Source organism: Clostridium sp. CTA-1 (assembly GCF_054768215.1).
On the sequence record NZ_BAAAAP010000002.1, the window covers coordinates 173,015 to 230,685 of the forward strand.

General features: G+C 28.4%; 61 protein-coding genes, 3 pseudogenes and 1 riboswitch (1 of these 65 cut by a window edge). Of the genes and pseudogenes, 52 read left to right on the plus strand and 12 right to left on the minus strand.

The features are described 5' to 3' along the window. Positions 1-25 precede the first annotated feature (25 nt). From ACYUEW_RS02325 to ACYUEW_RS02340, 4 genes and pseudogenes are all read left to right on the plus strand, one after another. Positions 26-799: a class I SAM-dependent methyltransferase gene (locus ACYUEW_RS02325; protein WP_265203401.1), complete on the plus strand. Its 774-nt coding sequence runs from the start codon at positions 26-28 to the stop codon at positions 797-799. Between the two features lie 21 nt (positions 800-820). Then, a pseudogene (locus ACYUEW_RS02330) lies at positions 821-1,006 on the plus strand (radical SAM protein); the annotation flags it as partial. 131 nt (positions 1,007-1,137) lie between these two features. Continuing rightward, a complete protein-coding gene (locus ACYUEW_RS02335; protein WP_003488839.1) occupies positions 1,138-1,899 on the plus strand; it encodes an MBL fold metallo-hydrolase in 762 nt (253 codons plus the stop codon). Between the two features lie 305 nt (positions 1,900-2,204). After that, positions 2,205-2,444 (plus strand): heavy-metal-associated domain-containing protein, encoded by a 240-nt coding sequence (locus ACYUEW_RS02340; RefSeq protein ID WP_003488840.1) that lies wholly within the window; start codon positions 2,205-2,207, stop codon positions 2,442-2,444. Positions 2,445-2,681: 237 nt separating this feature from the next. Here the strand turns inward: ACYUEW_RS02340 and ACYUEW_RS02345 are convergent, their stop codons facing one another. The 3 genes from ACYUEW_RS02345 to ACYUEW_RS02355 all read right to left on the minus strand — a co-directional run bounded on the left by ACYUEW_RS02345 (position 2,682) and on the right by ACYUEW_RS02355 (position 5,619). Further along, positions 2,682-3,014, minus strand: a complete 333-nt coding sequence (locus ACYUEW_RS02345; protein ID WP_085333166.1) for a DUF6483 family protein — start codon at positions 3,012-3,014, stop codon at positions 2,682-2,684. Positions 3,015-3,101: 87 nt separating this feature from the next. Beyond that, positions 3,102-3,602 carry a cupin domain-containing protein gene (locus ACYUEW_RS02350; protein ID WP_460276172.1) on the minus strand — a complete coding sequence of 167 codons (501 nt, stop codon included), beginning with the start codon at positions 3,600-3,602 and terminating at the stop codon, positions 3,102-3,104. Positions 3,603-3,708: 106 nt separating this feature from the next. Then, the gene (locus ACYUEW_RS02355; protein WP_460276173.1) at positions 3,709-5,619 is read right to left on the minus strand and encodes a cell wall-binding repeat-containing protein; all 1,911 of its coding nucleotides are present in this window, start codon (positions 5,617-5,619) and stop codon (positions 3,709-3,711) included. 324 nt (positions 5,620-5,943) lie between these two features. On the opposite strand from ACYUEW_RS02355, the gene ACYUEW_RS02360 reads away from it, so the two are divergent. Next, entirely contained in the window at positions 5,944-7,095 is a 1,152-nt protein-coding gene (locus ACYUEW_RS02360) for a transglutaminase domain-containing protein (protein ID WP_003488844.1), read from the plus strand. Positions 7,096-7,256: 161 nt separating this feature from the next. Here the strand turns inward: ACYUEW_RS02360 and ACYUEW_RS02365 are convergent, their stop codons facing one another. Next, the gene (locus tag ACYUEW_RS02365; protein WP_085333168.1) at positions 7,257-7,865 is read right to left on the minus strand and encodes an ImmA/IrrE family metallo-endopeptidase; all 609 of its coding nucleotides are present in this window, start codon (positions 7,863-7,865) and stop codon (positions 7,257-7,259) included. A gap of 87 nt (positions 7,866-7,952) precedes the next feature. Next, positions 7,953-8,375 carry a helix-turn-helix domain-containing protein gene (locus ACYUEW_RS02370; RefSeq protein ID WP_003488846.1) on the minus strand — a complete coding sequence of 141 codons (423 nt, stop codon included), beginning with the start codon at positions 8,373-8,375 and terminating at the stop codon, positions 7,953-7,955. A 143-nt stretch (positions 8,376-8,518) separates the two neighbouring features. Here ACYUEW_RS02370 and ACYUEW_RS02375 point away from each other — a divergent pair, with 143 nt between their 5' ends. The 6 genes from ACYUEW_RS02375 to ACYUEW_RS02400 all read left to right on the plus strand — a co-directional run bounded on the left by ACYUEW_RS02375 (position 8,519) and on the right by ACYUEW_RS02400 (position 11,570). Then, positions 8,519-8,719: a helix-turn-helix domain-containing protein gene (locus tag ACYUEW_RS02375; RefSeq protein ID WP_042386246.1), complete on the plus strand. Its 201-nt coding sequence runs from the start codon at positions 8,519-8,521 to the stop codon at positions 8,717-8,719. Between the two features lie 101 nt (positions 8,720-8,820). Then, positions 8,821-10,080 carry a DnaD domain-containing protein gene (locus ACYUEW_RS02380; RefSeq protein ID WP_460276174.1) on the plus strand — a complete coding sequence of 420 codons (1,260 nt, stop codon included), beginning with the start codon at positions 8,821-8,823 and terminating at the stop codon, positions 10,078-10,080. An 18-nt stretch (positions 10,081-10,098) separates the two neighbouring features. Continuing rightward, positions 10,099-10,638: a sigma-70 family RNA polymerase sigma factor gene (locus ACYUEW_RS02385; RefSeq protein WP_003488850.1), complete on the plus strand. Its 540-nt coding sequence runs from the start codon at positions 10,099-10,101 to the stop codon at positions 10,636-10,638. A 103-nt stretch (positions 10,639-10,741) separates the two neighbouring features. Beyond that, a complete protein-coding gene (locus tag ACYUEW_RS02390; RefSeq protein ID WP_003488852.1) occupies positions 10,742-10,921 on the plus strand; it encodes a YvrJ family protein in 180 nt (59 codons plus the stop codon). A 179-nt stretch (positions 10,922-11,100) separates the two neighbouring features. Then, positions 11,101-11,322, plus strand: a complete 222-nt coding sequence (locus ACYUEW_RS02395) for a DUF1659 domain-containing protein (RefSeq protein WP_003488854.1) — start codon at positions 11,101-11,103, stop codon at positions 11,320-11,322. Between the two features lie 20 nt (positions 11,323-11,342). Next, positions 11,343-11,570: a DUF2922 domain-containing protein gene (locus tag ACYUEW_RS02400; RefSeq protein WP_085333169.1), complete on the plus strand. Its 228-nt coding sequence runs from the start codon at positions 11,343-11,345 to the stop codon at positions 11,568-11,570. Between the two features lie 63 nt (positions 11,571-11,633). Here the strand turns inward: ACYUEW_RS02400 and ACYUEW_RS02405 are convergent, their stop codons facing one another. Genes ACYUEW_RS02405 through ACYUEW_RS02415 form a run of 3 tightly spaced genes read right to left on the minus strand, consistent with a single transcriptional unit; the run spans position 11,634 to position 12,814 of the window. Beyond that, a complete protein-coding gene (locus ACYUEW_RS02405) occupies positions 11,634-11,840 on the minus strand; it encodes an IS3 family transposase (protein ID WP_093481290.1) in 207 nt (68 codons plus the stop codon). A 3-nt stretch (positions 11,841-11,843) separates the two neighbouring features. After that, positions 11,844-12,539 carry an IS3 family transposase gene (locus tag ACYUEW_RS02410; RefSeq protein ID WP_460276199.1) on the minus strand — a complete coding sequence of 232 codons (696 nt, stop codon included), beginning with the start codon at positions 12,537-12,539 and terminating at the stop codon, positions 11,844-11,846. After that, positions 12,533-12,814, minus strand: a complete 282-nt coding sequence (locus ACYUEW_RS02415) for a transposase (RefSeq protein ID WP_085333170.1) — start codon at positions 12,812-12,814, stop codon at positions 12,533-12,535. The genes ACYUEW_RS02410 and ACYUEW_RS02415 overlap by 7 nt, the downstream gene beginning before the upstream one ends. A gap of 217 nt (positions 12,815-13,031) precedes the next feature. On the opposite strand from ACYUEW_RS02415, the gene ACYUEW_RS02420 reads away from it, so the two are divergent. The 7 genes from ACYUEW_RS02420 (at position 13,032) to ACYUEW_RS02450 (ending at position 18,334) form a co-directional block, all read left to right on the plus strand. Next, positions 13,032-13,508 (plus strand): peptidoglycan recognition protein family protein, encoded by a 477-nt coding sequence (locus ACYUEW_RS02420; RefSeq protein ID WP_460276175.1) that lies wholly within the window; start codon positions 13,032-13,034, stop codon positions 13,506-13,508. 115 nt (positions 13,509-13,623) lie between these two features. Further along, positions 13,624-14,040, plus strand: coding sequence for an arsenate reductase ArsC (locus ACYUEW_RS02425; RefSeq protein WP_043031541.1), 417 nt, complete (start codon positions 13,624-13,626; stop codon positions 14,038-14,040). 387 nt (positions 14,041-14,427) lie between these two features. Continuing rightward, positions 14,428-14,751: an ArsR/SmtB family transcription factor gene (locus tag ACYUEW_RS02430; protein WP_265203205.1), complete on the plus strand. Its 324-nt coding sequence runs from the start codon at positions 14,428-14,430 to the stop codon at positions 14,749-14,751. Positions 14,752-14,774: 23 nt separating this feature from the next. Next, positions 14,775-15,146 carry an arsenite efflux transporter metallochaperone ArsD gene (gene arsD, locus ACYUEW_RS02435; RefSeq protein ID WP_460276176.1) on the plus strand — a complete coding sequence of 124 codons (372 nt, stop codon included), beginning with the start codon at positions 14,775-14,777 and terminating at the stop codon, positions 15,144-15,146. Positions 15,147-15,165: 19 nt separating this feature from the next. Next, positions 15,166-16,911: an arsenical pump-driving ATPase gene (gene arsA / locus ACYUEW_RS02440; RefSeq protein WP_043031546.1), complete on the plus strand. Its 1,746-nt coding sequence runs from the start codon at positions 15,166-15,168 to the stop codon at positions 16,909-16,911. A 98-nt stretch (positions 16,912-17,009) separates the two neighbouring features. Then, positions 17,010-18,080, plus strand: coding sequence for an ACR3 family arsenite efflux transporter (gene arsB, locus ACYUEW_RS02445; protein ID WP_159035196.1), 1,071 nt, complete (start codon positions 17,010-17,012; stop codon positions 18,078-18,080). 53 nt (positions 18,081-18,133) lie between these two features. Next, positions 18,134-18,334, plus strand: coding sequence for a DUF4177 domain-containing protein (locus ACYUEW_RS02450; RefSeq protein WP_265203202.1), 201 nt, complete (start codon positions 18,134-18,136; stop codon positions 18,332-18,334). A 218-nt stretch (positions 18,335-18,552) separates the two neighbouring features. Here ACYUEW_RS02450 and ACYUEW_RS02455 read toward each other — a convergent pair whose 3' ends face one another. After that, positions 18,553-18,996 carry a C-GCAxxG-C-C family protein gene (locus ACYUEW_RS02455; protein WP_003488866.1) on the minus strand — a complete coding sequence of 148 codons (444 nt, stop codon included), beginning with the start codon at positions 18,994-18,996 and terminating at the stop codon, positions 18,553-18,555. Positions 18,997-19,441: 445 nt separating this feature from the next. Between ACYUEW_RS02455 and ACYUEW_RS02460 the strand changes: the two genes are divergently transcribed. The 13 genes and pseudogenes from ACYUEW_RS02460 to ACYUEW_RS02520 all read left to right on the plus strand — a co-directional run bounded on the left by ACYUEW_RS02460 (position 19,442) and on the right by ACYUEW_RS02520 (position 29,936). Continuing rightward, entirely contained in the window at positions 19,442-19,759 is a 318-nt protein-coding gene (locus ACYUEW_RS02460) for an ArsR/SmtB family transcription factor (RefSeq protein ID WP_061328184.1), read from the plus strand. Positions 19,760-19,920: 161 nt separating this feature from the next. Continuing rightward, positions 19,921-20,727 carry an arsenite methyltransferase gene (arsM, locus tag ACYUEW_RS02465; protein WP_154219213.1) on the plus strand — a complete coding sequence of 269 codons (807 nt, stop codon included), beginning with the start codon at positions 19,921-19,923 and terminating at the stop codon, positions 20,725-20,727. Between the two features lie 335 nt (positions 20,728-21,062). Beyond that, a complete protein-coding gene (locus ACYUEW_RS02470) occupies positions 21,063-21,611 on the plus strand; it encodes a histidine phosphatase family protein (protein ID WP_043031553.1) in 549 nt (182 codons plus the stop codon). A 221-nt stretch (positions 21,612-21,832) separates the two neighbouring features. After that, positions 21,833-22,024, plus strand: a pseudogene (locus ACYUEW_RS02475) (helix-turn-helix transcriptional regulator). After that, a pseudogene (locus ACYUEW_RS02480) lies at positions 22,020-22,145 on the plus strand (DUF2922 family protein); the annotation flags it as partial. The pseudogenes ACYUEW_RS02475 and ACYUEW_RS02480, both read left to right, overlap by 5 nt. Positions 22,146-22,314: 169 nt before the next feature. After that, the gene (locus ACYUEW_RS02485; RefSeq protein ID WP_163243717.1) at positions 22,315-22,917 is read left to right on the plus strand and encodes a MarR family winged helix-turn-helix transcriptional regulator; all 603 of its coding nucleotides are present in this window, start codon (positions 22,315-22,317) and stop codon (positions 22,915-22,917) included. Beyond that, on the plus strand, positions 22,917-24,701 hold the full coding sequence (locus ACYUEW_RS02490; protein ID WP_003488883.1) for an ABC transporter ATP-binding protein: 1,785 nt from the start codon (positions 22,917-22,919) through the stop codon (positions 24,699-24,701). The genes ACYUEW_RS02485 and ACYUEW_RS02490 overlap by 1 nt, the downstream gene beginning before the upstream one ends. 402 nt (positions 24,702-25,103) lie before the next feature. Next, positions 25,104-25,565 (plus strand): 5-hydroxymethylcytidine 5'-monophosphate nucleosidase subunit BcmB, encoded by a 462-nt coding sequence (bcmB, locus tag ACYUEW_RS02495; protein ID WP_163243718.1) that lies wholly within the window; start codon positions 25,104-25,106, stop codon positions 25,563-25,565. After that, positions 25,555-26,529 (plus strand): thymidylate synthase, encoded by a 975-nt coding sequence (locus tag ACYUEW_RS02500; RefSeq protein ID WP_163243719.1) that lies wholly within the window; start codon positions 25,555-25,557, stop codon positions 26,527-26,529. The genes bcmB and ACYUEW_RS02500 overlap by 11 nt, the downstream gene beginning before the upstream one ends. 11 nt (positions 26,530-26,540) lie before the next feature. Continuing rightward, positions 26,541-27,299, plus strand: coding sequence for a class I SAM-dependent methyltransferase (locus tag ACYUEW_RS02505; protein ID WP_163243720.1), 759 nt, complete (start codon positions 26,541-26,543; stop codon positions 27,297-27,299). A 45-nt stretch (positions 27,300-27,344) separates the two neighbouring features. Beyond that, positions 27,345-28,559: a thiamine pyridinylase gene (gene bcmE / locus ACYUEW_RS02510; RefSeq protein WP_163243721.1), complete on the plus strand. Its 1,215-nt coding sequence runs from the start codon at positions 27,345-27,347 to the stop codon at positions 28,557-28,559. Positions 28,560-28,687: 128 nt separating this feature from the next. Further along, on the plus strand, positions 28,688-29,521 hold the full coding sequence (thiD, locus tag ACYUEW_RS02515; protein WP_163243722.1) for a bifunctional hydroxymethylpyrimidine kinase/phosphomethylpyrimidine kinase: 834 nt from the start codon (positions 28,688-28,690) through the stop codon (positions 29,519-29,521). A gap of 184 nt (positions 29,522-29,705) precedes the next feature. Further along, positions 29,706-29,936, plus strand: a complete 231-nt coding sequence (locus tag ACYUEW_RS02520) for a TIGR04540 family protein (protein WP_003488895.1) — start codon at positions 29,706-29,708, stop codon at positions 29,934-29,936. A gap of 230 nt (positions 29,937-30,166) precedes the next feature. Here ACYUEW_RS02520 and ACYUEW_RS02525 read toward each other — a convergent pair whose 3' ends face one another. Then, positions 30,167-30,631, minus strand: a complete 465-nt coding sequence (locus ACYUEW_RS02525) for a COG2426 family protein (RefSeq protein ID WP_163243723.1) — start codon at positions 30,629-30,631, stop codon at positions 30,167-30,169. Positions 30,632-31,026: 395 nt separating this feature from the next. On the opposite strand from ACYUEW_RS02525, the gene ACYUEW_RS02530 reads away from it, so the two are divergent. The 7 genes from ACYUEW_RS02530 (at position 31,027) to ACYUEW_RS02560 (ending at position 38,501) form a co-directional block, all read left to right on the plus strand. Continuing rightward, complete coding sequence (locus tag ACYUEW_RS02530; RefSeq protein ID WP_163243724.1) at positions 31,027-31,815, plus strand: ABC transporter ATP-binding protein; 789 nt, start codon at positions 31,027-31,029, stop codon at positions 31,813-31,815. Between the two features lie 2 nt (positions 31,816-31,817). After that, the gene (locus tag ACYUEW_RS02535) at positions 31,818-33,500 is read left to right on the plus strand and encodes an ABC transporter permease (protein ID WP_163243725.1); all 1,683 of its coding nucleotides are present in this window, start codon (positions 31,818-31,820) and stop codon (positions 33,498-33,500) included. Positions 33,501-33,773: 273 nt separating this feature from the next. Further along, positions 33,774-34,463 (plus strand): response regulator transcription factor, encoded by a 690-nt coding sequence (locus ACYUEW_RS02540; protein WP_460276177.1) that lies wholly within the window; start codon positions 33,774-33,776, stop codon positions 34,461-34,463. Positions 34,464-34,858: 395 nt separating this feature from the next. Continuing rightward, a complete protein-coding gene (locus ACYUEW_RS02545) occupies positions 34,859-35,779 on the plus strand; it encodes an ATP-binding cassette domain-containing protein (RefSeq protein WP_460276178.1) in 921 nt (306 codons plus the stop codon). After that, on the plus strand, positions 35,779-36,570 hold the full coding sequence (locus tag ACYUEW_RS02550; protein WP_460276179.1) for an ABC transporter permease: 792 nt from the start codon (positions 35,779-35,781) through the stop codon (positions 36,568-36,570). The genes ACYUEW_RS02545 and ACYUEW_RS02550 overlap by 1 nt, the downstream gene beginning before the upstream one ends. A 122-nt stretch (positions 36,571-36,692) precedes the next feature. Next, positions 36,693-37,550 carry an AraC family transcriptional regulator gene (locus ACYUEW_RS02555; protein ID WP_460276180.1) on the plus strand — a complete coding sequence of 286 codons (858 nt, stop codon included), beginning with the start codon at positions 36,693-36,695 and terminating at the stop codon, positions 37,548-37,550. 45 nt (positions 37,551-37,595) lie between these two features. Further along, complete coding sequence (locus ACYUEW_RS02560) at positions 37,596-38,501, plus strand: sensor histidine kinase (RefSeq protein WP_460276181.1); 906 nt, start codon at positions 37,596-37,598, stop codon at positions 38,499-38,501. A gap of 266 nt (positions 38,502-38,767) precedes the next feature. Here the strand turns inward: ACYUEW_RS02560 and ACYUEW_RS02565 are convergent, their stop codons facing one another. Then, positions 38,768-39,061, minus strand: coding sequence for an H-type lectin domain-containing protein (locus ACYUEW_RS02565; RefSeq protein ID WP_003488913.1), 294 nt, complete (start codon positions 39,059-39,061; stop codon positions 38,768-38,770). Between the two features lie 819 nt (positions 39,062-39,880). Between ACYUEW_RS02565 and ACYUEW_RS02570 the strand changes: the two genes are divergently transcribed. The 7 genes from ACYUEW_RS02570 (at position 39,881) to ACYUEW_RS02600 (ending at position 49,674) form a co-directional block, all read left to right on the plus strand. Next, a complete protein-coding gene (locus ACYUEW_RS02570; protein ID WP_460276182.1) occupies positions 39,881-40,876 on the plus strand; it encodes a DUF4003 domain-containing protein in 996 nt (331 codons plus the stop codon). A 284-nt stretch (positions 40,877-41,160) separates the two neighbouring features. Then, positions 41,161-42,195: a VgrG-related protein gene (locus tag ACYUEW_RS02575; protein WP_163243726.1), complete on the plus strand. Its 1,035-nt coding sequence runs from the start codon at positions 41,161-41,163 to the stop codon at positions 42,193-42,195. 183 nt (positions 42,196-42,378) lie between these two features. Next, the gene (locus ACYUEW_RS02580) at positions 42,379-43,071 is read left to right on the plus strand and encodes an ABC transporter ATP-binding protein (RefSeq protein WP_003488916.1); all 693 of its coding nucleotides are present in this window, start codon (positions 42,379-42,381) and stop codon (positions 43,069-43,071) included. Next, positions 43,058-45,754 (plus strand): ABC transporter permease, encoded by a 2,697-nt coding sequence (locus tag ACYUEW_RS02585; protein ID WP_460276183.1) that lies wholly within the window; start codon positions 43,058-43,060, stop codon positions 45,752-45,754. Before ACYUEW_RS02580 ends, ACYUEW_RS02585 begins: the two co-directional genes overlap by 14 nt. An 896-nt stretch (positions 45,755-46,650) precedes the next feature. After that, positions 46,651-47,364, plus strand: coding sequence for a response regulator transcription factor (locus tag ACYUEW_RS02590; RefSeq protein WP_003488920.1), 714 nt, complete (start codon positions 46,651-46,653; stop codon positions 47,362-47,364). A gap of 171 nt (positions 47,365-47,535) precedes the next feature. Then, complete coding sequence (locus tag ACYUEW_RS02595; RefSeq protein WP_163243728.1) at positions 47,536-48,798, plus strand: sensor histidine kinase; 1,263 nt, start codon at positions 47,536-47,538, stop codon at positions 48,796-48,798. 234 nt (positions 48,799-49,032) lie between these two features. Further along, positions 49,033-49,674, plus strand: a complete 642-nt coding sequence (locus ACYUEW_RS02600; RefSeq protein ID WP_163243729.1) for a lactate utilization protein — start codon at positions 49,033-49,035, stop codon at positions 49,672-49,674. An 85-nt stretch (positions 49,675-49,759) separates the two neighbouring features. Here ACYUEW_RS02600 and ACYUEW_RS02605 read toward each other — a convergent pair whose 3' ends face one another. After that, on the minus strand, positions 49,760-49,948 hold the full coding sequence (locus ACYUEW_RS02605) for an H-type small acid-soluble spore protein (RefSeq protein ID WP_045517944.1): 189 nt from the start codon (positions 49,946-49,948) through the stop codon (positions 49,760-49,762). 133 nt (positions 49,949-50,081) lie between these two features. Further along, a riboswitch (THF riboswitch) is annotated at positions 50,082-50,182 on the plus strand. Between the two features lie 95 nt (positions 50,183-50,277). Between ACYUEW_RS02605 and ACYUEW_RS02610 the strand changes: the two genes are divergently transcribed. The 7 genes from ACYUEW_RS02610 to dapB all read left to right on the plus strand — a co-directional run. Further along, entirely contained in the window at positions 50,278-51,060 is a 783-nt protein-coding gene (locus ACYUEW_RS02610) for an ECF transporter S component (RefSeq protein WP_163243730.1), read from the plus strand. Between the two features lie 403 nt (positions 51,061-51,463). Further along, positions 51,464-52,444 carry a DUF5692 family protein gene (locus tag ACYUEW_RS02615; RefSeq protein ID WP_045517948.1) on the plus strand — a complete coding sequence of 327 codons (981 nt, stop codon included), beginning with the start codon at positions 51,464-51,466 and terminating at the stop codon, positions 52,442-52,444. Positions 52,445-52,532: 88 nt separating this feature from the next. Beyond that, complete coding sequence (hypB, locus tag ACYUEW_RS02620) at positions 52,533-53,201, plus strand: hydrogenase nickel incorporation protein HypB (RefSeq protein ID WP_257411741.1); 669 nt, start codon at positions 52,533-52,535, stop codon at positions 53,199-53,201. A 38-nt stretch (positions 53,202-53,239) separates the two neighbouring features. Further along, a complete protein-coding gene (locus ACYUEW_RS02625) occupies positions 53,240-55,936 on the plus strand; it encodes an FAD-dependent oxidoreductase (RefSeq protein WP_460276184.1) in 2,697 nt (898 codons plus the stop codon). 83 nt (positions 55,937-56,019) lie between these two features. Continuing rightward, on the plus strand, positions 56,020-56,361 hold the full coding sequence (locus tag ACYUEW_RS02630) for a hydrogenase maturation nickel metallochaperone HypA/HybF (protein ID WP_043031573.1): 342 nt from the start codon (positions 56,020-56,022) through the stop codon (positions 56,359-56,361). Positions 56,362-56,612: 251 nt separating this feature from the next. Next, on the plus strand, positions 56,613-57,068 hold the full coding sequence (locus ACYUEW_RS02635; protein ID WP_163243733.1) for an AraC family transcriptional regulator: 456 nt from the start codon (positions 56,613-56,615) through the stop codon (positions 57,066-57,068). 414 nt (positions 57,069-57,482) lie between these two features. After that, on the plus strand, positions 57,483-57,671 hold the 5' end (the start) of the coding sequence (gene dapB, locus ACYUEW_RS02640) for a 4-hydroxy-tetrahydrodipicolinate reductase (RefSeq protein ID WP_043031578.1). It continues 609 nt past the right edge of the window; only the first 189 of its 798 coding nucleotides appear in the window; the start codon lies at positions 57,483-57,485; its stop codon lies beyond the right edge, outside the window.

Sequence of the window (57,671 nt, forward strand, 5' to 3'; positions counted from 1 at the left end):
ACTAAAATATTAGAGAGGTGCAGTAATGAATAATAGGAAAGTAATTATACAAAATGAAATTGCTTGGGATAAGCGTGTAAACGATGGCATGTGTTGGACAGTCCCAGTGACAAGTGAAGATATAGAAAAGGCACGTAATGGAGTATTTGGAATTAAATTGACCGCCATTAAAAACGTTCCGAGGGAGTGGTTCCCACAAAAAATGGAGGGACTTAAAATTCTTTGTCTTGCTTGTGGTGGAGGTCAGCAAGCACCAATTTTGGCAGCTACTGGAGCAAATGTAACTGTCCTTGATATCTCATTAAATCAATTAAAGCAAGATGAATTTGTTGCAAGTCGTGAAGATCTTAATTTAAAAACTGTTCAGGGGGATATGTGTGATCTATCACAGTTTAATAATAATAGCTTTGATATGGTATATTGCCCAGTTTCAGTTACATATATTCCAGATGTTTTACCTGTATTCAAGGAGAGCTATAGAGTATTAAAAAAAGGTGGATTATTTCTTTTTGGAACAGTTAATCCATTTATTTATCTATTTAATGGAGAAAAGTGGGATAAGGGTATATTCCAGGTGACAAATAAGTTACCATTTAATTCATTTGATGAGCTTGATGAAAAAGGCATAGAAGAATTTGTAAGAGATAAAAATGCTATTGAATATAGTCATACCCTAGAGGCATTAATTGGGGGACAAACGAAGGTAGGTTTTCTAATTACTGATTTTTATGAAGATGTGGATAGCGACAAAATTTGCCAGTATAGTGCAAAATACTTTGCTACTAAGGCAATAAAATAAATTTAGCTTTATTGATTTTACATAAATGATAGAGTTGGTGATATTATTGACCTTATGAAAATCAAAGGGTTACCTGTAAGACTCCTTTCTAATAGATATTTACTAGGTAGAGATGAATATATAAAAGAAATTACTATCATTAAGGGATATAACGATGATGAAGCATCAATTAAGAAGATAAAAAATATTATCAAGGAAATATCTCCTAGTAATTAATAAAAATATCCTTTGAAAATTGAAGAGTGTGATAAATATATGTTATAGTTTAATAGTGAATAAATTGAATTTTGTTGTGATTTATTTACAGATTCAATGAAATGGAAAGAAGGACAAGTTAAATGGACAATTGGTTTACAATAGATCATATTGATAAGGATACACATATCATCAGTGAATACCGACATTGGGAAGAAACACATGCTTATCTTTTAAATGGTACTGAAAGAAGCCTATTGCTTGATACTGGTCTTGGTATTTGCAATATTTATGATGAAGTGATAAAGCTGACTGACAAACCAGTAACTGCTGTGGCAACTCATATTCATTGGGATCATATCGGCGGGCATAAGTTTTTTCCTGACTTTTATGCTCATGAGGATGAGTTAAACTGGCTAAATGGAGAATTTCCACTAACTTTGGAACAAATCAAGGACATGGTAGTAGATCGTTGCGATTTGCCAGAAGGTTATAATGTGGACAATTACAGATTCTTTCAAGGTACGCCTACAATGGTTCTAAAAGATAATGATATCATTGATATAGGAGGACGTTCTATTCAAGTGTTACATACGCCTGGTCATTCACCAGGACACATATGTTTTTTTGAAAAGGAACGCGGTTATCTTTTCACAGGTGATTTAGTTTATAAAGATACTTTATTTGCTTATTATCCTTCTACTGATCCGAAAGCCTATTTGAAATCAATTGAGAGAGTTGCAACACTTCCAGTAAAAAAGGTTTTTCCAGCGCATCATAGTTTGGATATACATCCAGAAATACTCATTAGAATGCGGGATGCTTTTAGACATCTGGAATCGGAAGGTAAATTGCATCACGGCAGTGGGACTTTTAAATACAAAGATTTTGCTATCTGGATATAATTACAAATTTCAATTTATAGTTTAATAATATAAGTTTATAAAAAAATGAATAACATTTTTAAATATCACATTATTGAAAAGTAAATGAATGTTGTGGTATTTTTTTTGTGCGTAATTCAAAAAAATATGGCTTAATGGAACATTATGAATAAGGTTCTATTAAAATTACAATAATATAAAAACTATTCTTAAATATAGACAGTCTTAATTAAAATTTAGAGAGTTATTTATAAAATAAAGAATAAATGTTATAATTTTAATGATAATGAAATTTGTTATCAAAACTATACAAAGGAAGTGTTCATATGTTTTTTAATAAAAAATCTACAGGAAAAGAAATAGAATTAAAAGTAGAAGGAATGATGTGCAATCATTGCGAAATTGCAGTTAAAGAAGCTCTTCAAAAAGTAGATGGAGTAAAAAAAGTAAAGGTGAGCCATTTTAAGAAAAGAGCCTTTATTACATTAGAAGAGGGGAAAGATGTTGAAGTTTTTGAATTAATACATGCTGTAAAAGCTACGGGTTATGATGCTTCTGAAATATAAGAGAATAAAATCTATAGAAGTGCACTCAAAATGCTAGCTATTTTAATCTAACATTTTGAGTGCACTTCATTAACACAAACAATCTTTAAATTCATTAGATCTATAAACAGAGTTCTTGGCTTTAGATGGAGTTTTTACTCCCACTAAAGCTTAGAAATCGTTATCCAGGGACGTACCCGCTCTTTACGCCCACTTTGAAGAAGATGGGAGTGTTAGAGCGGGTAGTCATCGGATAAATTAGTTAGCTTTAAACCTTTTTATGTCATCTAATCCTTGATAAATTTCCTCTCTTGAAAAGTTACTTTCATTCAATTCTTCATCACTCTTTTTCAGTAAGACATTGTAAAATTCCACGGCTATTTCATATACTTCAGGTGAATCATTCTTTTCTAATTCCTCAAAGATTAAATCTTCTGCCTTATCATAATTGCCTTCATAAAATAATTTATTTAAAATTATTTTAAATAAATCTGTTGAACCAATTTTTTTGGTATCAATATTTTTATCATTTTCTAAAATAGTTTTACCAAATAATTTTCCTAAGTCGTCTATAGATTTTTTAATACTCATAATATTCCACCTTAATTTTTTTATTAATGATATTGACAATTTATGTTTATTATTTGTGCAAACTCTCTTTATTATTTAATCAAGAAACTAAGCTCTAGTTAATTTTTCTATTGTTTCTTTATATTTAGGATATAGATTTAAAAGAGTATCCCTTTCAAATAATTCAAAGTCCCTAAACTCAAATCCGGGAGATACCATACAGCCAACAAGAGCATATCCTTTGTTATTCATTGCAGATCCAAAGATGTAGTTTTTAGGTACTAAAACTTGAGGTTTTTCACCTTTTTCTATATCTAAACCTAATTGCTCAGTTATAAGTTCACCTTCAGGAGTAATCATATATATGGTTAAAGGAGAACCACTATGATAATACCACATTTCATCAGATTTTAATCTATGAAAATTAGATACTTCTCCATTTCTTAATAAAAAATATATACTAGTCCACAGTATTCTTTTATCCTCAAAAGTTGTTGTTAAATCTGAATCAGTTATATTTTCAGCAGAAATAAAACTTTCTTTATAATACCCACCTTCACGATGAGCTGTCATGTCTAGTTTTTCTATAAAATAATTTGCGTCTTTCATATGTATTTCTCCTTTTAAAATATAATTTGAAATATATAGTTTTTTATTTTTACAATAATAAATCGTGATTAAATGAATTTTATGTTTTTATAATCTTAATAAATTTTTATTTGATTTTGTAAAGTTCCTCTCCAAGATAGTTAATTCTAGATATTCCTTCTCCGGTATCAAAGTATATCCATTTAGGGGTAGTCCATAAATATAGAGCTTGGGTTTGAATAAGCCTTGTTTCTCCAGTACCATCAAGATTCATTTTATATATGCCATTTAAATAAGCATCATGTTCGTCGGCGATAACAGAGTAATAAATATAATCATTGCATACATTTAAATTAAATATGTTATTATTTTTGTATTTATTTGAGGTCAGTAATGTGTTATTTGTTCCATCATTTTTTATTTTGTATATGCCATTTGAAGTACTATAATAAATATAATCATCTACTGGTTGAAAACGAATAAAAGGTTCATCAGCAATTACTCTAACTTCACTTCCATCAGTTTTAGCCATTATAAACTTAGATTCAACCTCATCAGCATTTTTGGAAATATAAATATTAGCATATATCCATCCATTTTTTATACAAAAACCATAGCCCTTATCTATAGAATGTTCCTCTTTAATATTAAAGGAGATTTTGCTTTTACTTGAACCATCAGTTTTCATTTTCCATAGCTCTGCTTCTCCATCTTCTAAATTTTTAATATAGTAAATATAATTACCCTCTAATGCTATGAAAAAAGGGAAGAAGTTATCATCGCTTAGTTTTATTTTGTTTTTTCCATCTAGAGTTGTTCTATAAAGTCCATTAGAATTATTAAATGAAAAAATATTATAATAAATATAATTTTTATCTATTATTGTATTACAAACAGGATCATTAATTATTTTAGTATCATTGCTTCCATCTTCTTTTATTCTATGTAGTGAATCTTTGTCACTTGTTTTTTTATAATATATGTATCCCCTATCATAAATTATGGAAGAACCGTTTATTTTGTTGCCAAAATAGTCTTCTTCTTTTGTGGTAAGTTTTTTTATGCTTTTGTTAGGAATAACTCCAGTTCCGCCTAATACTATAAGATTTTTATTAGAAGAATTTTTTTTGCAAATATTATATGTAAAGTTTTGTGTAGCATTACTCGGAGATTTTGACGTTAATATAATAAAAGAGGAATTTTTAGCTGCTAGAGCTGCCCCAGATAATGCATCAGGAAAATTTTCCCCAGAAGCTACATAAACATTAGTATAGTCATAATCAGTAAAATGGTTAATTATTTTTGAATTTGTATCATATCTATCTGTTCCGCCAATTCTTTCTGAAAAAGGAAATTTAGATAAAACAGAATCATTAATAACTCCAGATCCGCCGACTATATAAGATTTAGAAATTTTTTTATTACTTAAAAATTTACTTGTTTCATCTAAAAATGTATCCTTTGGGGATAATATAATAGGAAAACCTTTTTTAGCTGCTATAGGGGCAATAGAAAGGGCATCTGCAAAGCCATTTCCAGAGGCAACAACTATATTGTCACTTATAGTAAAATTATTATACATATAATTTGCAACACTTATAGAAGTTTCATATCTATTTTTACCACTTAGTCTAATAACATTAAGATTATAATTTTTTCTTAATTTATCCTCAATAGATTTAGATATGCTACCATAGCCACCAATAATAAATACTTTTTCTACTTTTAAATTTTTGATTTGCTGTATTTGATCATTATTTAATTTAGATTTAGAATTTAAAAGGATTGGAGAGTTTAGTTGTTTAGCTAAAGGAACTGCGCATAGAGCATCTGCAAAATCTTCACCGCTAGTTATTACTAAATTTTTAGAAACTGACCAACCGGATTTTACTATTTCTTTGCTGGTTTGATATCTATCCTGACCATAAAGTCTAGTAACTTTTGGAGCAGCTAATACTTTTTTAAATGGAATAAAAATAATTAAAATTAATATAAAAATTGAAGATAAAATTTTAGAAGTGATTTTTTTTGTATTCATTAATTTACATAGCCTCCTTTAAATTAAAATATATGGGTTTAAAAATGAAATTATAATGAATAGTATAGAATTTTAAGAAGTGAAATTAAAACAATACTTAATAAAATTTGAAGTTAAGAAAAAGATTAGGATAATTATAGTATAAAGTTAGTATAAAGTAAAGTTTAAATTTACTAAATGTGAACATATATGGTTTATATATTGGAAAGTAATTTGATAATCTCCATATTTTTATTGAATTATTGAGATAATTATGATATCTATAGATAGGGGAATTTTTGCTATATTTTATAGACGAAATAAATTAAACAAGAGGAGATATTGATGCAATCAAAGAAAATTTTCAAGATAATATTTAAAGTTTTTTTAGTAGTTTTTATACTTTTAATAGCAGGAGTAGTTTTTATAAACTATAGACTTAGTAGTTATGCTAAATTACCTGAAGGAGTAGTAAGGGTTACAAATAAGGAGGAGTATTATAAAGCTATAGAGAAGGCTATGTGTAATTATGATGAAAAATTAACTGTAGCTATTACAGATATGGAGGATGACTCATATTATAATATAGATACTGTTGAAAAAGTTTTACGCAATAATCCACAATTAAATGATATTTGTATTGATGCTGAAGGAAATGAAAAAGTACTTACAATTCCAATAGAAATGAACATTGATTTTAAATATTCAGAAGATGTGAAAGTATTAAAGAATAGAGAAAAAGCCGTACAAGCTAAAGTTAAAGAAATTATAAGTAAAGTAATTAAACCAGGAATGAAAGATTATGAAAAAGAATTAGCACTACATGATTATCTAGTTAATAATGCAAAATATGATGTTAGAATTGATAAGGGCTCTATGCCTAAGGAATCTAACACGGCCTATGGTGTATTAATAAATAAATTAGGGGCTTGCGTTGGATATTCCGATGCTATGAAAAGACTTTTAGATGCTGCTAACATAGAATCGAAAATTATAGTTGGTAGTGTTATTACGGAAGAAAATTGGAGTGGACATGCCTGGAATTTAGTTAAAATTGGAGGACAATATCACCATTTAGATGTAACTTGGGATGACCCTATAAATGAAGATGGTTCTAATACACCTAGACATACTTATTTTAATATTTCTGATGCTCAAATAAAAAAGACTCATCAATGGGATGAAAAGAGTTATCCTAAATGTAACAGTACAAAATTTAACTTTAAAAATTTAGGCTTATCAGAAAAGGATGGTAATGGAAATACAATATTAACAATACATAATTATGATGAATTTTATTCTACTATACAACAAGCGGTGGTTAAAGGAAAAAAAGATGTAAGTATAAATATATTAAACTTTAATAAAGATGTATATGATTTAGAGAATGTAGTTAATAAAGTTTATAGATCTATAGGTAAAGAGGGACCTTATTCTTGGGTAGAGGAGGAAGATGATATAAATAATTCAAAAATAATTACCTTAACTTTTGAATAGAAAACACTTTGATAATAAAGATATAAAAAAGATACCTGTGTGAAAATCACAAGTATCTTTATTTTTGACATTAAAAAACAATTTTAGTATCATTATAATTTATAATTGTAAGCTTTTTAATTTATTTAGAAAAATGTTTAATAAATTTTGTAACAATTATCTTAGAAACTTATTTCTATATTTTCATAGCTTTTAAGTCTTGAATATGTTAAATTAGAGCATTTAATATTGGTTAATCTTTTTAGTACAGCGCTCTCTGAAACATTAAAATATTTTGCCACTTCTTTAATAGATTTAAAATTACCGGTGTATATTTTGTTTTTAGGCATAAGTATTTTGCCAGCAAATTCGTCAGCCTCTAATTCTTCTATATATAAATCCCTTTCTGTTTTACAGTTTTGTGGTAATTCATGATGTCTTAAATAAATATGACCTAGTTCATGAGCTAATGTAAAGTTAAGTCTGCAGTGTTTGGAAATTTTGAATGGATAATGGATTTTATTTCTATTAACAATTATTAAAAAACTATTATTTTCTTTTGAATATACTGTAGCTACATCAAAACTATCCGATAAATTAGCCATTGATTTTATTTGTATAGGTAAACTTTGATTTTTTTCAATTTTTAATATAAGTTCAACACAATCTAAGGGCCAATGTTTTAATTTAAAATATTCTATAAAAATTTGTACTCTTTTATTTATATAATCAATCCTATGCTTAGGGATTTTATCTAAAGTATAATATTTATTTTTATAATAATTATCCATGTGATCCCTCCATATTATAAAAGAACAAATGTTCTATAGTTCTATTATAATACGAATCAATTACCAAGTAAAGGAAAAAACAAATAATTATTTATTCTTGTTTTTAGTTAAATAAAAGTTTGCAAATTCTTTTATAGCTTTTATATCTTCTTTAGGTAATTCACAGGCAACTCTATTCATAATAGTTAAAATTTCAGAGTCTTTATCATGGATAGTTTTTGCTAATCTTATGGTGTCTGCTAATTCTCCATCAGCCTTTCTAAAAATATGTTCAGTATATTTTTCATGCTCTATACTTTCATCAATATAACCTGCTTTAATCATTAATTCACCATAACTTATTCCAAGATGTGGTGCTAGTGATTTTAATGTATTAGGTGAAGGATTTCGGCGCTCACCAGATTCTATGCGGGAAATCTCTGTGTTGCTTATATGAGAGAGTTCAGCAAGTTGCCTTTGAGATAATCCTTTTTCTGTTCTAATATTTTTAAAAAATTCACCAAATTTCATAATAACAATCCTCCTACAAAACAATTATACAATAAATGTTACCGATAGGCAATAGAAATAGCAGTGATATATTTGACATGTGGTTACAGTATCTGGTAAGATTGTATTGTAACTTAATAGAAACAAAAGTGGAGGGATATAAATTGCAACCTAATAAAAAATATATTTTAGAGCTTATTAATAAAAATAATTGGTCACAAAATAAATTTGCTAAAAAAGCAGGAGTTTCAAATGCAACTATAAGTAGGTGGATTAATGGAAAAAGGGGGGCTGGTCCAGAATTAATAGCAGGTATAATTAGGGCTTTTCCTAATGAATCTATAAACAAGCTATTTTTTTTATAGATGTTGTTGCTGTCAGGTTACAAAAGTCAACAGATTAATGCTAAAAAGAATAGTCATCGGATAAAACATTAAAAATAGTATTGTATAAGGGGGATATAATAATGGCTAAATACAGACAGCTTTATACAGAATTTTGGAAGGATGGTTTTGTGGTGGAATTAGAACCAGAAGAAAAATATTTTTATCTCTACTTATTAACTAATGCTAATACTTCACAATGTGGAATTTATGAACTACCTAAAAAAATTATAGAGAATGAAACAGGATATAATAGAGAAACTGTGGATAATCTTATTAAAAAATTTGAGGAATATAAAAAAATAATTTATTCAGAAGAAACTAAGGAAATTATTATACTAAATTGGTTTAAATATAATGAACCTAATAATATTAATGCTATTAAATGTGTGAATAAGGAACTTAAAAAGATAAAAAACAGAAATTTTGTTAAGGAATTATATTCTCAATACTCTAAAAGTGGATTAGAAGTAGATAAATTATTTTATGAAATAGAAGATAGTTTTATTAAGGACAAAAATAATAAAGTTAAAGATATTTATATTTCAATAACTGACCATGGTAATAGTGACTATGGTTATAAGAATATAAATAGAAATAGTAAGTTTGAAAATAAGTCTATAGATATAGATAAAAATATTGAAATAGAAACTAGTAATAAGCATATTGCTAGGGGGGATGAAGGGGCTTATAAGGGTTCTGTAAGTAAAGAAATAATAAATAATAAACAAAAAGAAATAAATAATAAAGAAGAAGTAATAAGCAATAGTTGTTGTAGTAATAAAGAAAAAGGGAGTAAATATAATAATATAAACAAAAATAGTAATTGTGAATTTAAAAGTCAAGAAGAGCTTAAGTTAAATAACGCTGTAAAAAGTGATGATTTTAATAAAGATGTAGATATAACAACAACTACAGGAAAGAATGCAACAGCTACAGAGGAAGAAGTAGGTGAAATTGAATCTTGTAGAGCCAATGTTAAAAACATAAGGGATGTTATAGCTGTTTTTGAAAATAATATACACAAAATGGCGCCCATAGAGAGGAAAAAAATTATAGGTTGGAGTAATAAATTTAGCTACGATGTAATTGTTATGGCTATAGAAGAAGCTATATTTAATAATATAAAAAACATAGGATACATAGAAAAAATTTTAGATACTTGGTTTTCTAAAGGTTTAACTTCTATTGAGGATATAAAATCTTACAAAGCAAGATGGAAAGAAAAAAAGAAGAAAACAAAATCTAAAGAAAACACTGTGGATAGATGGAATGATTTTGAACAAAGAGAATATGATTTTGAAAAGTTAGAAAGAAAGTTATTAGGCTGGGAAATGGCTTAAAAAAGAGGGGGGTTTTAAATGTATAATTTACTTGAAAAATATAGAAATGGTGATATGAGTGCTTTAAATGAAATTATAGAAAATTTTAATCCACTTATATTGAAAGAGGCATCAAGATGGAGAATAGGATGTTATGAGTATGAAGATTTGGTGCAACATGGTTATCTTTCAGTTATAAAGGCTGTTAATATGTTTAAAGGTGAAGAAAGTAAGTTTGTTCCTTATTGTATAAATGCAATTAAAACAAATTATAAAGCTCTCTTAAAAGGAGAGATAAAGCACCATAGAGAAATACCAGATGAAAATATATTAAATAAAGGCAATGAATATATGTTTACCATAGAGGATGAAATAATAGCCTATGAAAAAACAAAGGAGATATATGAAGCAATAGATAAGCTTACACAAGAGGAAAAACAGGTTATAAATGATTTTTATATTAAAAATAATAGTCTTAATAAAGTAGCAGAGGACACAAATAAAACTTATAATTCCGTAAGATACACTAAAGATAAAGCAATAAAAAAACTGCAAAAAATACTTGAAGAGCATAGTTAAGGATAGAGTAGAGGAAATGTAACTCAGATTCATACTTCATCTGAGCAAGTGATTTACACCAAATCGTAGATTTGGGTTCTCTACTTAAAGGGTGGTGAATTCCATGTATGACCAATTAATAATGCTTATAAGTAATGTGGGATTTCCTATAGCAGTTACTCTATATCTTTTATTAAGGATAGAAAAAAAGCTTGAGGAATTGACTAAAGCTTTAAATTCCCTTGATAAATCTATACTTTCAGCTATAGAGCACCAAAAAGATGAGTATTTCACTAAAAAGTGAGATGCTCACTTTTTATATTTAGAAAACCACCTGTTACGCGGATATGTTCAGAATATCTTTAGTTATGATTACGTAAAAAAATATCCTCCTTTTATTAAAAAAATCACTGCAGTTTATATCTCCTAGTCATATATATAGGTGAAAACAAAAACAAACAAAAAATAAGGAGGTAACAAACTATGGCAGTAAGTAAAAATCTTTTAGAAAGAAATCTGGCTCTAGAATATCAAGATGGCTTAGATAAGAAAGGAAAGGCCATCATGAAAAAGGCTACCTATAAAAATGTAAAACTAGCTGTAGAACCAGAAGCACTTATGGAGGTAGTGGATGCAATAAATCCATTAATGCCAGAGGGCATATCAGAAGCTAGGGTAGTAGAAAATTACGTATTATTAAAATAATTAAAAAGGGGGTATAACTTATGAGTACAAAAAAATATTTAAATTTAGTCTTTAGAACTACAGAGGATTCTACTTCAACTATAAAGATCCCAAAGGTTAAAGAGGATGTAACAGAAGAGGAAATAAAAAATTGTGGTAAGTCTATAATAGATCAGAACATATTCCAAACTAAAAATGGAGATCTTTCAAGTCTTAAAGTTGCTAGGATTATAACAACAGATACAGAAGAATTTAAAATAGAAGAATAATTTAAGAAGCTCTCACATTGTGAATATGACCCTGTCAAGTACACAAATATAAAAAAGCTCTCTTTAAGAGGCATGAGTTCGATATTCAACTGGACTCATGCCAAATTTAAGTTGTATACGTTCGTTATTGTAAAAATAAATATATTCATCAATTAGTTTAGTTAATTCATGAATTTCAGCAGTATCAATTAAATATATTAGTTCTGATTTAAGATTACTAAAAAAACTTTCTATAGGTGCATTATCCCAACAATTTCCCTTTCTAGACATAGATTATATGATCCCAGAATTTTTAAGTTGATTGCAATATTTTTTATGCGTATATTGAAATCCCTGATCAGTGTGTATAATATATTCCTTAGGCAAATCCATATTTAAAAGTTTATTTACAGTTTTTTGAACTAAAGATATATTGTTTCGAGTGCTAACATCATAAGCTACAATTTCACCATTAAATAAATCTTTAGCAGCATTTAAATATAGAAATTTTTTTGCTTTTTTATTAATAGGAATATAAGTTATATCCATACATATTCTTTGTAATGGCATATTTGCAGTAAAATTTCTATCTAATAAATTATCCATAATATTTGATGACTTAAATTTACGTTTATATACTTTTTTACGAATCACTGATTTAAGTCCTAATTTCTTCATTAATCTATATACTCTTTTATTATTTACTGGAAAATTCAATATTTTATTTAAATAAATACAAATCCTCTTTCTCCCATAAGTACCTCTATATTTATTATGTATTTGGATAATATGTTTTTTTATGATTTTATTACGTTTATCCCTATCGGTAGAAATACTAAATCTATTTAACCATTTATAATAACTACTTCGCGAAACACCAGCGAGTTTACAAAGTTTAGAAATACTATATTTATTAGCTAAAGATTTAATAACATTAAATAAATTTCCTAACTTTCTTTTTCCGATAGGGAGTATAACTTTTTTTAAAATTCATTTTCCATGCGCAAATAATTTAATTCTTCTTCTACTGAATGAAATTTTGTTTTAGATTTACCTTTTCTTGGGCCAGTGGCTTTACCACGATTTTCTTCGTCAAATGCAGTATTACCTTTATCTTCGTATAATTTAACCCATCTCTGGATTTGTGTTTTACATTTAACATTTAGAATTTTAGCAACTTGAAGAGCACTCATACCACTATCAATATACATATTTACGGCCTTTAATTTTAATTCTTTACTATATTGGTTATTCTTTTTAGACATATAAAAAACCCCCTCACGGTAGATACTTTAGCACCATTATAAGATGCTTTCTTTTTTTGTGTCTACTATAAGGGGATTATACTACATTGTGAGGGCTTTTTATAACTAAATTTTTAAGATTAGGTGAAGTTTTATTAGAATAATTACTTTTATTTATTGGCACAGTAATAAAATAATCTTTAATAACTCTATAAATTTAAATAAAGGGGGAACAGGTATGTATATCATAAATTCAAATTTAGATTTTAGGGGATTAACTTATGGTAATAATCCTAAAATGATTATATTACATCATGCAGAAGCCTCAGGTTGTAGCATACAAGATATTCATTCATGGCATTTAAATAATGGCTGGAGTGGTTGTGGATATAATTATTTTATAAAGAGGGATGGATCCATTTATAAAGGTAGACCAGATAATGCTATAGGTGCTCATTGCCTAAGTTATAATGGCGTGTCTATTGGCATTTGTATGGAAGGAAGATTTAATGTAGAGGAAATGGGCAATTCTCAATATAATTCTTTAAAAGAGGTAATCTGCTACTTACAAAATAAATATAACATAAATAAAATATATGCACATAGAGAATTAAATCAAACAGATTGCCCAGGAAACAACTTTCCTTTAATTAGAATAAAAAATGAATGTCTAGGTGGAACTTCAATTAATAATAATAAAGCAATGAGAGAGTAAAGGTTATAATTTTCTTAAAAAGGTATCTCAAAAGTGTATAATTTTCAATTTTATATTGAAAAATTATAAAAAATACAATATGATTATAAAAAAATATTTAAAGAGGTGATTTTTTATGAAACCCAAAGTAGCCTTTATATGCGTTCATAATTCTTGTAGATCTCAAATGGCAGAAGCTTTAGGAAAGCTATTTGCATCAGATATTTTTGAATCTTATTCTGCTGGAACAGAAACTAAACCAGTAATAAACCAGGACGCTGTAAGAATTATAAAAAAACTATACGGAGTGGATATGAATGAATGCCATACTTCCAAGCTTTTAGATGATATTCCTGAAATCGATATTGCTATAAAAATGGGATGTAATGTGATATGTCCATTTTTACCAGCAAAACATACAGAGGATTGGGGGTTAGAAGATCCTACAGGTAAAAGTGATGAGGAATTTATTAATACAGCAAAAATCATAGAACATAAAATTAAAGATTTAGCAAATAGAATTAAAAATAAACAAATCGATTTAGATAAGTAAATGTAGATAAAACATATAAATTTTTTATTAGTGAAATTAAATTAGAAAAATTTATTTGGTTACAAATTAGTATGATTTTTCAGAACGTTTTTAAAAAAATTTATAATATACATTACTATATTTATAAAAGAGACTATAGGGATTAATGACCTATAGTCTCTTTTTTATTAGAATAAAAACATTATCTATATAAAAATTTTAAAAGCTATATTTGCAAGGTTAATATTTTCATGTTCACATTTAATATATTATTTGCATAATATACTCCTATATAGATAAATGTTTATGTATCAGTATATTTAATGTTGATAAACATAAAACATATTGACATTATATAGAGTGTGATCTATACTATATATAGATAAACATCTATATAGGAGGGGTTTAATGAGCTTAAATTATGATGATAATGCAAAAATTATTAAAGCATTATCAGATGGTAGTAGATTAAGAATAATTGATATATTGTCCTGTGGAGAAAAGTGTGCTTGTGATATATTGGAGCACTTTGATTTTACACAACCAACGCTTTCCCATCATATGAAGGTTCTAATGGATTGTGGTCTTGTAGAATCTAGAAAAGAAGGTTTATGGTCATATTATTCATTAAATATTACTAATTGTAATAAATTAATTTTATTTTTCATGAATATTATAACGGAAACAGATGAATGTATCTGTAAAGATAAAACAAAATGTAAATGTAAATAGTAAAAAATAAGGAGTGAATGATTATGAAAAAAATGATAATTTTTGATCCAGCTATGTGTTGTTCAACAGGAGTGTGCGGTCCATCTGTTGATCCAGAATTATTGAGGATAGCTACAACAATAAACAGATTAAAAAATAATGGAATATTAGTTGAAAGATATAATCTAACTAGTAATCCACAAATATTTGTTGACAATAAGGAAATAAATGAAATTCTAAATAAAGAAGGAGTAGAAATACTTCCAGTTACAATGGTTGATGGTGTTATTGTAAAGACAAAAGCGTATCCAACTAACAAGGAATTTTGTGAATTATTGGATATATCAGAAGATTATTTGAAAATTACTATAAAAAACCCATCTAAAGGTTGTAATTGTAAAGGTGGATGTTGCTAAAAAGAAAGAGGGGGATATAATGTTTAAAAAATTTAATGTGAAAGATATGAATCTAACTAAATATTTATTTTTTACTGGTAAAGGTGGAGTTGGTAAGACTTCAACGGCTTGTGCTGTAGCAGTAACTTTAGCTGATGAAGGTAAAAAAATTATGCTTGTTAGTACAGATCCAGCTTCGAATCTTCAAGATGTTTTTAATACAAAATTAAATAATAAGGGAGTTACTATAAAAGAAGTTCCTAATTTAGTGGTTGCAAACTTTGAGCCAGAAGAAGCGGCTGCTGAATATAGAGAAAGTGTAATATCTCCTTATCGTGGCAAACTACCAGAAGTAGTTTTGAAAAATATGGAGGAACAGCTTTCAGGTTCATGTACTGTTGAGATTGCTGCATTTAATGAATTCTCAACCTTTATAACTGATAAAAAAGTAGAAAAAGAATATGACCATATTATATTTGATACAGCGCCAACAGGTCATACCTTGAGGATGCTACAGCTTCCTTCAGCATGGAGCAATTTTATTAATGAAAGTACACATGGTGCTTCATGTTTAGGACAGCTTTCAGGACTTGAAAGCAAAAAAGAAGTTTATAAAAATGCAGTAAATACTCTAGCGGATAAGGATAAAACTACACTTATACTTGTATCACGCCCAGAAGTATCACCTTTAAAGGAGGCTGAAAGAGCTTCTAAAGAACTTCAAGATATAGGAGTAAACAATCAAGTTTTAGTTATTAATGGAGTACTTGAAGAGCATGAAGATTATCTTTCTAATGCTATTTATACTAAACAACAAAAAGCATTAGAAGATATTCCACAATCATTAAAGACTGTTGAAACTTTTCAAATTCCATTAAGACCGTATAATGTAACAGGTTTAGAAAATGTAAGAGCTTTTTTAAAGAATAATAATATTAAATATAATGATGAAAAATTAAACACTACTAATGTACCTAAATTAAATAAGGTAATAGAAGATTTATATAATACTGATAAAAAAGTAATATTTACAATGGGTAAAGGTGGTGTAGGTAAAACTACAATAGCTGCTGCAATTGCTGTAGGATTAGCTAAGAAAGGAAAGAAAGTACATTTAACAACTACTGATCCAGCAGATCATTTAAAATTTGTGTTAGATGAAAGTTATGGAATAACTCTAAGCCATATAGACGAAAAAAAGGAACTAGAAAAATATAAAGAAGAGGTATTAAGCAAAGCACGAAAAACCATGAGTGAAGATGATATTGCTTATGTTGAAGAAGATTTAAGATCACCTTGTACTCAAGAAATAGCAGTATTTAGAGCATTTGCAGAAATAGTTGAAAGGTCAGAAAATGAGGTTGTAGTTATTGATACAGCACCAACAGGGCACACTTTATTACTTTTAGACTCTACTCAAAGTTATAATAAAGAAATTCAACGGTCACAAGGAGATATTCCAGAATCAGTTAAGAAGCTTTTACCTAAGCTTAGAAATGAGGAAAATACAGAAGTAATCATCGCAACACTAGCTGAAACTACTCCTGTTTATGAGGCTTTAAGATTGCAGAAAGATTTAAATAGAGCTGGTATTCACAGTAAATGGTGGGTTATCAATTCAAGTTTCTATGCAACCAATACAACAAATTCTATCTTAAAGGTAAAAGCCAACAATGAGGTACAGTGGATTAACAAAGTGAATGAAATATCTAAAGGTAATTTTGCAGTTATAGGATGGATGCCTGAGGAAGTTAAGGGGGAGATACTTAACCGCTTAATAAAATAAGCGTAATTCCACTATAAAGTGACAGTACAAATTTTGTAGTGGAATTTTTAGAATATTATATAGGGCATGATTAGAATATTAATTTAAGGAGGGATAATATGTCTCTAGATAAGAAAAAAGAAAAGAAAGGTCTTGGAGTATTTGAGCGGTATCTTACTATATGGGTAGCACTTTGTATTGTAGTAGGAATACTTATTGGTAGATTTATTCCTCAGATACCTGAAACTTTAAATAAATTTGAATACTATAATGTATCCATTCCAACTGCTATTTTAATTTGGCTAATGATATATCCAATGATGTTAAAAATTGATTTTAGTAGTATAGTAGGTGTAAGTAAAAAGCCTAAAGGGTTAATAGTTACTTGTGTTACTAATTGGCTTATAAAGCCATTTACAATGTATCTTATAGCATCATTTTTCTTAAAGGTTGTGTTTAAATCTTTTATTCCATCAAACCTTGCTACAGAGTATTTAGCAGGTGCAGTATTATTAGGAGCAGCACCATGCACAGCAATGGTATTTGTATGGAGTTATCTAACTAAAGGAGATCCAGCATATACTTTAGTTCAAGTAGCTGTAAATGATTTAATTATATTAGTAGCCTTTGCACCTATTGTAGCGTTTTTATTGGGGGTAAGTGATGTTACAGTTCCATATGGAACATTAATATTATCAACTATATTATTTGTTGTTATACCTTTAACAGCAGGCTTTTTAACAAGAAAATCAGTTATAAAAAATAAGGGAATAGAGTATTTTAATGATGTGTTTTTAAAGAAATTCGATAATATAACTATTATAGGATTGCTTTTAACTTTAGTTATTATTTTCTCATTCCAAGGAGAGATTATATTAAACAATCCGCTTCATATTTTATTGATTGCAGTACCTCTTACAATTCAAACATTTCTTATATTTACTATTGCTTATGGATGGGCAAAGCTATGGAAACTACCTCATAGTATTGCAGCACCAGCAGGAATGATAGGAGCAAGTAATTTTTTTGAACTAGCAGTTGCAGTTGCAATATCTTTGTTTGGGTTAAAATCAGGAGCGGCTCTTGCCACAGTAGTAGGAGTTTTAACTGAAGTACCTATAATGTTAACTCTTGTTAGAATTGCTAATAATACACGGGGATGGTTTTCAACAGAAACTATAGAGAAATAATAAATAAATTTTAAAATTACACTTCTATTAGAATTAATTAAGGGGTGATGTATATGAAATGGAAATATAAAGTTATTGAAATTAATTCTATAAAAAATTTAGGTAGTCCTATTAATTTACAGAATGAACTTAATAATTATGGCGAAGAAGGATGGGAACTTGTAGGTGTTTTAGCCAAACCTCATGGAGGAATAGGATGGATGCCAAAACCAGATGATGGTTCAGTAATATTTAAAAGAGCGCTTAGTATATAATAGGTGAGAATTATATAAATTAGGAAAATATAATTAAAAATTAATTATATTTTCCTTGGGTTGTTGATAAACATATCTTGTAAACAGTCCTTTAAATTTATACAAAAAGTATTTTCATTATTTATGTAGAATATATATTATAGGCTAAAAAATGCCCGATAGGTTTCCATGAAGGATGAAAATGTCTACCAGCAGTAAAGAAAATATATTCTTGTTACTTATCTATTTTCTACTATTATTCTTGCTACTCTTTCCGCTACTTCACCTGTAAATGCTATACATTGATCCATATGCTCTTTTGAACCTAATTGCATGCCCTTTGTTAGAAATCTACAGCAAAGACTTTTATGTTCTTTTTTAAAATCATCATGTAATTTTTTACTTAGTTCCATGGATTTTTCAACTATAGGGTCTTTTGCTTCTTTTCTACCAAACACCATACCAAGTGCCATTATTCCACCTGCTATAGCGCCACAAGTACATCCTGAACCTCCCATACCTACTGGAAATCCTGATGCCATAGCTATAGCATCATCTGAAACTTCTATTTTAAATTCATCTCTAATAGTTTTAACTACTGCTTCTGAACAATAAAAATCTCCATTTCTATAGTAATTTTCAGCAACTTCTCTTATTTTATTAAAGTCAATATTATCCATCATATTACCTCCAAAATTATTATTTAGTTGTAAACTATTTTTATTCTAAGCTAAAGTTCATATCAATATGAATAAACTTATTATTCATTGTAATATTCTGCATTGCAAGTTATTTTCCTCTTACTCGATTTAGAATAAAAACATTATTTATGTAGAAATTTTAAAAGTTATGTCTATAAGTTTAATTATTATTTTAATTTTATATTTGATTTTTATTAGTATTTAAATAATATTAGTGTTAAGTAATCTATTTTGCACAATATATAACTTAGAGTATAGTTAATACTTTCAGGTTCACATTTAATATATTATTTGTATAACATACTTCTATATGGATGAATGTTTATGTATGGGTATATTTAGTGCTGATAAATATAAAGTACATTGACACTATATAGAATGTGATCTATACTGTGCATAGATAAATATCTGTATTGGAGGGAACTCAATGAACTTAAATTATGATGATAATGCAAAAATTATTAAAGCATTATCAGATGGTAGTAGATTAAAAATAATTGATATGTTGTCCTGTGGAGAAAAGTGTGCTTGTGATATATTAGAACATTTTGATTTTACACAGCCAACACTTTCTCATCATATGAAGGTTTTAATGGATTGTGGCCTTGTAGAATCTAGAAAAGAAGGCTTATGGTCACATTATTCATTAAATATTACTAATTGTAATAAATTAATTTTATTTTTTATGAATATTATAACGGAAACAGATGACTGTATCTGTAAAGATAAAACAAAATGTAAATAATAAAAAACTTAGTTAAGAGAATTAAATTATATTACATTAAGATAATGAAGTTTTACAAAAAAAGTTTGGATAGTACCTAAGAACCTTACGACTTTAGTCGTGAGAGGTTCAGCACTGAATAGTTAAAGTAGGGAGGAAAAAAGATGAGTGATTTAAAGAAGATGAGTGATTTAAAAAAGATAAATAATTTTAAAAAGGTAGATGTTAGAAATGCTGTCCGTAATAGTTATAGAAAGATAGCTATTGGAAATGCAAAAGAGGATGGCTGCTGTGGTGGAAGTATTAATCTTAAAAAATCTTCCATAGAGATATCACGTAAGATTGGATATTCTGATGAAGAAATATCAACTGTTCCAGAGGAAGCTAATATGGGGTTAGGTTGTGGAAATCCCCAATTAATAGCTAATATTAAAGAAGGAGAGACTGTTATAGACCTTGGAAGTGGAGGAGGATTTGACTGTTTTTTAGCTTCAAAGAAAGTTGGGACTAAGGGATATATTATTGGAGTTGACATGACTCCAGAGATGATTAGTAAATCAAGAGTTATGTCTAGGAAATATAGGTATAGAAATGTAGACTTTAGATTAGGTGAAATTGAAAATCTTCCTGTAGCAGATAATACCGCGGATGTAATTATTTCAAATTGTGTTATAAATTTATCTCCAAATAAACAAAGAGTATATAATGAAGCTTATCGTGTATTAAAAAAAGGTGGTAGAATTGCTATTTCTGATATAGTTCTTATTAGAGAATTGACCAAGGAAATGAAGCAAGATGAGAAACTTTATTGTGGATGAGTTACTGGGGCATCTTCAGTTGAAGAATTAAAAGTATATTTAGAAAAGGCTGGCTTTAGTGATATTAAAATTGAAACTAAAGAAGTCTCAAAGGAATATGCTGAAAAATGGGGACATAACTTAAAGGTTGGAGAATATATTATGTCTGCATCAATAAAAGCAATAAAATAATAATTTAAAAGGAGTGGAAAAAATTTTTTCTGCTCCTTTTTTGAATGTAAGGAGTGCCGCTTATGACCTTAAATGAATACATAAAGCTTGGAGAACTGTAGCTAGTGGAAAGAAAAATAGTAACTTGTACAAAGTTTCCTTGTTAAATAAAGCTGTTGTTAGAATACAAGTTGTATTGCTTTGTTTTTTTATTTCATAATATGCAGTAAATATTGCCTTCTAAGAGTGACCAAAGTAATAGAAGATCTATTAAAAATATAGGCTAACACCTTTGAGTTGATTATCATACATTATTATTGATATAGAATGTATGCACAGGGAAAGGAGAATTTAAATTGAATGGATCGTTACTAGATTTATTAAGGAGTGGAGGATATATACTATATGTTAGGCATGGGGAAGCGACTGTTGGAGAAGACCAACCTAATCTAAATTTTCTATACTGTTTTACTCAAAGAAATCTTTCGGAAACAGGAAGAAGACAAGCAATTTACTATGGTCAAATTATTCGTAATTTACAAATTCCTATTAATTATCCCGTCTTAACAGGCCCGCTTTGTAGAACCATAGAAACGGCACAATTGGCTTTTGGAACGGCAAATGTTCAAATAGACCCATTTTGGTTTCAGATTTATAGGCTAAGTGGAAATCTATTTACTGCAGAGCAACGAAGAATACTAGATTCTCTTCAGACAAGGTTGGAAATTATACCGCCTCAGGGTAGTAATATGGTCATTGTCGCTCATAGCTTTCCAAAAGGAATTGGTTTGGGCCAAATCCCAGACATGGGAACAGTAATTGTTAAACCGCTGGGGCAGGGGAATGGTTACGAAGTTGTTGCTAAATTGTCCTTAGCAGATTTATTGAATTTAGAAAAACACTGATAAGAGAAAACAAAGTCCATATGGAATGCCTTGGACTTAAGCATATGGACGTTGTAATTATGTTTAAGGGTATTATTTACTAATCACCAATGATTAATTGACTTTCATCGTTAAAGAAAGGTTTAGAACAAGCTCGACCCGAGGTTTCACAAGGATCCCCAGGGTATGTAAACTATATTTTATTATTACAATTCATGAATTATAACAAATCTCATAGGTAAGTGGTAATTCATCTTTCAATTCACCGAGCTGAAAAAAGTATATATCAATCTAAATTAAGTGAAATGGTAGGTGTATCTCGTCAAACAATTAGTTCCATTGAAACATGACAATTTTGTCTATCGGCGAAATTGGCTTTAGTAATTTGTATAGCCTTAAATAAAAAATTTGAAGATATTTTTTATTTTGATTAAGAATTGTGGTAAGGCTATAGTAGACAAGAACATATTCCAAAATAAAAGTGGAGATCTTTCAAGTCTTAAAGTTGCTAGGATTATAACAACAGATACAGAAGAAATTAAAATAGAAGAATAATTACAAAAGCTCTCACAATGTGGGAGCTTTTGTTCATTAGATTCATAAGGAATTTGTAAACATAATTAAATTTATTTAGTTTAAATATTGACAAACAAAATAAATGAGCATATAATTTATTTCGTTAGATTAAGTATAAACTAACAAAATTAAAGCGGAGGAATACAAAATGCATGAAAATAATATATTAAACAATTTAATGCACATTGCCAGACAACCCTTTATGTTCTTTAGAAATGAAGTACAGGAAAAGACAGACAATGCTTTTGAAACATTACGTTTATTGGCCAATGAAGAAAATGTTACGGCGGGTCGTATTGCTGAACACTTAGATATAAAACCATCAAGCGTAACTCAGATTATTAAAAAACTCCAGGATGTAGGAACGGCTGAACGTGTAAAGTCTGAAGAAGATGCTAGGGTTACTTATGTATTGATAACTGATAAGGGAAGAGAAAGTTTAAAAGATAGAGGGGATATTTCAGAAAACCTGAAAGTTAAGTTATTTAAAGGTTTTGAAGAAGATGAACTTGAAAAGTTAGATGATTATTTAACTCGTATGTTAGAAAACATTTCAAGTGAAGATTTTCAAAAAAAATTAAGCGAAATTTTTGGTGATGATAAAATGTGGCAGCAATTTGGTAAAATGTCAGCACATTTTGGACGTGCGCGCGAACATATTATTCGTGAACATATGTTAAATCACAGTGACTTTGGTGGCTTTAGAGGTTTCGGCGGTCACGGAAGATTTGGAGAAAGGAGGCATAAATAATGGGCGGAGACAGACATGATAATAATTCAGTACGTAAAGATGGAACCAAATTTTCATTTAGACAATTTGCCAAATTAATTACAACAACAAAACCTAAATATTATCTTTTGGTTATTGGAGTAATCTTCTTGATTATATCATCTAGTGTTCAAATTTATGTTCCAAAATTGGCAGCATCTTTAGTAAACAATTTTTCTAAAGGAATGGATTATTCACTGTTATTAAAAGTTGTTTTGTTATTTATTGCTTCTGCAATTGTTTCAGCAATTGGTGGAACTATACTAGGTGTTTTTGGTGAAAATGTCATTCAAAATTTGAGAAAAACACTATGGATAAAACTAACTACACTTAAAGTAAAATATTTTGATACAGTGAAAGCTGGTGAAATATCAAGCCATTTGGTAAATGACACTATGCAAGTAAAGCAACTACTTGCTGCTACTTTTCCTCAAACATTAGCCAGTGTAATACTTGTCGTTGGATCAGTATATATGATGATTAAAATGGATTGGCATATGTGCGTGGCTATGTTAGTTGCAGTACCAATTGTCATAATTGTAATGATCCCAATTATGACATTTGGAGCAAAAGTTGCTCATACTAGACAAGATGCACTTGCACAGTTTAATGGAATTGTTAGTGAAACATTAAGTGAAATTAGACTAGTAAAAATATCTAATGCAGAAAAACAAGCACAAACAGGTGCAAATAATAAAGTAGATAAATTGTTTAAAGTAGGAAAGAAAGAAGCAATCTTTGATGCAACAATGCAACCATTTATGATGATGATATTTATGAGTATGGTTTTTGGTTTATTAGCTTATGGTATGCATCGAATTGCTATAGGCGCAATGGCAATAGGAACATTAATGAGCTTTTTAATGTATTTATTTAATTTAATTGGAGCAATGCCTAGTATTGCAACCTTGTTCTCAGAAATGGCTAAAGCTGCTGGTTCAACAAAGCGTGTACAAGAATTGCTTAGCGAAGAACCAGAAGACTTTGAAAATGGTAATGAAGTTGATTTGTCTAATAAGGAACTCAGGGTGGAAAATATCAATTTCTCCTATGAAAAGGATGAACCAATCTTGACTAATATATCTTTTGAAGCAAAACCAAATCAAATTGTTGCTTTTGCAGGTCCATCAGGTGGTGGTAAGTCAACAATTTTTAGTTTACTTGAAAGATTTTATGAACCTAGCAAGGGAAGGATTAAATTTGATGATATAGAAATAACAGATATTAAATTAACAGATTATCGTAGACAAATTGGATTTGTCTCTCAAGATAGTGCAATTATGGCTGGAACCATTCGTGATAATTTAACTTATGGTCTTGATGAACAATTTAAAGATGAAGAACTTTGGAATGTATTAGAACTTGCATATGCACGAAAATTTGTAGAAGATATGCCAAATGCTCTTGATACAGAAGTTGGTGAACGTGGAGTGAAAATTTCTGGTGGTCAACGTCAACGTATTGCAATTGCTCGTGCCTTCTTACGTAATCCAAAAATTTTGATGTTGGATGAAGCAACAGCAAGCCTTGATAGTGAATCAGAAATGATGGTGCAAAAGGCACTCTCTAACTTAATGAAAGGTCGTACAACACTTGTTATTGCCCATAGATTAGCTACTATTGTGGATAGTGATAAAATCTATTTCATTGAAAAAGGTAAGGTAACAGGTAGTGGAACGCATGAAGAACTTGTAAAAAGCCACAAAACTTATGCAAAATATGTTAGTGAACAGTTCCGAGTTGATACGTCGATACTTACAGCTTAGTAAATATAATAAAAGCTATTACTATATTATCTGAAAATGAAGATATGAATAAAATAGTTTATATGTTTGATTTAGCATTAACTAAACTTAATATGATTTTAGTATAAGTGATGGAATTATCCATCACTTTTTTATTTTATTAGCATATTTCTAGGAGCTACGCTTTAAATAAATATGTAAATAAAATACTAAAAAAGAAAAAATTAAGCATATAATTATTGATGGCTTAACAATTAATGGTATAATATATATAAAAAACCAATATTATAAGTTTTAAATTAAGAATAAAACTTATTACTTAAAACAAAGTTTAAAAACTACTTTGTACTTGTTTTATAGTATCTAAAATCTGAATATAGGAGGAAGTTGTGTAAATTTATATTATTAAAGTGAGGTGTAATTATGAATAAAAGAGTGTTTTTAGCTGCTCCCTTTAAAGGGGTAATTAAGGAAAAGCAGTCGATTATGAAAGAACGAGAAAAGAAGAGAATAGAAGATCTTATTTTATTTTTAGAAGAAAAGGGATGGAAAGTAGATAATGCACATAAGAGAGAAGAGTGGGGAGCTAATTTTATGTCTCCAGATCAATGTACAAAATTGGATTATGATGCAATAAAAGAATGCGATTTATTTATAGCTTTCCCAGGGGTACCCGTTTCCCCAGGAACCCATATTGAAATTGGATGGGCTTCAGCAATGGGGAAAAAAGTAATTTTACTTCTAGCTGAAAAAGAAGAAAATTATGCTTATTTAATCAGGGGATTACATACTGTAAGTAACGTACATTATATAATTTATAATGAGGAAAAAGAGTATCTTCAGAAATTAGATTTATATTTAGATGGTGAAAATAATGAAGTTTAAAAATTTTCATGAAGCGTATTTAAAAAATTTAAATGATGTATATTATAACCCTGAGTTTATAAATCAACCAAGAGGAAATGTAAGTAAAGAAAGATTAAATTATTTTATGATACTAGAAAATCCACGAGAAAGAATTTGTTACACAAAATCAAGGAAAACTAATATTGTTTTTAACTTTGCAGAAGCATTATGGTATTTATCGGGGTCTAATGATTTAGATTACATTTCTTATTATGCAAGCAATATGAAGAAATATTCTATGGATGGCAAAATTCTTACAGGAACTGCATATGGTCCCAAGATATTTTCCTATGGACATAATAACATTAATCAGTGGCATAGGATAATTGAATTGTTCAAAGAAGATCCAGATACAAAGAGAGGATTTATTGAAATCTTTGATGCAAATGAAGATTTATCATTAAAGAATATAGATGTTTCTTGTACCATAGGATTTCAATTTTTCATTAGAGAACATGAATTATATATGACAACTTTTATGAGAGCAAACGATGCTTATCGAGGAATTATAAGTGATGTTTTTTCATTTACTTTTATTCAAGAGTTTTTAGCCACTGAATTAAATTTAGATGTAGGGCAATACAGTCATAATGTAGCAACAACACATATATATGAACCAGATTTTAAATTAACTGAAAAAGTATTATGCGAAAGCAAAAGTGCTAAAAAGGAGCTCTATTTTCCTAGAATGCCTAAAAAGGATAATTGGCAAGATTTAAAAATAGTTCTTCAATATGAAAAAGAACTAAGAAAACAGACAGTCCATTTAAAAAAGAAAGATATTGATAAATTAGAGATAGATGAATATTGGAAGCAAATCATTTATTTATTTGTACTTTACCAGGAAATATATTATGGTGAAAATCTGGATTATGAAATATATGAAAGCTTAGAACCAATTTATAAGTATTTGTTTTGTAATAAGTGGAATCAGTATTTTTAGGAGGGGATATTTTGGGTACATGCTGGAAGGACGAAGATGTTTCAAAAAAGTTTAATTTGTATAATGATATGCTAGAAAATATTTTGGGATTTAATTATATTTTTCAAAATTTAAAATCAAATAAATCTATTAAAAAAATTTTAGATTTTGGATGTGGGCCAGGAAAAGTGGCGGAGCGAATGGCAAAGATAAAACCTGAATCACAAATTATTGCAGTAGATCAATCAAAAAATATGCTTGATATTGCAATGAAAGAGCATAATAAAGAAAATATAACTTACCAATTAATTGAGCAAAACCAATTAAAAGGAATAGAGAAAAATTCCATAGATTGCGTTGTTCTTTGTTTTGTAATAATTAATAATTCAGATAAAGATAGAATTAAAACGATTTTCCAGGAAATTTTTAGAGTTCTAAAAAAAGGTGGAAAATTTTTTATTCTTGATTCTAATCCTAATGCTGCTGGAGTAGAATTTTCAACTTTTGCAAATGGAAAAAGTGGACAAGCTTATCATTTAGGGGATCATAAAAAACAATTTTTGAAAATCCCTAATAATGAAGTGCTAATTTTGGAGGATTATTATTGGTCAACAGATTTTTATATTAATAATCTGGAAGCAGTAGGATTTGAAAATTATAAAATTGTAGAACCAACTATAGAGAAAATAAACAAACATGAATTGAATGCTATTGAAGAAACATATGAAATTAAAGAGTGGGGGAGTGAAAAGAATAAACCACCCTTTATTATATTTGATGTGGAAAAATAAGCAAATTTAGAGAGGAATTACATGTATAATGAAAGGAGTAAACCCATGAAATTGAAAAATTTATTCAAAAGAAGTTTATCTTTTTTATTTTCATTTATAATGATTTTTACATTGGTTTCAGGCTTAAATGTACAGGCTTTTTCAGGTGATGAACCCAAACAAACTCTTAATGTAGCTTTATATGAATATGTTCCTGATCCTATACGTTTTAAAAAAGCAGTTGAAACTGAGTGGAATAAGAAAGAACCTAATATAAAACTTAATTTTGTAGATTGGGATTGTTATAGCGAGGATCCACCAAAGGATTTGGATGTATTTGTTTTTGATGCAATTTATTTATCTCATTTTGTAAAGGAAGGATATCTATCTCAAATCCCACAAGGGAGCATAAAAAATAAAGAAGATATTCTACCCTTTGCAATGGAAGGGTGTACTATGAAAGGTTCAGCTTATGCAATACCTCAAATTATATGTACTAATCTCTTATTTAGTAGAAAAGGAGATTCTGATATACAAAATGTAAATTCTGTGTATGATTTAAATGATAAGTTAGGCAAGAACACATCAGAAGATATTATTCCTCCTAATAATAAAGGACTATTAATAGATATGTCTGGAGGAACTAGTAAAGCTTGTATGTATCTAGATTCACTGATTGATACAACACAAGAGTATACAGAATTTAATTCATTACCTAATTTAAATGAATTAAATAAAGATGCCATTGATAGCTTAGGATTATTACAATCAATGGCTGGAAAAAATCAAGCTAATTATTGGCCGGAAGACAATGATTCATATATTAGGGCTAAATGGTTTATTAACGGAAAAGGAAGGGCTTATATAGGTTATACTGAAGCAATGTCCCAAATGAAAGAATTTGCAAATGATATTGACTTTAAGACAATTTCTTTATCAAAAAATTCTAATATCCCTATTTTTTATGGAGATGTGGTTGGAGTAAATTCTTCTATAACAAATTCATATAAAAAAGAAAAAGCAATTGAACTTGCTAATATTATCACAGACAAAAACACTATGGTTAAGGCAGTTTCTCCTGATGAAAATAATAAATATCCTCAATATTTATTGCCTGCTAGAAGAAGTGTATATCATAATTTAGAGAATGAGTATCCTATTTATGGTAGATTATATAAAATAGCAGATAATCCTAATAATAGACTGTTTAGGACTGGACCTGAAATACGTATATGGTTAAAAGAAGCCAAAAAGATTATTACCGAATATTTACAACAGTGATATAATAAATAATAATTATTCAAATTAAAGAGGGTGTTAAAAAAATAGATTGGATTTTAAGACTTCAAATATAAAAATTAGATCTATTTTGGTATACACCCTCTTTTTATAGAGGGGGAGAAGATTCTATGAAAAAAGTACTTAGTATTGCAGGTTCTGATTGTAGTGGAGGAGCAGGGATACAGGCAGATTTAAAGACTTTTTCTGCTCATGGGGTTTTTGGAATGAGTGTTATTGTATCTGTAGTTGCAGAAAATACTAGTAGAGTAATTAATATTCAAGATGTTACACCCGATATGATTAAAAGCCAAATTGATGCAGTTTATGAGGATATTGGTACAGATGCAGTAAAAATAGGAATGCTATCTACGCCAGATTGTATGAAAGCAGTATCTGAAAAACTACAAGAATATAAACCGAAAAATGTTGTAATAGATCCAGTTATGTATGCAAAAAATGGATGCCCTTTAATGGACCCTAATTCCGTATCTACACTAATTGAATCTATTATTTATCATGCAGATATTTTGACTCCCAATATACCAGAGGCAGAGAGAATTTCAGGGTACAAAATAAAAACTATAGAAGATATGGAGAAAGCTGCTGGCATTATTGAAGGCATGGGATGTAAAAGTGTTTTAATAAAAGGTGGACATTATATTGGGGATGCTGTAGATGTATTATATGATGGAAATAAATTTTATCATTATAAAACTCAGAGAATTAATACAAAAAATACACATGGAACAGGTTGCACATTATCTTCTGCAATTGCTTCTAATTTAGCTTTAGGTTTCGAAATAAATGAAGCAGTAAGAAGGGCAAAAAATTATATAACTATGGCAATCGAACATTCATTAGAAATTGGTAAAGGAAACGGACCAACTAATCATTTTTATCAAGTTTATTTAAATGGACTACAAGGAATGGAATTGGATAAGGAGACAAAATGTAGTCAATAATCTAAAATAAAGTCTTTTGTTATGCAATCAATATTTTGAAACTAGTGGATTTTAAAATAATAGAAAAGTATAAGAAATAATATTTAAAAACTCTTGAAAAATTTGCACATCTTTTTTTATTTTTATGATACAATTATGTTCTGTATAAAAATATTTACTAAAATTAATACGGAGGATAAACAAAATGAGAAAGGTGTACAAAAACCCAAAGGAATTAGCTACATGTTTAAAGGATTTAGTAGATTTATATTTAGATGATCTTATGACTTATGAAAAGTTAGAAGAAAAAGTTTCTAAAATAGTCGATGCTAACAAAAATAGTATATATAAGAACGAAGTTATAAATACTAAATTAGCTAACGTATTAGGGGATTTGAGAATAGATGTTATAAACAAAATAGTAAAAGATAAATAAATTTTTGATGTAATTAGGCAGAGCTAAAAATACAATTTATTTTCTTTTATAAAAAAATCTAGTGAAAATTTTATGATGCATAAATCATAAATTTCCACTAGATTTTTATTAAGTATTAACTTGCTTTTATATTTATAGCTAAGAAGTTTTAATTGACTTTTTAAAAAATTACATAATTATTTATAAGACATTTTATCTATATAAAGTCCTAAATAATTCATTAAATAATTTTAAAAAACCTTAAACAAACCAACAGCAGCAGTACCCATTATAATACCTGCTAGTAATACTCCAGCCATAACAGCTATAACAGTAGTTTTAAAATCCATATCTAGAAAACTAGCTGCCAAAGTGCCTGTCCATGCCCCGGTTCCAGGAAGTGGTATTCCAACGAATAATAATAAACCAATAAATAAACCTTTATTACCTGCTGTTTCTTTTAATTTTTTTCCTGCTTTTTCTCCCTTTGATAAACACCATGAGAAAAATTTCCCAATAACAGGTTTGTCAGTTCCCCATATAAGAACCTTTCTTGCAAATAGATATATGAAAGGTACAGGTAACATATTTCCTATAATTGCAACAATATAAGATTGAAGCAAAGGTAATTGAAAGGCCTGTGAATATGGAATAGCTCCACGTAATTCTAGAATTGGAACCATAGATATAAAAAATACTATTGCATATTTCGTCATTATATAAACTCCACCTTTTCTTTCAGTTTAAAATATATAAGTAATTTTAGAAATAATATATCATAAATCATAAATAAGTACAAATAGGTTAATATCAATATTAAATAATTATACACAATTTTAACCTAATTTTAACCTAAAGAACTATAACATTTTTAATTTGGTGTTTAAAAATCTTAGATTAATGGGATTATTTATAATATGATTGATTATTAATATATTTTATTAAAAAATATTAGTTATATAAGTGAAACAGTCTATGTTTATATTCATATATTTTATTTGAGTATACCATGGAAAAAATGTATTCTATTAACATTTACATATGGTATAATTAGGAATGTGTTTAAACTAATTATAAAAAATTTTATAATAAATTATAGTGGGGGTAATTTATGGACAAGTCAAACGATATAGTAGTTTCTATAAGAAATTTAAAAATGAGTTATGGAAGTAAAGAGGTATTAAAAGGAATAAATTTAGATGTAAACAAAGGGGAAATTATTGGGTATATAGGACCTAATGGTGCTGGAAAAAGTACTACTGTAAAGATAATGCTTGGTTTAGTTAAGGAATATGAAGGTGAAGTAAAAATATTTGGAAATAATATATCCTATGATAATGTAGGGTATAAACATAAAATAGGGTATGTGCCTGAAACTGGAGAAATATATGACAACTTAACAGCTTACGAATATATAACTTTTTTAGGCGAAATATATGGCATGGAATTAGAAGGAGTAAATAATAAAGCAAAAAAACTTATGAGCCTTTTTGGAATAGAGGAAGCATATCACTCAAGAATATCTTCTTATTCAAAGGGTATGAGACAAAAACTTTTGATAATATCAAGTCTTATTCATAACCCTGATATCTTATTTTTAGATGAGCCTTTAAGTGGACTTGATGCAAATAGTGTGCTTGTTTTTAAAGAGGTGCTTTCAAAATTAGCCTCAGAAGGAAAAACTATATTTTATTCATCTCACATAATGGAAGTTGTTGAGAAAATAAGTAGTAGAATAATATTATTAAATAATGGACAAATTGCAGCGGATGGTACTTTTGAAGAGTTAAAGAAAAGGAATATGGAAGGTTCTCTTGAACAAATTTTTAATCAAATAACTGGATTTACAAAGCATGAAGAGGTTGCAAATGAATTTATCTCCGTACTAAAGGAGGTATAGAAATGGAAGATTTTAAAATATTGAAGTTTGTTGATAAATTTAAGTTTATATATGAGAAACTTGGTGTTAATTATGCTTCCATGAGAACAATACTTAAATTAAAGCTTTTGATGGATAATAGAAGAGTTCCAACAATATATAAAGACAAGGAAAATGAGGATAAAAAGAATACTTTTAAAAAATCACTTCTTCTATATGGATTAATGGGAGCTTTTCTTATGGTTTTTATTTTTATCCCATCACCTATGGTTGTAAAAATGAGTATAAATATAGGTGCCATAATGTTTTTAATCATGAGTACTATGATTGCAGATTTTTCTTCTGTACTTTTGGATATTCGTGATAAGAATATATTAAATACTAAACCATTAGATCCCAAAACAATAAACGCAGCTAAGACTACTCATATATTAATTTATATTACATCTATTTCCGGGGCAATTGCAGGGCCAACCTTAATAGGGGGACTTATTAAATATAAATTTAAGTTTTTTATAATTTTCTTTTTTCAAATAATATTGATATCATTTTTTACAATGTTTTTTACCGCCATATTGTATTATTTTATATTAAAAATTTTTGATGGAGAAAAGCTTAAAGATATAATAAATTATTTTCAAATAGTGCTATCAGTAGTGCTTGCTTTAGGATATCAAATTATACCAAGAGTATTCGATTTTACTGGTGTAAATGTAAATTTTAAAATTAAATGGTGGAGTTATTTAGTTCCACCAGTGTGGTTTGGAGCGCCATATAGCTTAATAATGGAACATAATACTGGAAGGGAGTATGTTTTATTAAGCATAATGTGCGTGGCTATACCAATTATAATTTTTGGTATATACTATAAATTTATTGTGCCTTATTTTGAAGAAAATTTGCAAAAACTTGATAGCAGTATAAGTAAAAAAGGAAACCTTGAAGAAGCTAAAGGGGTAAGGCATAAAGGATATGCATCTATTTTTTGTAGAGATAAAATAGAAAATGTATTTTTCCGTTTTTCAAGAAACATGATAGCTACAGAAAGAAAGTTGAAGCTAAAATTGTATCCTACTTTGGCTTTTGCTGTGATTTTTCCTTTCTTAATGTTTATAGGCTCTTTTTCAAAATATGAATCAGTTTCACAGGCATTTAATGAATTTTCAAAGGGAAATTATTATTTTTCAATTTATTTATCAGTGTTTATGTTAGTGGCAAATATAGATCTTTTAAGTCAAAGTGAAAAATATAAAGGTTCATGGATATATATTGTTCTGCCTATAGACAACCCAGGAAAAATCCAAAAAGGAGTTTTAAAAGGATTTATATCAAGATATATTTTCCCAGTATTTTGTAGTATTTGTATTGTTTTTTTAATAATATGTGGATTAAGAATATTACCAGATATAATAGTAATGTTTTTCAGTATGATGATTTTAATGGTTGTTATGCAAAGCTTATATAAAAAAGAATTACCTTTTTACAAGGATTTTCAAAGTAATGGGGAAAATTCTATTATTGCATTTGTAGTTTCCGCAGGTCTTACAGGAATTTTTTTCGGATTACATAAGTTAATTAGAAGTTCAATACAATATAGTTTTAGTATTTATATATACATTGGAATTTTGCTTATAATTAATATAATTTTATGGAAAAAACTATTTAATATAAGTTGGAAACAAGCTCAATTAGAGGATGCACAATAATCCACGGGAAATGTAAACAGCTTGAAAATGTAATTTATTTTAAATAGAAAAGTATCTTTAATAAGGGATTTATTATACTAAAAAGAATAAAATAGTTTAAATAAAAAAAGCTAGGGAGTTTCTTTGGCTTTTTTTATTTTAATAGCTATTATTGAATTATTTTATTATAATTCAATATTTAAAATTAAGTTTTTATTTTTTGTCTACCCACTATACCTGTTATAATAACAGTAAGGGCTAAGGTAAATATTAACTATATTGGGGGAAGTATTAATGGATAAAGACATTAAAATATTAGTTGTTGAAGATAATAATGATATAAATAAGTTATTATGCGATATGTTAAGACAAAGCGAATATATTACTAAATCAGCTTATTCCGGAACAGAAGCTTTAATATATTTAAAAGAATATGATTGGGATATGGTTTTATTAGATTTAATGTTACCAGGGATGGAGGGTAACATTAAATCTAATATAAGAAAAAGTAAACCTATGCCTGTAATAATAATTTCAGCTAAGGAAGAAAAGGATATTAAAATAGAAACTTTAAGAATGGGAGCAGATGATTATATAACAAAGCCCTTTGATATAGATGAGGTGTCAGCTAGAATAGATTCACACCTTAGAAGGTATAAAGAATTTTCCAATATAGCACCACAAAATTTATTAGAATATAAAGAAATATCTCTTAACAAAGATACTAGAGAAGTTTTTGTGTATGACAAACAGATAATGTTAACAAGTAGAGAATTTGATATTTTACAACTTTTGATGGGTTATCCTAAAAAGGTTTTTACTAAGGCTAATTTATTTGAAAGCGTATGGAGCAGTGAGTATTTGTGTGATGATAATACTATTAATGTACATATAAGTAATTTAAGAAATAAGTTGTCCAAAGCAGGCACAGAGAATGAGTATATCCAAACCATTTGGGGAATCGGGTATAAGTTAGATAGCTAATCTTTCTTTATTCTATATTAATTTGTTTAGTAGCTGTTTATGAATTGGGTTATAAATTAAATGGATAATATTAACATTGTTATTAGTTTAAATTAATTTAAAATTTTTTTATTTACTTTCTGATCATAGGAACACAAAAACTAAATTTCCATGCTTTTATAAATGCTCCATATTTATAGGATAGATAATTAATGTTAATATTAAAAACTTTATTACAGTATGAAGTCTTACTTGTAATGTTTTAACTTAATACTTTCTTAAGGTTTTTCTTTAGAATTCATTAGGAATTAGGTTTTAATATTAAATATGTAGTAAGGTTATCAACATGTTGATAATAATATAAAAGATTTAACTTAATAATGAATTAAATTAAAACCTAAGAAAGGAGATTTATTTTGAGCGAGTATATTTTAAAAACAACAAATTTAAGTAAAAGATATAAAAAGGATTTTGCAGTGAATAATCTAAATATTAGTATAAAAAGAGGAGAGATTTATGGTTTTATAGGAGAAAATGGAGCAGGAAAAACTACATTTATTCGCATGATAACAGGACTTGTCTACCCTACCAGTGGAGAAATAAAATTATTTTCTAAAGAAGAGGGTGATGAATTAGGTAATGTTAGAAAAAGAATAGGTGCCTTGATAGAAAGACCAGCTTTTTATCCGTATATGACAGCCTATGAAAATTTAGAGGCTTTTAGGATTGAAAAAGGTATTCCAGGTAAAGAATGCATAGATAAAACTTTAAATTCTGTAGGTCTTTATGAAGATAAGAATAAAAAACTAAAGAACTTTTCTCTTGGAATGAAGCAAAAGTTAGCATTAGCTATAGCCTTATTAGGAGATCCAGAGTTTTTAATATTGGACGAGCCTATAAATGGATTAGATCCTATGGGAATTAAGGAAGTAAGAGAGCTTTTAAAAAAATTAAATAAAGAAAAAAACATAACAATGCTTATATCTAGTCATATTTTAGGAGAATTATATCAACTTGCAACCTGTTATGGAATTATTCATAAAGGTAAGTTAATGGAGCAGATTACATTAAAAGAGTTAGATGAGAAATGTAAAAGAAACTTAAGTATAAAAGTAGATGACGTAAATAAAGCTGCTGCTATTTTAGAAACAGAATTATCCACAAATAATTTTAAAGTTTTGCCAGATGGTACTATAAAGCTTTATGATTATGTGGATAATTCAAGATTAGTTTCTTCTACATTTACAAAACAAAATATTATAATTGATCAAATCATGCCAAATGAGAGCAATTTAGAAGAGTATTTTATAAATTTGGTAGGAGGCGATTTTAAATAATGTATAATTTAATTAAATTCGAATTTTATAAGTTAAAACATAATAGGGTATTTAAAAATTCACTTATTTTAATAAGTCTTTGTGTTGCCTATACCATATACTTATTCTTTTTTAAGGAACATACGTATAAGGTATTTAACTCTGCTTTTGGAGGAAGAGAATATGGATTTTGGCTAAATAATTTTAATAATAGGGGAAACCCAAAAGCTATAGAATTTGTACATTCAGCCCTTGGTTTTGTACCTGTTTTTGAAATATTAATTATGTTCATAGCAGGAGAATTTATAATTAAAGAATATTCCTATGGAACACTAAAGAATATTTTATCCTATGGACATAAAAGAGAGCAGGTTTATATATCAAAAATAATTATTATGTTTGTAGTTACATTTATTTTAACATTTTTATTGTTGTTTGGTACTGTTATAGTAGCTTTTATTAGTGGAGCTATAAAAAAAATTTCCTATGATGAAATAATACAGGTAATTAATTTTACGCTTCTAGTTTGGATTATTTTTGCAGCAATAGCTAGTATTTATACATTTTTATCTACATTAATAAAGAGTAAATCTTTAATTGTAGCTATAGGTATGGTATATATTTTCTTAGCAAATATTTTTATAGGAAGAGTTTATTGTCAAAGATATACTCCAACTTTTATGCTTATGGATATAGGCATTATGCCACCAAGCATACAAAATATACATCATATTATAATGACCTGCATTGCTTTAATTATAGTTACTAGTTTTCTAGGCGTTTTAGTATTTAAAAAACAGGATATAAAATAAAAATAGTAATTTGATGTACAGGTTATTTAATAATCTCTCAGACAAGACAAAACATAACACAAAAAGTCGGTAACAACCGCTTGAAAAAAGATAAGATATAGATACAGATAGGGGTGATGATTATGGGCTGGATTGAAGGAATTGGTGAAGCTATCAAATATATTGAGGAGAATATCACTGAAGAAATGTCAATAGAAAATATTGCGAAAAAAGCATTTGTGTCTCCCTTCTATTTCCAAAAAGGTTTTGCAATGCTTTGTGGTTTTACGGTGGGAGAGTACATCAGACAACGCAGGCTTACCATTGCCGGCAGTGAGCTTGTTTCTACTGATGAAAAAATAATCGATATTGCACTGAAATATGGCTACTCCTCACCGGATAGTTTCACAAAAGCTTTTACTCGGTTTCATGGTGTCACACCTACTGCTGTTCGAAAAGATGGAGCAATGATTAAATCCTTTGCTCCACTGAAAATCAAATTTTTATTGGAAGGCGGTTATATTATGGATTACAAAATTGTTGAAAAGGATTCCTTTACTGTCATGGGTGTATCAAAGGTGTTTAAATATGATAGTGCAACTACAAAAGTCCCACAGTTTTGGACAGAGCATTATGAAACAGGAAATGGGAAATTTGTATGTGGAATGTACGGGGTAAATATAGACGAGAGCATGGGCTCAGATGAGTTTGAATATTTGATTGCAGACAATTATAATCCGTCTATGGAAATACCTAATGGTTTTGTTACAAAGATTATTCCTAAATACACCTGGGCTGTTTTTGCTTGCAAGGGCCCAATGCCGAAATCTATGCTAGATGTGAGCAGAAAAATCTTCTCAGAATGGCTACCTAATTGCAAAGATTATGAAATTGCAGCAGGCTACAATATTGAAATGTACACTAATACGGATGATTATCCGCAAGGTAATCAAGATGAAAACTACTACAGCGAAATTTGGATTCCTGTTAAGAAAAAGTAACTACGTAAAAGGTCATAATTTTTAAAAAATGGAGAGGAGAGTAATATGATTTTTATTATAATAGTGCTAATAATTTTTTTATTGCTCTTACTCCCCTATGTATTTTTTATGAAAAGAGAAATAAAAAACATTACAATCCAATTAAATGAATATAATGATTTGAAATCATTAAAAAAGATAGATGCTACTCTTTTTGATAAAGAAATTGAGAATTTAGCCTATAGCATTAATAAACACATTGATATAAATATACAATCACAAATTAAGCAAAAAAGACTAGAAGAAGAAATAAGAAAAAATATAGCTAATATATCTCATGATTTACGTACACCCCTTACATCTATTATAGGTTATATACAAATGATAAAAAAAGGGAATCTATCAAAGGAAAAGCAAATAGAATATATAGACATAGCTGAAAGAAGAGCAAAGGATTTACAAAATTTATTAAGTAATTTTTTTGAACTTTCCATTATAGAATCACCAGATTATTATATTGAGCTTGAAAAGATTAATATAAATAATATACTGTGTGAAGTCATAGCTTCTTTTTATAATAGTTTTCTAGATAAAAATATAGCTCCTAAAATAGATTTGCCAAAGGACAACATTATGGTAATTGGAAATGAAGGGGCTATAAAAAGAGTACTACAAAATTTAATAGTAAATATTATAAAACATTCTAAGGAAGATGTTTATATAGGTTTAAAAAAAGAAAATAATAAAGCTGTATTAACTACAATTAATAGATGTGATGATATTAAAGAGGAAGATATAGATTTAATTTTTAATAGATTCTATAAAAAAGATGATGCCAGAACCAATAAGAATGAAAGCAATGGATTAGGCTTATCTATTTCTAAAAGACTTATGGAAAAAATGAATGGAGAAATTTATGCTGAAGTTCATGGGAATTTATTATATATTTTTTGTAAATGGAGTTTAAAATAAGAGGCTGTACTCAAAAATAAGTACAGCCTTTTTTACCTTGTGTATGTAAAACATATGTCTACCACAAGGTTAACCAACACATATTAAATTATACATATAATTTAATATCTAATTCAAGTAAGTTTTTAAAGTTCCTATTAAATTTATGCTTATATTCATTTATCTAGAGGGTAGTAGTTATAGGAAATAAAAATTTAAAGGCAATAACTAGTGTAAAAAAGGAACAGAAGTATTTTCTGTTCCTTAAAAACATTATCTAAATTTTACTATTCACCATAAGCCATCCAGCTAACTCCAACTCCATAAATTTCGGAATCTGACCAAGTGTGGATACATAGCGTAAAATCACGGTTAGTTACATTATCTACATATACTTTAACACGTGCATTATGGTTTTTTATTATATCAAGGCCGCTTAAAGCAACCATTACAGTTGGTTCTTTTTCAAATACTTCTTTGAAACTAATTGTAGTACGATATTCTCTTATACCATCACCATTTAGAAGATTCCAACCACCAATAGTTTGGTCATAATAAGCTTGTCCACTTCTAATTTGCATAATTCTCTCTCCCATCGTTTGGTTGAAAAATTAATATTAATAATTTAATTACAATATTATTATATGCTTAAAAATAATTTTTGTTACAATTATAGATTATAACTAATATGAGATATATTTAAGTGCTAAAAGTAATATATATACATGACTTTTAACACTGTTATAAATAGACATATTATTATATAATATTAACTGTATAGCATTTTATTGGAATATAACAAAAACTATAGATTTAGTTATAATTTTATATTATTACGAAATTGTAATAATTAAGTTCAGTATATTGTAATATAAATAGTTTAATATAGAGGTAAGTTGAATTAAGTAATTTTTATCTGATGACTACCTGCTCTAATACTCCCATCTTCTTCAAGGTGGGAGTAAAGAGCGGTTACGTCCCTGGATAACCATTTCCTCCTAAAGGATAACGACTTCTAAGGAGTAAAACTTCTAAGAAGTCTGTTAATAAGCTTTAGTGGGAGTAAAAACTCCCTATAAAGCCACGAACTCTGTTTATGGAACAGTGAAGTTTTATTATAAGAATTACTTTTTAGGGGATAAAAATTATTTAAAAAATATTTATAATTAGGGGATAGAAAGATGGAAAAAGAAAAAAATGCTTATATTAAGGAGATTATATTTGTTATATCTTTAGCTATAGTATTGTGTATGTTTGTAATGAGATAAAATAGATATTAAAAATAATAGTTTGTTTTTAAGTAAACAATAATCACTATAATAGCACAATAAAAATACTAAAAAGCATAGATTAATAGAAATGTTTACATGATTATTAAAAATCATAGTGGAGGTGGAACTATGGAATTATTATTAAAACAAAAGATAGATTTGATGACAGAGAATTATAATGAGCTTAAGAAAGCCTTTAAATGGGAGTATAGCATAGTAAAACATTTTGTGGCTATGAACTCAGCTATTAAAGATAAGAAGGTAAATGTTGAAGAAATTGAAGAGATAAAAGATTATATAAAAAAACAGGTAGGGCTATTTTCTCAGTTTAGAGGAATGAATTTATTTATTTTAAGTAGTCTTTTGTATTTAGAAAGTAATTACAAAGATTTTTTTGAAAACATGCAAAAGGTATACGAAAAAATGAGAGATGCAGGTTTTAGAAATAGTCAGTACTTACCTTTAGCTTCTTATACTATAGTTAAAGAAGTTTCTATGGATAAATGGGATGAAAAAATCCAAAGAATGAAGAATTTTTACTCTAATATGAAGAAAAATCATCCTTGGTTAACTACAGCAGATGATTATGTTCTTGCAGCAGTATTAGCTACTTCAGATTTAGATATAGAAAAAACTTCAGAAGAAATGGAGATTTGTTATAAACTACTCAACGAAAAGGCTTTTGTTAAAGGAAATTCCCTTCAAAGTCTTTCTCAAATACTTGCTTTGGGAGAAGAAGATGCACAAAGTAAATGCAGTAGGGCGGTGTCTTTATATAACGAATTAAAGAGTGAAAAGTGCAAATTAAGATATGATGGATTAGCTTCTTTAGGGGTACTAACTCTTATAGCTTCTAATGATATTAAGATAGTAGAAGAAGTAAAAGAGGTTTATAAGTATATAAAAGAAAAAGATGGTTATGGAATCTTTAGTATTGAAAAGTCCCATATAGTTATGTTAGCTATTTCTTTAGTAGCAGATTCTTATATAGAAAGAATTCAAAAAGGATTAATAGATATAACTTTGGCGAACAGTATAAATGCTATAGTAGTAGCACAACAACAGGCAGCCATAGCAGCAGCTTGTGCAGCAAGTGCAGCGGCGGCCTCATCAGCTAGTTCATAAAAAAGAATATTATAAACAATATAAGTATAATTGTTTTAAAAAATCTATTTTATTAAATGAGAGTTTTATTTATATTTTTTATACCCAAAATATTAGGAAATAGTAGAAAAGCCCCTATAAGTGTCTATTGAAAGGGCCTAAAAAGAATGCTATAATGTGGATTATTACAGGCTTTTGTATATAAATAAAGTTTATTAAGAAAAATATTTATTCATATAATATAATATAATATTTATTTTGTGAGGATGAAAAAATACTTTTTTAGGATAAAATGGGGGATAACTATGGTGGAAAATACAAATTTACTTAATAGCATATTTTTAAACCAATATAAAACACAAATGAATAATAGTAATAATACTAATACTGTTGATGGGAAAACATTGGGGAATTTTGACCAACAACAAGCAGTGCAGCAAATGGTTTTCCAGGTAGTGCTAAGTCAAATGATGAATAGTATGGGTAGCATGAGTAGTATGAATGGTATGAGTAGTATGAATGGCATGGATAGTATGAGCAGTATGGGCAGCATGAATGGTATGGGTAGCTTAGTAGCAACACAGGCATTATTAAGTAGTTTGACAAATACAAGCTCATTTAGTTTAGATAATTCATTGAATGCTCTAAGTAATTTTAATTCAACTATGAGAGGGGCAGCTAGTTCTTTATCTAAAGGCTATAATAATAGAGTGGATAATAGTTTTAGCAGTTTAGGTATACGTGCTTCAAAGTATGAATCTAATTTAAATCCCGCAGAAATCAGCGATGATCCAGGGGATTATGGCGGAAAGTCCTATGGAGCATGGCAATTTTCATCTAGAACAGGTTCTTTAGATTCATTTATTAATTCACTTAAAGGAAATAATAATGATATGTATTATAAACTTACATATGCAAAGTCTAAAGATAACGGTACATTTGGTGAAAATTTTGATGCCGCATGGAAGAGTATTTCAAGTCAAAATAAAGATAGATTTTTAAAGGTACAACAAAACTACGTAAAGGCAAACTTTTATGATACTGTAGCGCAGTCTTTGAAATCAAAATTTGATTTTGATATAAGTAAAAGAAGTAATGCTTTAAAGGAAAGTTTATGGTCTACAGTAGTTCAACATGGGGTAGGAGGAGCTACATCTATATTTTCAAAACTAAATTTAAATAATAATGATAGTAATATTATTAATGATTTATATAATGAACGTCAAAATGTAAATGTATATTTTAGAAGTAGTTCACCTGAAATAAGACAAAGTGTATACAATAGATTTACTAGAGAAAAACAGGACATGCTAAGTATGTTAAATGAACAATTTGTTTAAAAATACATATAAATTAGGAAAATGTAAAAAGCATTCAATCTTTGAGATTGGGTGCTTTTGTTAATATATATTCATAATTATTACTATTTTGTAATAATTAAATTTATAATATTGTAATAAAAGAGGTTTAATATATAACTTGTAGATGACAAGTCAAATAGAAAAAGAGGAGTGGACTTATAAATGGAATTATTAAAAGTTAAAGATCTTTGTAAAAGTTATGGAAAAGGTGAAATAAAAGTAAATGCCTTAAAAAATATTAATTTAACTATAAATCAAGGAGAATTTGTGGCTATAGTTGGTCCTTCAGGTTCTGGTAAAAGTACATTACTTCATCTTTTAGGGGGAGTGGATAAGCCAACCTCTGGTAAAGTTGTTTTAGAAGGTACAAATATATATTCTTTAAAGGAAAATGAATTAGCTATATTAAGAAGAAGAAAAATAGGATTTATATTTCAGTTTTATAATCTAATACCAGTACTTACCGCAGAAGAAAATATGGAAATGCCAGTGCTTTTAGATAATAAAAAACCAGATAAAAAATATATGGAAGAACTTTTAGATATATTAGGATTAAGAGAAAGAAAAAATCACTTACCTTCACAACTGTCTGGTGGACAGCAGCAAAGGGTTTCTATAGGTAGGGCCTTAGCTAATAAACCATCTATAATATTGGCAGATGAACCTACAGGTAATCTAGATTCTAAAAATTCCAAGGAAATAATAGAACTTTTAAGATATTCAGTTAAAAAATATAATCAAACCCTAGTGCTTATAACCCATGACTTAAATATAGCAAAAATGGCAGATAGAGTTATAACCATAGCAGATGGAGAAGTTAAAGGGGACGAGGTGACTAAAGTTGAAAAGCTATAGTGAAATTACAGGAAGATATTTAAAACAGAATAAGAAAAGAACAGTGTTAACCATAGTAGGAATAATATTAGCCATATCTTTATTTTCTGGTATAGGAAATTTATTTTTCAGTATGAGAGATAATTTTATACAAAGAGAAAGAGAGCAGAAAGGCAACTATGAAGTAAAATATTCAGGAGTAAGTGAAAATAAAGTAAATAAATTAAAAAATAATTTTGAAATTAAGGATTATGGTGTAAGTAAAGAAAATAATAGCTTTATTTTAAAGGATGACAAAAATGGTGAGAAAACAGGCAGTGATATTGGTAAAAATTCACCAGACAATAATCCTAAAATCCTAAATTTAGATTTTTATGATAATAGTATGTTAAATAATGTAATGACTATTGATATGAAAGAAGGAAGAAAACCCAAGGCAGCAGATGAAATAATACTAGAAAAAAAAGCAAAGAGAAAATTAGGGAAAAAAGTAGGAGATTATATAGAAGGAATTAATATGGATTCCGAAATACTTAAAAAGGCAATAAAAGACAATCCTCAAATACTTTTTAATCCTAATGAAAAGATTAATTTACAAAAATCGGATTCAAAAGAAGTTAAAAAGTATAAAATAGTAGGATATTTTGATGTTGAAACAAGTATATCAAGCAATTTTTATGAGGCTATAGGATATTTGGATAAGAACTCCATAAAAAATGATGATGAGTATTCTTTTTATGCAAATCTTAAAGAAAAGAAAAATAAGGTAGCTATAGGTAAGAAAGTTGGTAAAACCGTAGGGTTAAGCGAAAATAAAAAAATAAAGGATATACCGGAAATAAGTTTTAATGAAGACGTATTAAGACTTATGGCAGAGGGAAATAACACTTTATTAAATGAGGGGACAAAGGGAATATTTGTATTTATTGTAACCTTAATAATAGTATGTACTGTTGCTGTTATTTATAATGCTTTTAACATTTCTGTAGCGGAGAGAATAAATCAATTTGGTATATTAAGAAGTATAGGAGCTACTCCAGCTAAAATAAGAAAACTAGTATTTAAAGAAGCTTTTATAATGAGCATTATAGCTATTCCTATAGGAATAATTTCAGGATATTTAGGAATTTATACTACAATAAAGCTTATGTCAAATTCAAAACAGTTCATATTTGAAGGTTTAAAAATAGGATTTTATAAAGAGGTTATAATTATATGTATTGTACTTACAGCTATAACTATAATACTATCTGTGTTAGGTCCAGCTATAAAAGCCTCTAGGGTAGCACCAATAGACGCTATAAGAAATTCTTCAAACCTTAAAAAAGAAAAAATAAAAAGAAGAAAAGGAAGACTTACAAAATTAATATTTGGTGTAGAAGGGGCAGTGGCCTACAAAAATATAAGAAGAAATAATAAGAGATTTATAATAACAGTTTTTTCTCTTATGATATCTTTAATAATGTTTATAATTTTCACCTCTATGGGTAAGATATCAGGAGAAATTACTAAGCAATTTATGGATTCAATGCCTTTTGATGCTAGTATTCAAACAAATAAATCAATAGATCAAAAATTTATATCTGAAATTAGAAGTAAAGATGGTATAAAAGAAGTATATGCTCCAAAGATTAGAAATGCTTTAGTATATTTAGAAAAAAATATTTTAAATGAAAAATATTATGAAAAAATAAATAAAGAAATGCCTAAAAGTGAAAAAATTAAAGGAAAAGATTATGTCTGTTTAGATAATATAGCATATTCAGCCTATGATAAAGCTTCCTTTGAAGAGGCAAAAAACAATTTAGTAGATGGAAAAATAGATATAAAAGCTTTAAATAATAATGGAGTATTGCTTATAAATAGAAATGAGATAACTAAGAAAAACGGAGGAAAAGTAATATCAGATATTACAAAATATAAGGTTGGGGATAAAATAAGAATTCCAAGGACTAAAGATAAATTTTATCCTGAAAGAGGAGAAGAAAAGAAAATTAATTTAAAAGAAGAATATAAACAAGGTATAGAAAAAGGAGATTTCATTGAATTAACTATAGTAGGTATATTAAGTAAGGACAGTTTTAATGGAAATTTAGGTAAAGATAGTATAGGCTTAGTTTTTAGTGATAAATGTTTTGAAAATAATTTTGGCACATTACCTATAAAATCTGTTGCTATAACTTATAAAGATGAAAAGGCTAGAGAAAAATATGAAAGTTATTTTGAAAAAAAAGCAGAAGAAGTAGAAGGAAGCTATATGGATGTTTATAATATGAACAACCAAATGGAAAGCATTAACAAGCAAGTTGCGGTATTTATGTATGGTTTTATAACTATAATAACCATAATCGGAATGGTAAATATAATAAATACTGTAACTATAGGATTACTTCTTAGAAAATCAGAATTTGCAACTTTAACAGCTATAGGAATGACAAAAGCCCAATTAAATAAAATGGTAATGCTAGAAGGGTTACTTCATGGGGTATTTACCAGTGTATTTGGATCAATTATATCCTATGTATTATATAATTTCCTTTTAAAAAAGAGCTCAGATTTTATGAGTTTTGATATTAAGTTTCCTATAGATGTATTTGCAATAGGTATTTTAGGAGTAATAGCCATAACAATTTTAGCTTCAATAATACCACTTAGAAAACTTAAAAAGATGAGTATAGTAGAAAATATAAGAGCAAAAGAATAAAAATAGTATCAATAAGAGGATGTTTTAAAATAAATTTAATTTTAATGCCGCAAATAGAAAAAATATATTCATAAACAGAGTTCTTGGCTTCAGTGGGAGTTTTTACTCCCACTAAAGCTTATTCATATGTTTATTACATATATTTTTCTATTTGCTATATTAAAATTAGATTATATTAAAATACATTTTGTATTAGAATCTCAGCATAATTTGATTATTTATAGTAATATATATTTTGCATTATCTTCTAAATTTTAATTAGTGTAAAGTTTTTATGCTAGTTAATCTTTAAAAGTAATAATTACAGGTATAAATAATAATTACAATGGACTGAAAAAATTAATAATTAAAAATGATAGTTAAAAGCTTAAAGTTTAATCTATAATAATGGGGGAGAAAAATATGAAAAAAGAAATAATAGAAAAAGATAAGGGGAAAAATAAAAAAGGGGATAAAAAAAATGATGATTATATGGCCTTTTTAGGTATGATGGCAACATTGGATTTATTAGTTGTGAAGTAGGATTATAAAGACTTATAGCTCATAGTAGAGCTTAAGTCTATTTTTTTATAATTTAATTATATAAAATAACATTTAAAAATTTAGATGTTTTAATAGATAAATTACTTTTCTTTTAAATAATTATAATATAAATTATAATTAAATAAGGTATATATAATAAAATTATTAAGTTTTTTATCTATTGATAATTTAATTATATAGTTAGTAACTAATATAAGAAAAATTTATTCAAGTTTAAGAATCAAATGATTAAACATCCTATGGGATACTAAGAATATAAGAACGATTTTGGAATTAATCTGTTAATAATTATTAACAAAATAGATATATTTTATATTAAATGTTACAACTACATTATATAAGGAGAGGGTTTTGTGACAAAAATATTATTAGTAGAAGATGATATGGCCCTGGCCATTGGAGTGGAATATACATTAAAACAAGAAAATTATGAAGTTAAAAGAGCTAAAAATTTGAAAGAGGCTAGAAAGATTTTAAAAGAAGAAGAATTAGATTTAATTTTATTAGATTTAATGTTACCAGATGGAAGTGGATATGATTTTTGTAGTGAAGTAAGAGAAGAAAGCTTAATCCCAGTAATATTTATGACTGCCTGTGATGAAGAAGCTAATGTGGTTTTAGGATTAGACATGGGAGGCGATGACTATATAACAAAACCCATTAGAATAAGAGAACTTTTATCTAGGATAAATGCAGTTTTAAGAAGAAGAGCTAAGGAAACAGAATCAAAAAATAAGAATATAAAAGAGAATAATTTAAATAGTAATAAAATAATTTCAAAGGACATAATAATAGAACCCTTAAAAGCAAAAGTATTTAAAGGGGAAGAAGAAATTTTATTAACAGCAGGGGAATATAAATTACTTTTAATATTAGTAGAAAACAAAGGGAATGTGTTATCTAGGAATGTTTTATTAGAAAAAATTTGGGATGTGGATGGAAGTTTTGTAGATGGAAACACATTAAATGTTTATATAAAAAGGTTAAGAGAGAAAATAGAAAAAGATCCTAAAAAACCTGAATATATAGAAACTGTAAGGGGGATAGGTTATAGATGGAGTGAATAAAAGTGCTTTATAAGAATGTAAAACAATTTGTGTAAACTCCATTTAATATTTTAACTCAGTGTAAAGTAGATTGTGGAATTTTCAGTAGATAGTTACTACATATATATTAAAACTATAAAATATTATATTAAATCTTTATAAATTAATTTAGTACAACTGAGGGGGATAATTTTGTTAAAATATTTTAGAAATCCTGAAATTAAAGAATTAACTTTTAAATTCAGCATAATATTTATTTTATTTGCTACATTAACTACAATTTTTATAAAAGGAGAACTTAATAAATTAAATAAAGATTACATAAATCAAAATACCTTGATAGTAGGAAATATACTATCAAAACATCCAGAACTGGAAGAAGAAATAATACTTTCTTTAAAGAGTAATGAAGATGCAAGATATAATGAAGAAAAAAATTATAAAATAGGAAAGAATGTTTTAGAAAAATACTCTTATGATGAAAATTTAGAACTTTATAAAAATCCAGTATTAAAGAACTTTAGTATAAAATTTATATATAGAACCATAATTTATTTTGCTTTAGCTATTTTTATTATATATATAATAATATATGATAAGTTTAAGTATTTTTATAAAAAAGCAGAAGTGTTCACTAAAGCCTCAGAAGAAATAATGGATGGCCATTTCAATAAATTTGTAGATGAAAATAGAGAAGGAGATTTTTATATTCTTTCTTCTAAATTTAATTTAATGTCAAACAGATTAGAGGAATCTTTATTAAACTTAAAAAAAGAAAAAATATTTTTAAAAAATATAATATCAGATATTTCTCATCAATTAAAAACGCCGCTATCTTCTTTAATAATGTTTAATGAATTAATGAAGGATGAAAATATGCCAATAGAAGATAGAGAAAATTTTTTAAAACTTAGTGATGAACAGTTAAAAAGAATGGAATGGCTTATTATAAATCTTTTGAAAATAGGTAGACTAGAGGCTGGAGTAGTAGAATTTAAAAGAGAAAATAATCCCTTGTATGTCACGGTAAGTAAAGCATTAGCAGGTCTTAGTGAGAAAGCTAAGAGAAAATCACAAAAGGTAATAATTAATATAGATGAAGATGTATATTTTAAGCATGATATGGAATGGACAGCAGAGGCTATTTCTAATATTATAAAAAATTCTATAGAACATACAGATAATTATGGACAAATAAAAATAAGTTGTGAAGAAACACCAATATCTTTAACTATAAGTATAAAAGATAACGGAGAAGGAATACCAGAAAAATTACAAAATAAAATATTTGAAAGATTTTATAAAGGAGAAAATTCAGTTAATCCTTCCAGCATAGGTATAGGCCTTTCCCTTACCAAATCCATAATAGAATCTCAAAATGGAAGTATAATTGTAGAAAGCGAAGAGGGAAAAGGAACGGAATTTATAATAACATTTTTAAAAACTGTTATATAAATTGTAACTATTCAGGTAATATTTAAGGAATGAATTTCTAAAATCAAATTTCAATCGTTTCTTCGCTTCTTATTGCAAGTAATTACGGATAAATTTTATAAATTCTTTTATTTTAGATATTGTTAAGTAAAATCACAAAATTTGATATTAATGATGGTTAATTCTTACTTAAAATTTGATAAAATATAACTAGTAGGGAAATAAAAAAATAAATAAGTATGGGAGGGTATGATTTTGGATAAAAATATTTTAGAGGTAAAAAAACAAAGAATAATGAGAACCATAGAATCCTTACAGGAAAATAATATGAATGGATATTTAGTTAAGGATAAGGATGAATTAATAGATAAAATAAAAGAAATAGTAAAAGAAGGAGCTAAGGTTTCTTGCGGTGGTTCTATGACTTTATTTGAAACTGGAGTTATAGATCATTTAAGATCTGGAAGATATGAATTTTTAGATAGATATAAGGAAGGCTTAACTCCACAGGATATCAAAAATGTATTCAGAGAATCATTTTTTGCAGATGCCTATTTTGCAAGTTCCAATGCTATAACTGAAAAGGGAGAATTATATAATGTAGATGGAAATGGAAATAGGGTTGCAGCTATGCTTTATGGACCAGATAAGGTTATTGTTATAGCCGGAGTAAATAAAATAGTGAGAGACTTAGATGAAGCCATAAAAAGAAACGTATATGTATCAGCACCAGCTAATACTAAAAGATTACAAAGAAAAACTCCTTGCACAAAGCTAGGATATTGCATGGACTGCAAAAGTGAAGAGAGAATATGTAATGAGTATACATTGATAAAGAGACAAGGAAATAAGGATAGAATTCATGTAATATTTATAAATGAAGATTTTGGATACTAATTATTATAAAAATCACATAAGTTAAATTAAGCACACCATTAATATTATTTTTGTGGTGTGCTTAATTTAGTATAGATTCAAAATTTTAATGATTTATAACACCGCTATCTCTTATGTCATTAAGAGGAGCCATTATAGTTGTACCGTTATTTAAACTTTCCACTGTAGCCATTTTAGAATATTCATCTACGGATCTTATAATTACAGGTTCGCCTTTACAATAAACATCCGTTTCTCTAGAATTAATTAACTGAGAAGCTCTAATTGCGTCCATTTTATTCACTCCTTTAGCACTAATTTTTCTATTGTCCTTTATTAGTTTTTACATTTCTATATAAAATATGTAGACATTATATTTGTATTTCTGTATAATGTGTTTAGACAATTTAATTTTGAAATTTTAAAGTAACAGAGTAGGTAATTACACGTTAAGGTTTAGAGGACGGGAAGTTGTCTCTAAAAGAAAAATCTTTAAAAGATTTGCGATGTATTACCGCATTCCGCTGTTACATTAGAGAGTTATATTCAAAACACTTATTTTTCTCTTTAGTGTAATCTAGTGGAGAAAATGAGTGTTTTTTTATTTTAAAAGGGGGAGCAAAAATGAAAAAAGAAATTCAAGTGAAAACAATGGTACTATGTGGACTTTTTATAGCTGCAGCTATAATATTAAGATTTTTTAGCATAATGGTACCTATAGCCGGAGCTGGTGCTATGAGGATAAGTTTTGCCGGTATATTTATTAAAATGCCAGCAGTGCTTTTTGGTGGAGCTATAGGCGGTGTTGTTTCTGGGGTAGTAGACATATTAGCTTATATAATAAAACCTATGGGAGCATATATTCCATTTTTAACATTGACTAGTATATTAAGTGGTATACTTACAGGAATAATATGGTTTAAAATTAAAAATGTACATATAGATAAAATAGAAAAATATTATCCAATATTTTTTATGGTTTTAGGTTCATTAGCTGGTGCTATTCATTTAATGACATTACTGCTAGATAAATCCTTTTCTTTTAAAATAATGAATATATTAGGTAAAAAATATATATTTGTTTTGTCAGCTATAGAAATAATAACTATATTTGTTTTAATAGTATTTATAATAAATATTAAATTGAAAAACAATAACACTGTTAAAGATATATATGAGAATTACATGAAAATGATTTTAGCTATAGGAATACCAGGAATAATAGTATGTACTCTAAATACCTATATACTATTAATGTTTATACCAGGACTTCAAGGAAAAAGTTTTATGTTTTTATGGATACCAAGGATTGTAGAGGAAGTATTTATGATAGTATTTGAATCTTATGCAGTATCATTACTATTAAGGGTATATGAATCAGTAGTGTTAAAAATAAGTAACCAATAATAAAGAAGTTGCAACGCAACTTCTTTATTTAGAGTACAGAGTAAAATGAACAGAGAACAGATGAGGAAGCTTTTACTTCGCTCCGCTCTGTAAAATCTACAATTATATTCTTATTTTTAAGATATTTATATATTTATCTGATGACTACCCGCTCTAATACTCCCATCTTTTTCAGAGTGGGAGTAAAGAGCGGGTACTTCCCTGGATAACGATTTCTAAGTGTATTAAAAATTTTTAATTATTTATATTCTTTTCAGTAAGGATCTCAAAAAAATTTTCCATAGAAAATTGATGCGTAGCATGTCAATAGACACTTTTAGTTATTTGCCTATTGAAGATTAACTGGGATAAATTGTATAATAAACTTAATAGAATATCAATTTTTATATTAGGGAGGTACTTTATGTTTCTCTTCAATTACGCAGATGGGGCATCAGCATTAAGCGTATGGGGTGTTTGGATAATTGTTTTTGTAGCGCTTTTTGGTTTTAATGAAATAGCTCGTAGATGGAAAACTATTGGTTTTCTCTGTTTTTTTATTTTACCACTAATACTTTCAATATTGTGGTTTACAGTATTAAGTGATACAACTTATACAGACTGGTTTCATTTAGCGAAGGTGTATTCTTCTACAGCAGGATGTATAGGTTTTTGGTGCATCAGGCATGTTAAATGGAAAAATAAACTCACAGGTGAAGAGTGCAGATTATCCGATAAAAAATGGGCATTATGTTTTCCACCACTTATTCTCGCTATCAATATTATAGAGGCAGTAGCGCGGGATTTCCAAGTTGGTATTCAATATCATGGTGGAGGAATTTTAGCAGATGAAGCTATGTATGTACTTGGGGGTTCTTGGAATTTTATGAATGGCATAGCAGGTATCTTAAATATAATAACTATAACCGGATGGTTTGGAATTTGTATAAAAAAACAGACTGCTAAGGATGGAAGCAAAGATATGCTGTGGCCTGATATGCTATGGTTTTGGATAATAGCATATGATTTATGGAATTTTGCTTATACGTATAATTGTCTGCCAGGACATGCTTGGTATTGTGGATTTGCTTTGTTATTGGCTCCAACTATTTGTGCATTTACTGTGGGAAAAGGAGCATGGCTACAGCACCGTGCACAAACACTGGCATTATGGTGTATGTTTGCACAGACCTTCCCATCATTCATTGATAAGGGGGCTTTTGCTGTTAAGTCACCCTACAATCCAGCACTACTATTTGCATTTAGCTTCGTAGCACTAGTTGTAAATATAGCAGTATTTATTTATATGATTTATAAAATAGGTAAGACAAAGAGAAATCCTTATCTTGGCGAGCTTTATACAGATTTGGGAAAATATAAGGAAGTTAAATCACTTGCAGAATAAATATCATGTTAATAGGATAACAGTTTTTATTTATCAAATAGAAAAAGAGTATAAATAAACTTTAATATAAAATGGGGGTATAGGTGATATGGACAAATATAAAGTTATTGAAATTAAGAAAAGTGTTTTCGAAGATAATGATCAACAAGCGAATTTGCTTAGGGAGGAATTAAGAAAAGAGAAGACTTTTTTATTAAACTTGATGTCATCACCAGGCTCAGGTAAAACAACAACTGTTTTAAAAACAATTGAAGCTTTGAAAGATGAAATGAACATTGGTGTTCTAGAAGCAGACATTGACTCTGAAGTTGATGCCCATACTGTTGCTCAGACTGGTGCAAAAGTAATCCAATTGCACACAGGTGGAATGTGTCATCTTGATGCAAATATGACCAAGCAAGGTCTATTGGGTCTTGGAACAGAAGGAGTTGATTTTGCCATCTTAGAAAATGTAGGCAATTTGGTATGTCCAGCAGAATTTGACACTGGTGCATCAAAAAATGCCATGATTTTAAGTGTACCAGAGGGTGACGACAAACCTTTGAAATATCCTTTGATGTTCTCTGTTGTTGATGTTGTATTAATTAATAAAATAGATGCAATAGCTAATTTTGACTTTGATTTTAAGGCAGTGGAAGATCGTATAAAAAAATTGAATCCTAATATTAAGGTTATCAAAATCTCTGCTAAAACTGGTGAGGGAATTGATGAATGGATCAACTGGATACGTACTGAAGTAAAAAATTGGAGGGTATAAATAAGTAGCTGTGAAATTTAATTTGGGGGGAAATAGATATGGTAAAGAAAAAAGTACTTGAACTGGCCAATAAAATTGCTGCTGGGATTACTGGGGGGTTAGTAAAAGTAAAACCAACGGACCCGGAATATAAAATTCTTGCCACAGTTACTACAGATGAAATGGCAGAAGTAGCACTTCATCTAGAGATCCGCAAACCCAAAAGCTTAGAGGAGGTTGCGGATCTTTGCAAAAAACCTGTAGATGAAGTAGAGAAGATTTTATACAAGATGGCAGTTGATGGCTCTGTTAAAGTAGAAAAGGAAAATGGTGTTGATAAATATTTTCTTGAACTTTATGTTCCTGGCGTTATGGAATATATGGTTGCGAATAGGGAAAATATAAAAAAGTATCCAGTAATTCCTGAATCCTTTGAAGAATATACAAGAAAATTAGGTGGATTAATGGCAGGAAATATTCCTGTAGGAATGGGTGTAATGAGAGTTATACCAATTGAAAGCGCCATTGAAGGTGATACAAGAAGAGCCTCTTATGAGGAAATTTCAGACCTGATTAATAAACATGAGGTTTTCTCTGTTGCGGATTGTGCATGTCGTACATCCATGAGAGTTATTGGGCAAGGTTGCGGACATACCGTTGAAGAAATGTGTATTCAGCTTGGTCCAGCTGCTGAGTATTATATTCGAACAGGAAGAGGTAGACGTATTACTAGAGAAGAAGCTATTGCTATTTGTAAGAAAGCTGAAAAGGAAGGTTTGATACATCAGATACCTAATTTATCAGGACCAGGAAAAACCCTTGCTATTTGTAATTGTTGCGGATGTTCCTGCTTTGGATTAAGGAATGCCAATCTTTATAGAAACCCTGATTTTTCAAGATCAAATTATGTTTCACAAGTGGATAAAGATAAATGCGTTGCTTGTGGACAATGTGTAGAAAATTGCCCATCTAATGCATTAACACTAGGGCAAAATTTATGCACAAAGAAACCTGTTATAGTGGAGAAGGAAAAAGAAACGCCATACGATACTAAGTGGGGGAAGGACAAATGGAATCCTGATTATCGTCATCGTAAAGTTGTTGCTGAGGGTGGAACAAGTCCATGTAAATCTGAATGTCCAGCTCACATAGCAATTCAAGGGTACATCAAGATGGCATCTCAAGGAAAGTATAGAGAAGCCTTGGAGCTTATAAAGAAAGAAAATCCCTTCCCAGCAATTTGCGGACGTATTTGTCCAAGAAAATGTGAGTCTGCTTGTACAAGATCAGATGTAGATGAGCCACTTGCTATTGATGAAATCAAAAAGTTCATTGCAGATCAGGACTTAAAACAAGAACATCGCTTTGTACCTGAAAGGAAAGATAATAGAGGGGAGAAAATTGCTGTAATCGGTGCAGGTCCTGCAGGCTTATCTTGTGCTTATTTCTTAGCTGTTGATGGTTATCAGGTAACAGTGTTTGAGAAGCAACAAAAGCTTGGTGGTATGTTAACCCTTGGAATTCCTTCCTTTAGACTAGGAAAAGAAGTAGTAAATGCAGAAATCGATATTTTGAAAGAATTAGGAGTAGAATTTAAAACAGGGGTTCAGGTTGGCAAAGATACTACTTTTCCTGAACTGAGAGAACTTGGCTACAAAGGGTTTTATGTAGCAATTGGCGCTCAAGCTGGCCGAAACCTAGGGCTTGAGGGTGAAGAAGCAGAAGGGGTAATGACAGGTGTAGATTTTTTAAGAAAAGTAAATTTAGGTGAAGATTTGAAAATGGAAGGGGAAGTTATCGTCATTGGTGGAGGAAATGTTGCTATTGATGTTGCTCGAACTGCTGAAAGAATTGGTGCTTCACAAGTAGATATGTATTGTTTAGAAAATAGACAAGAAATGCCTGCACTTGGGGAAGAAATTGAAGAAGCATTGTCAGAAGGTATTACCATCAACAATTCTTGGGGACCAAAACGTATAATTCAGGAAAATGGGCATGTTGTTGGTGTGGAATTTAAAAAATGTATTTCTGTCTTTGATGAAAATAGAAAGTTTAATCCTAAATTCGATGAAAATGAAACAAAGATCGTTAAAGCAAACAGTGTATTGACTTCAGTTGGTCAAGGAATGAATTGGGGTGAATTATTAAAAGATACTAAGATAGAATTAAATCCAAATAGGACAATAAAAGCTGATCCTATCACTTTCCAAACAGGAGAGATAGATGTATTCGCTGGTGGAGATGCGCTAACAGGACCAAAGTTTGCTATTGACGCTATTGCTTTAGGTAAGCAAGGTGCCGTTTCAATTCATCGCTATGTTCATGGTGATAACTTGACAATAAGCCGTGAAAGGGAATATCGTGCTCTTGACAAAGAAAATTTAAACATGGATGGCTATGATCGTTTGCCTAGACAAAGACCACTTCATGTTGAAGGAAATGAATCAAAAGTAACCTTTAAGGATTTGCGTGGTACATTTACTGAAGAGCAAATAAAGAAGGAGACTAAGCGTTGTCTTGGCTGTGGTGCTGTGGTTGTAGACCAATACCAATGTGTGGGCTGTGGAATGTGTACTATAAGATGTAAATTTGACGCAATCTCACTGATAAGAAAATATGATAGTTCTGGTGTAGAGTTTAAAGATATGAAACCTGCAGTTATAAAACATGTTATAAAACGTCAAGGAAGAATTGCAGTGAAAAGTGTAAAAAAATCAGTAAAATCAATTTTCTCAAGAGAAAAAGACAACATATAATAGTTAAAGCATTATTCCAAATAAGATAGGTGGGAGAGTAGTTTCGTACATTCTTTATACTTTTACAAGAGAGGTGAGGTCATTTGCATGAAGTTGGAATTATGATTGAAGTCATTAAAAATGTTGAAAATTTTGCAAGAATAAATAGATTAACCAAAATAGATACATTAGTTCTTCAGATTGGCGAGCTCTCATCGGTAATTCCGAGATACATTGAAGCATGTTACCCAGCTGCAGTTGATGGTACATTATTGCAAGATACAAAACTAAAAATTGAGATACTACCAGGCAATGCTATTTGTAAAAAGTGTAATAAAGTTTTTAATCTTATTGAGAATAGTAATAAATGCCCAAATTGCGTAAGTAAAGATTGGGAGATACTATGTGGAAAAGAGTTTATGATTAAGGAAATCGTTGCTTGCTGAAATCACGTTTTTAAGAAAGTATTTATAAATAATAACTAGGGGTGTTGCAAAATTACTTTTTATATTAATTTTGTAACATCCCTATTAAAATTAGCGGTAGAATTAAACCGTAACATAAATAAAGATGTAAAAATGTTTATTTTTAGACAAATAGTAATTGGGCAATTTTAAAAAATAAGTTGAAATACATTTTAAAGCATTATATGATGAATTCAGGCATCGATGTACTCTATTAAAAAAGAAGGTAAGTTATGGATATTAACATTGAAATGATACCATCATATAAAATTGCTTATATACGAAGAACAGGTCCTTACGGTTCAGAGAATGTGCAAATAATGGAACAATTAAAAAATTGGGCTAGAGAAAAAAACTTATTTAATGAAAATTCAATTATATTAGGAATAGCCCAAGATAACCCTAAATTCACAGAAGCTAAAGATTGTCGTTATGATACATGTTTAGTTGTTTCGGATGAATTCAAGGTTGATAATAAGTATATTAATTTTGGAAAAACTATGGGTGGAAAATATTGCGTATTTAAAATAAGTCATACAGTAGATGCTATGCAAGAAGCATGGATGGAGATATTTTCGGAGTTATCAAAAATAAATTATGAATTTGATGATAGAAGACCTATTCTTGAACGATATGCAATGCAGATGATAAATAAGCATTATTGTGAAATTTGCGTACCAATATTATAAAAAAATATTAAAACAAATTCCAATTTAATAGCCTTCAAAGGTTAAGAATTGAAACAAGAAATAATTTTAGTCAATAGATAGCTATAAAAATAAAGAATACTAATATTTGTGCCCTAATATTTAAGCTAACGCTCTAATGCCACGTCCTGTTTACTTTACGCTTAAATATTAGTTCACAAATAAAGTATTCTTATTATTTAAATGAAAACAGAGTTTAAGAGTTTTAGAAAGATTTATACTAGCTAATCAAGGTGGAAAGAAATCTGCCTTGATTTTATTTTATGGAGGATTTTAAAATTTAGTATAGAATACTTAGTGTAGTTAATGAATGAAATTATATATAATCTAATAAAATTTTTAATAATAAATAAAAAATACTTATTTATTTAGGAAAATAAACAGGGGGTTATACTAATGAAGATAATAGTTATTGGACCAAGGGGAAAAATGGGGAGCTTGGTTACTAAATCTTGTTATAATAATGAAAATATAGAACTTGTGGCAGCAGTAGCCCCAAAGGAAAGGGATTACATAGGACAAGATCTTGGTATAGTCGCAAATCTAGGTAAAAATATAGATTGTAAAGTTGTAGATAATTTAGAG

Excerpts from the sequence above, each read along its gene's own strand:
- ACYUEW_RS02325 (WP_265203401.1), top strand. The coding sequence starts at position 26 with ATGAATAATAGGAAAGTAATTATACAAAATGAAATTGCTTGGGATAAG.
- ACYUEW_RS02335 (WP_003488839.1), top strand. The coding sequence starts at position 1,138 with ATGGACAATTGGTTTACAATAGATCATATTGATAAGGATACACATATC.
- ACYUEW_RS02340 (WP_003488840.1), top strand. The coding sequence starts at position 2,205 with ATGTTTTTTAATAAAAAATCTACAGGAAAAGAAATAGAATTAAAAGTA.
- ACYUEW_RS02345 (WP_085333166.1), bottom strand. The coding sequence starts at position 3,014 with ATGAGTATTAAAAAATCTATAGACGACTTAGGAAAATTATTTGGTAAA.
- ACYUEW_RS02350 (WP_460276172.1), bottom strand. The coding sequence starts at position 3,602 with ATGAAAGACGCAAATTATTTTATAGAAAAACTAGACATGACAGCTCAT.
- ACYUEW_RS02355 (WP_460276173.1), bottom strand. The coding sequence starts at position 5,619 with ATGAATACAAAAAAAATCACTTCTAAAATTTTATCTTCAATTTTTATA.
- ACYUEW_RS02360 (WP_003488844.1), top strand. The coding sequence starts at position 5,944 with ATGCAATCAAAGAAAATTTTCAAGATAATATTTAAAGTTTTTTTAGTA.
- ACYUEW_RS02365 (WP_085333168.1), bottom strand. The coding sequence starts at position 7,865 with ATGGATAATTATTATAAAAATAAATATTATACTTTAGATAAAATCCCT.
- ACYUEW_RS02370 (WP_003488846.1), bottom strand. The coding sequence starts at position 8,375 with ATGAAATTTGGTGAATTTTTTAAAAATATTAGAACAGAAAAAGGATTA.
- ACYUEW_RS02380 (WP_460276174.1), top strand. The coding sequence starts at position 8,821 with ATGGCTAAATACAGACAGCTTTATACAGAATTTTGGAAGGATGGTTTT.
- ACYUEW_RS02385 (WP_003488850.1), top strand. The coding sequence starts at position 10,099 with ATGTATAATTTACTTGAAAAATATAGAAATGGTGATATGAGTGCTTTA.
- ACYUEW_RS02390 (WP_003488852.1), top strand. The coding sequence starts at position 10,742 with ATGTATGACCAATTAATAATGCTTATAAGTAATGTGGGATTTCCTATA.
- ACYUEW_RS02395 (WP_003488854.1), top strand. The coding sequence starts at position 11,101 with ATGGCAGTAAGTAAAAATCTTTTAGAAAGAAATCTGGCTCTAGAATAT.
- ACYUEW_RS02400 (WP_085333169.1), top strand. The coding sequence starts at position 11,343 with ATGAGTACAAAAAAATATTTAAATTTAGTCTTTAGAACTACAGAGGAT.
- ACYUEW_RS02405 (WP_093481290.1), bottom strand. The coding sequence starts at position 11,840 with ATGTCTAGAAAGGGAAATTGTTGGGATAATGCACCTATAGAAAGTTTT.
- ACYUEW_RS02415 (WP_085333170.1), bottom strand. The coding sequence starts at position 12,814 with ATGTCTAAAAAGAATAACCAATATAGTAAAGAATTAAAATTAAAGGCC.
- ACYUEW_RS02420 (WP_460276175.1), top strand. The coding sequence starts at position 13,032 with ATGTATATCATAAATTCAAATTTAGATTTTAGGGGATTAACTTATGGT.
- ACYUEW_RS02425 (WP_043031541.1), top strand. The coding sequence starts at position 13,624 with ATGAAACCCAAAGTAGCCTTTATATGCGTTCATAATTCTTGTAGATCT.
- ACYUEW_RS02430 (WP_265203205.1), top strand. The coding sequence starts at position 14,428 with ATGAGCTTAAATTATGATGATAATGCAAAAATTATTAAAGCATTATCA.
- arsD (WP_460276176.1), top strand. The coding sequence starts at position 14,775 with ATGAAAAAAATGATAATTTTTGATCCAGCTATGTGTTGTTCAACAGGA.
- arsA (WP_043031546.1), top strand. The coding sequence starts at position 15,166 with ATGTTTAAAAAATTTAATGTGAAAGATATGAATCTAACTAAATATTTA.
- arsB (WP_159035196.1), top strand. The coding sequence starts at position 17,010 with ATGTCTCTAGATAAGAAAAAAGAAAAGAAAGGTCTTGGAGTATTTGAG.
- ACYUEW_RS02450 (WP_265203202.1), top strand. The coding sequence starts at position 18,134 with ATGAAATGGAAATATAAAGTTATTGAAATTAATTCTATAAAAAATTTA.
- ACYUEW_RS02455 (WP_003488866.1), bottom strand. The coding sequence starts at position 18,996 with ATGATGGATAATATTGACTTTAATAAAATAAGAGAAGTTGCTGAAAAT.
- ACYUEW_RS02460 (WP_061328184.1), top strand. The coding sequence starts at position 19,442 with ATGAACTTAAATTATGATGATAATGCAAAAATTATTAAAGCATTATCA.
- ACYUEW_RS02485 (WP_163243717.1), top strand. The coding sequence starts at position 22,315 with ATGCATGAAAATAATATATTAAACAATTTAATGCACATTGCCAGACAA.
- ACYUEW_RS02490 (WP_003488883.1), top strand. The coding sequence starts at position 22,917 with ATGGGCGGAGACAGACATGATAATAATTCAGTACGTAAAGATGGAACC.
- bcmB (WP_163243718.1), top strand. The coding sequence starts at position 25,104 with ATGAATAAAAGAGTGTTTTTAGCTGCTCCCTTTAAAGGGGTAATTAAG.
- ACYUEW_RS02500 (WP_163243719.1), top strand. The coding sequence starts at position 25,555 with ATGAAGTTTAAAAATTTTCATGAAGCGTATTTAAAAAATTTAAATGAT.
- bcmE (WP_163243721.1), top strand. The coding sequence starts at position 27,345 with ATGAAATTGAAAAATTTATTCAAAAGAAGTTTATCTTTTTTATTTTCA.
- thiD (WP_163243722.1), top strand. The coding sequence starts at position 28,688 with ATGAAAAAAGTACTTAGTATTGCAGGTTCTGATTGTAGTGGAGGAGCA.
- ACYUEW_RS02520 (WP_003488895.1), top strand. The coding sequence starts at position 29,706 with ATGAGAAAGGTGTACAAAAACCCAAAGGAATTAGCTACATGTTTAAAG.
- ACYUEW_RS02525 (WP_163243723.1), bottom strand. The coding sequence starts at position 30,631 with ATGACGAAATATGCAATAGTATTTTTTATATCTATGGTTCCAATTCTA.
- ACYUEW_RS02530 (WP_163243724.1), top strand. The coding sequence starts at position 31,027 with ATGGACAAGTCAAACGATATAGTAGTTTCTATAAGAAATTTAAAAATG.
- ACYUEW_RS02535 (WP_163243725.1), top strand. The coding sequence starts at position 31,818 with ATGGAAGATTTTAAAATATTGAAGTTTGTTGATAAATTTAAGTTTATA.
- ACYUEW_RS02540 (WP_460276177.1), top strand. The coding sequence starts at position 33,774 with ATGGATAAAGACATTAAAATATTAGTTGTTGAAGATAATAATGATATA.
- ACYUEW_RS02550 (WP_460276179.1), top strand. The coding sequence starts at position 35,779 with ATGTATAATTTAATTAAATTCGAATTTTATAAGTTAAAACATAATAGG.
- ACYUEW_RS02555 (WP_460276180.1), top strand. The coding sequence starts at position 36,693 with ATGGGCTGGATTGAAGGAATTGGTGAAGCTATCAAATATATTGAGGAG.
- ACYUEW_RS02560 (WP_460276181.1), top strand. The coding sequence starts at position 37,596 with ATGATTTTTATTATAATAGTGCTAATAATTTTTTTATTGCTCTTACTC.
- ACYUEW_RS02565 (WP_003488913.1), bottom strand. The coding sequence starts at position 39,061 with ATGCAAATTAGAAGTGGACAAGCTTATTATGACCAAACTATTGGTGGT.
- ACYUEW_RS02570 (WP_460276182.1), top strand. The coding sequence starts at position 39,881 with ATGGAATTATTATTAAAACAAAAGATAGATTTGATGACAGAGAATTAT.
- ACYUEW_RS02575 (WP_163243726.1), top strand. The coding sequence starts at position 41,161 with ATGGTGGAAAATACAAATTTACTTAATAGCATATTTTTAAACCAATAT.
- ACYUEW_RS02580 (WP_003488916.1), top strand. The coding sequence starts at position 42,379 with ATGGAATTATTAAAAGTTAAAGATCTTTGTAAAAGTTATGGAAAAGGT.
- ACYUEW_RS02605 (WP_045517944.1), bottom strand. The coding sequence starts at position 49,948 with ATGGACGCAATTAGAGCTTCTCAGTTAATTAATTCTAGAGAAACGGAT.
- ACYUEW_RS02610 (WP_163243730.1), top strand. The coding sequence starts at position 50,278 with ATGAAAAAAGAAATTCAAGTGAAAACAATGGTACTATGTGGACTTTTT.
- ACYUEW_RS02615 (WP_045517948.1), top strand. The coding sequence starts at position 51,464 with ATGTTTCTCTTCAATTACGCAGATGGGGCATCAGCATTAAGCGTATGG.
- hypB (WP_257411741.1), top strand. The coding sequence starts at position 52,533 with ATGGACAAATATAAAGTTATTGAAATTAAGAAAAGTGTTTTCGAAGAT.
- ACYUEW_RS02625 (WP_460276184.1), top strand. The coding sequence starts at position 53,240 with ATGGTAAAGAAAAAAGTACTTGAACTGGCCAATAAAATTGCTGCTGGG.
- ACYUEW_RS02635 (WP_163243733.1), top strand. The coding sequence starts at position 56,613 with ATGGATATTAACATTGAAATGATACCATCATATAAAATTGCTTATATA.